Below are 55808 nucleotides of genomic sequence, written 5' to 3' on the forward strand. Positions count from 1 at the left end.
GAGGCCCGCATCAACCTCGCGCAGGCGGTCGTCGCCCTCGCGCTCGCGCCCAAGTCCAACGCGGTGATCACGGCCGTCGACGCCGCGATCGCGGACGTGAAGGCCGGCAAGGTCGGCCCGGTGCCGCCGCATCTGCGAGACGCGCACTACGCCGGCGCGAAGAAGCTCGGCCACGGCTCGTCGTACCAGTACTCGCACGACGACCCGCGCGGCATCGTCCCGCAGCAGTACGCGCCGGACGTGATCGACGGCACCGACTACTACAAGCCCACCCGCCGCGGCGGCGAGGCGTCGTACGCCGACCGGGTGGCGGCGATCCGGAAGATCCTGCGGGACCGTTAGCGAGTCAGCACACAACGTGAGCTTCGATTGAAGCGTATGAATTGGGTAGGCTGCCTCTCGGCCTGGGGGTGAAGGGTTTTCTCGTGAGGCAGTTCCGCCTAGGTCGACATGCACGGAAGTTCGGAGCGCGGCACAGCCGTCGGCGCCTACCGCTCCTGAAGCTCGGCGTCGTCGCGGCAGTCGTGGTCGCGGCCGCCGGCGCCTGGTTCTTCGTCCCGACCGGATCGCACAACACCGCCGACTCGCAGCCGCCGTCGTCAGTCGGCTCCTCGACCCCGCCGGACGGCCGTTCGGAAGGTACGTCGCGGTCGAGCGCCCGGCCGTCGCTCCCGGTCGGCAAGCCCCTGCAGGCCGGTACGCCGTGGAGCACGGCCTGGACCCCGGCCACCCCGTGGACAGCGGCCGCCCCGGACGGCTCGACCACCGGTACGACGACGTCCGCCACTCCGACCGGTACGACCGGCACCCCGAGCGACCCGACGACGGCAACCCCGACCACCGGTACGACGGGGACCCCGGCAGCGCCGACGACGACCGCCCCCACCACGGGCACCCCGTCGACAAGCACTCCGTCCACAAGCACTCCGAGCACCACGCCGAGCACCACCCCGACGACCCCGGCCCCCCCGAGCACGAGCCCGCCGACCTCCGGTACGACGACCGCCACCCCGTCGGCGACCCCGAGCAGCACCCCGTCCGTCGTGTACCGGAACTGCGCCGAGGTCCGCGCCGCCGGCAAGGCGCCGCTGTACCGCGGCGACCCCGGCTACACCGCGGCCCTGGACCGCAACGGCGACGGAATCGCCTGCGAGAACGGGAACTCCTAGGAACTCGCACGTCCCCGGTGCTGCGGTTTGGTGGGGGACTGTGATGTGAGGGATGGTGTCCTGGAGCGGAGTGTGACAGGGCCGCGCGATAAGGTCAGGCGGTCCACAGTGACGCGGAGAGTCGCGCAGAGTCGCGGAGAGTTCGCGTCAGGTCGCATGAGGTCGCTACGGAAGGTGGATCGTTTCCATGAGCGTCGGTGAAGTCGCGGGGCTGATAGCCGCCTGCGCGCTGCTCATCCTGGTGGGCCTGCTGGCCTATCCGATCCTGAAGCTCGGCAAGGTGTTCGACGAGACCCGGATCATGGTGAAGGGCGTCTCCGACTCCAGTATCCCGCTGCTCGGCGAGGTGACCACCACGGTGGCGACCACCAACGCCCAGCTGGCGAAGGTGGACACGATCACCGACAACGCGACCACCGTGACCACCAACGCGGCCGCGCTGATGTCGCTGTTCTCGGCCACCGCCGGCGGACCGCTGGTGAAGGCGGCCGCGTTCTCGTACGGCGTGCGCCGGGCACTTGGCGAGCAACAGCGCAAGGACGTCGCCAAGCGCGTCAAGGACGAGATGAAGGCCGAGCGGAAGGCGCGGAAGCGGTGAAGCGGATCTTCTGGCTGATCGTCGGGATCGCCGTCGGCATCTACGCCGTCACCCGGCTGAAGAAGCGCGCCCAGATCCTCGCGCCGGACAGCGTCCAGGAGTCCGCGGCCAAGCTGGCCGCCGCAGTCCGGCACTTCGGCGACCAGGTCCGCGAGGGCATGGCCGAGCGGGAGACCGAGCTGCGCGACGCGCTGGGCATCGAGAACACCAACGATCGTGAGGACTACCGGTAACACCCATGGAAACCAGTGAGATCAGGCGGCGGTTCCTGCAGTACTTCGAGGACCGCGGCCACACCGTGGTGCCGAGCGCGCCGCTGCCGTCGCCGGACCCGAACCTGCTGTTCAACGTCGCCGGCATGGCCCAGTTCGTGCCGTACTTCGTCGGCCAGCAGACCCCGCCGTACCCGCGGGCGACCAGCGTGCAGAAGTGCGTGCGGACCCTCGACATCGACGAGGTCGGCAAGACCACCCGGCACGGCACGTTCTTCCAGATGAACGGCAACTTCTCCTTCGGCGACTACTTCAAGGACAAGGCCATCGAGTACGCCTGGGAGCTGGTCACCAAGCCCCAGAACGAGGGCGGCTACGGGTTCGACGAGTCGGTCCTGTACGCCTCGGTGTACTACGAGGACGACGAGGCGATCGACATCTGGAAGCGGGTCGCCGGCCTGCCCGACGACCGGATCGTCCGGCTCGGCATGAAGGACAACTTCTGGTCGATGGGCATCCCCGGCCCGTGCGGCCCGTGCTCGGAGATCCTGATCGACCGCGGCCCGGAGTTCGGCGCCGACCGGGACTGGGAGGCGGGCGACCGCTACCTGGAGTTCTGGAACCTGGTCTTCATGCAGAACATCCGCGGTGAGGGCGGCGGCAAGGAGGGCTACCCGATCCTCGGCGAGCTGCCGAAGAAGAACATCGACACCGGTCTCGGCCTGGAGCGGGTCGCGTACCTGCTGCAGGGCGTCGACAACATGTACGAGATCGACGAGATCTACCCGGTGATCGAGAAGGCGACCGAGCTGACCGGCCGCAAGTACGGCGCCGGGCACGAGGACGACGTCCGGTTCCGGGTCGTCGCGGACCACGTGCGCAGCGCGCTGATGCTGATCGGCGACGGCGTCACGCCGGGCAACGAGCAGGGCGGGTACGTGCTGCGCCGCCTGCTGCGCCGGGCGATCCGCTCGATGCGCCTGCTCGGCTACGAGGACCCGAGCCTGGTCGAGCTGCTCCCGGTGAGCCTGGAGCAGATGAAGAAGTCGTACCCGGAGCTGGTCACCGACTTCGGCCGGATCAGCCAGGTCGCGTACGCCGAGGAGGAGGCGTTCCGCCGCACCCTCACGGCCGGTACGACGATCTTCGACGTCGCCGTCAAGGCGACCAAGGAGAGCGGCGCGCACCAGCTGGAGGGCGCGAAGGCGTTCCAGCTGCACGACACGTACGGCTTCCCGATCGACCTGACGATCGAGATGGCGGCCGAGCAGGGCCTGAACGTCGACACCGAGGGCTTCCGCTCGCTGATGAAGGAACAGCGCGAGCGGGCCAAGGCCGACGCGCGCGCGAAGAAGGCCGGCCACGCGGACACCTCGGGCTACCGGGAGCTGCGGGAGAAGGGCGTCACCGAGTTCACCGGGTACCAGGAGCTCTCGTCGGACTCGCAGGTCCGCGGCCTGCTCCGGGACGGCGCGGTCGCGCAGTTCGCCGAGCAGGGCGAGACCGTCGAGGTCGTGCTCGAGAAGACCCCGTTCTACGCCGAGTCCGGCGGCCAGATCGCCGACGAGGGCCTGATCACCGGTGACGGCCTGAAGCTGAAGGTGCTCGACGTGCAGCGGCCGGTCAAGGGCCTGATCGTGCACAAGGTCGAGATCCTCGAGGGCGTCCTGCGCCCGGGCGAGGACGTGCACGCGGCCGTCGACCACGAGTGGCGGGTCTCGGCCTGCCAGGCGCACTCCGGCACGCACGTCGTGCACGCCGCGCTGCGCCAGGTGCTCGGCCCGAACGCACTGCAGAGCGGTTCGTACAACAAGCCCGGCTACCTGCGGCTCGACTTCGCGTGGTCGTCGGCGCTGGACGCGGCGACCCGGTCGGAGATCGAGGAGGTCGCGAACCTCGCGGTCCGGCAGGACCTGCCGGTGTCGGCGCAGTACATGTCGCTGCCAGAGGCCCGGGACTGGGGTGCGCTGGCGCTGTTCGGTGAGACGTACGACGAGCAGGTCCGCGTGGTCGAGATCGGCGGGCCGTGGTCGCGTGAGCTCTGCGGTGGCACGCACGTGAAGCACTCGTCGCAGGTCGGCGCGCTGACCGTCACCGGCGAGTCCTCGGTCGGCGCCGGGGTCCGGCGGATCGAGGCGTTCGTCGGCATGGAGGCGCTGCACTACCTCGGCCGCGAGCGGGCGCTGGTCCGGCTGCTGAGCGAGAACCTGAAGGCCCGCCCGGAGGAGCTGCCCGCCAAGGTCGCCGACCTGGCCGAGCGGCTGCGGGTGGCCGAGAAGGAGCTCGAGCGGGTCCGCGCCGCGCGGGTGCTGGAGGCCGCAGCCGAGCTCGCGAAGGACCCGAAGGACGTCTTCGGCGTCCAGTACGTCGGCCATCGCGCACCCGACGGCGTCAACGGCGGCGACCTGCGCAAGCTGGCGCTGGACGTCCGCGGCCGGATGGGCAACGACAAACCGGCCGTCGTCGCCGTGCTGAGCGTGAACGACGGCAAGCCCGGCGTGGTGATCGCGCTCAACGACACCGCTCGCGAGTGGCGGCTGAAGGCCGGCGACCTGGTCCGGGTCGCGGCCGAGAAGCTCGGCGGCCGGGGCGGCGGCAAGGACGATGTCGCGCAGGGTGGCGGCACGGACGCGGCCGGTGCCGGCGACGCGCTGAGCGCCGTCGAGCACGCCATCGGTCACCAGGTGACCGGCTGAGGGACGTGGTCAGATGAGACGTGGCGTGCGGATCGCGCTGGACATCGGGGACGCCCGGATCGGCGTCGCCAGCAGCGATCCGCAGGGGATCCTGGCCACGCCTGTGGAGACCGTCCGGCGTGGGCCCGGCGATCTGGATAGGATCGCGGCACTCGCCGCCGAACTGGAGGCGTTCGAGATCGTGGTCGGGCTGCCGCGTTCCCTGTCCGGGGGCGAGGGGCCGGCCGCGGTGAAGATCCGGGAGACGGCGGAGCAGGTGCGGGACAAGGTGCACGAGAAGGACACCGGAACGACGGTGCGGCTGGTGGACGAGCGGTTCACCACCGTCACCGCCGAGCGGATGTTGCGGGAACGGGGAAAGAAGGGTTCGAAGCGACGGGCCGTGGTCGACCAGGCCGCGGCGGTCGTGATTCTCCAGCACGCGCTCGACCTCGAGCGCGAGACCGGCAACCCACCCGGGAGGCCCCTGTGAACGGACCGTCGGTAGACGAACACACCAGCGAGGGCGAGGACCTCGGCAGCGGGCTCGGGCTGCGCGCCGAGTCCCGCGTGGAGCGGCGCGCCAACCGGCGCCGCGCCCGCGGCCGGCGCGCGTTCGGCTGCTTCGCCGGCCTGGTCTCGCTGCTCGTCGTCGGTGCCCTGGTGGCCGGCGCGGTGGTCGGCTTCGGCAAGGGCAAGGACGCGCTCGAGGGCCTGTTCTCCGCACCCGACTACGAGGGCGCCGGCACCGGCACGGTGGTCGTCGAGATCACCAAGGGCCAGGCGACCGCGTCGATCGCGGACACCTTGGAGAAGAAGGAGGTCGTGAAGAGCGCCCGCGCCTTCGAGCGGGTGGCCCGCGACGACCCGCGCTCACTGCAGATCCAGGCGGCGACGTACACGCTGCGCAAGCACATGTCGGCCAAGGCGGCCCTCGCGCTGATGCTGAACACCGCCGAGTCGGTCAGGGTGGCCCGGATCAGCGTTCCGGCCGGCAAGACCAAGGCGGAGGTCGCGCTGATCCTGCAGGGCTCGAAGCTGAAGCTGCCGGCCGGCGCTGCCGCGACCGCGCTCGGCAAGCCCGCTCTGCTCGGCCTCCCGCCGTATGCGCACAACAACGCCGAGGGCTTCCTGTCCCCGGGGACGTACGACGTGCCGAAGAACGCGAACGCCTACACGATGCTCAAGCTGATGACCGCCGAGTACAACAAGAACGCGGCCTCGCTGAATCTGGTGAACACGGCGGGCCGGAAGAAGCTCGACCCGTACCAGGCGGTCATCGTGGCCAGCATCATCGGCGCGGAGACCAACCGGTCGCAGGACTACGCGAAGGTCGCGCGGGTGATCTACAACCGGCTCGCGGCCGGGATGCGGCTGCAGATGGACTCGACGATCCACTACGTGGTCGGCCGGGACGGCGGTGTCTTCACCACGCCCGAGCAGCGGAAGGACCCATCGCCGTACAACACCTATCTGCACAAGGGCCTGCCGCCGACGCCGATCAACTCGCCGACCCGTGACGAGCTGCGGGCCGCGATCAACCCGGCGCAGGGTTCCTGGCTGTACTTCACGCTGGTCAACCTGGACACCGGCGAGACCGCGTTCGCCAGCACCAACCAGGAGCACGAGGCGAACGTGGCGAAGCTCCAGGCCTGGTGCCAGGCGCACAAGGGCCGGTGCTGATGACGCGGTGCGCGGTGCTCGGTTCGCCGATCGCGCACTCGCTGTCGCCGGCGATGCACCGGGCCGCGTACGCCGCCCTCGGCCTGGACTGGCAGTACGACGCGTACGAGGTGGAGGAAGCCGAGCTCGCCGGGTTCGTGGCGGGCCTCGGTCAGGACGTCCGTGGGCTGTCGCTGACGATGCCTTTGAAACGCGTCGCGCTCGACCTCGTGGACACGGTGGACCCGGTCGCGGAGCTGATCGGCGCGGCGAACACGATGCTGCTCGAGCCGGACGGGTCTCGATCCGCGCACAACACCGACGTACCGGGGCTGGTGAACGCGTTCGCCGAGCGCGGCATCACCGCCGCCGAGTCCGCGGTCGTGCTGGGCGGTGGAGCGACGGCAGCCTCGACCCTCGCCGCGCTGCGCGGTCTGCAGGTCAGCGAGGTGACCCTCGTCGTCCGTGAGATCGCCAAGGCCGAGCGCCTGCGCGATCTGGCCGCGGAGCTCGGGCTCCGGACGGCGGTCGCGGACTTCTCGCAGGTCGAGCAGATCGGCGGCTTCGACCTGTGCGTGTCGACACTGCCCGGCGGCGCGGCCGACCCGTGGGCCGAGCACTTCGCCGGCGTCGCGCCGGTGGTGTTCGACGTGGCTTACCACCCGTGGCCGACGCGGCTCGCCATCGCGGCGCACCGGGTCGGTACGGAGTTGTTGAACGGACTTGATCTGCTCGTGCATCAGGCGACCCTCCAGGTGGAGATGATGACGGGTAGGTCGCCGGCTCCTCTGGCGGCCATGAGGGCTGCCGCGCGTGAGGAGCTCGGGGATCGTGAGCCTGCTTGACCGTCGTACCGTTCTGAAAGCCGGCGGCGCCGTTTGGGTTGGCGGAGCCGTGGTCACCGTGGCCGGCTGCGGCGACTCGACGAACGACACCGGCGGTACGGCGAGCCCGTCGCAGACCCCGAGCGCCACCAGCTCGACGACAGCCCCGCCGAGCACCACCTCTTCCGCGACACCGAGCACGACACCGAGCACAACCCCGAGCACGACACCGGGCGGCAGCCCCGGCACATCGGCGCCGACGCAGACGGGGGCCGGGCCGAACTGGAACACCTTCGCCAGGTCACTGAAGGGCCGCCTCTACCTGCCCTCCACCTCGGGGTACGCCGCCGCGCACCAGCTCTTCAACCCGCGCTGGGACAGCGTCCGCCCGACCGCCGTGGTGAAGGCGGCGAGCCCCGCCGACGTGCAGAAGGCGATCGACTTCGCCCGCACCAACAAGCTCGTCCTCGTCGCGAAGAGCGGCGGCCACTCGTACGTCGGCGCGTCGACGATCGCCAACGGCTTGCAGTTCGACGTCGGCGGCCTGGATACCATGAGCTACGCGAACGGCGTCCTCACGGTCGGCGCCGGAGCCCGCCTGTACGACGTCCACGCGTTCCTCGACCGCTACGGCCGGTCGCTGCCGACCGGCACCTGCCCGACCGTCGGCGTGGCCGGGCTGACCCTCGGCGGCGGGATGGGGATCCACACGAGGACGTACGGCCTGACCTGTGACCGGGTCGTGTCGATGGGCGTGGTCACCGCGGACGGCAAGGCGCACACCGTCAGCGCCTCGTCCGAGCCCGAGCTGTTCGCCGCGCTGCGCGGCAGCGGCGGCGGCAATCTGGGGGTGGTGACGTCGTTCCAGTTCGCCACGATCCCGGCGACGAAGCTCGGGTTCTTCCGGCTGACCTGGCCGGAGTCGCAGGCCGCGGCCGTCGTCCGTGGCTGGCAGAAGTTCGCCCAGAGCGCACCCACCACGGTCTGGGGCAACCTGCACATCGATGCCAAGAGCAACGGAACGTTGTCGGTCCGGGTGCTCGGCGTGTCCACGACCGGCGACGCGACCGCGGCGGCCGCGCAGTTGGAGTCGTTCGTCGGCGCGAAGGCGTCCGCGCGGACGCTGTCGGTCAAGTCGCACCTGGAAGCGGTCAAGTACCTCGGCGGCGGTACGACGAGTCCGCGCCAGGGTTTCCTCGCCGGTTCCGACGTGCTCAAGGGCCCGATGGACGCCGCGACGATCACCGGCCTGCTCGGCGCGGTGAAGTCCGCCGCGCGGGCCGGGACTCCGGCGTCGGCCATCCTCGACCCGCTCGGCGGACAGGCCGCGAAGACGCCGGCCGGCGGATCGTCGTGGCCGTGGCGGAGCGCCCTGGCCGTCATCCAGTGGTACTCCTCGGCGCAGAACACGGGCGCGCAGACCTTCATCGCGAACGGTCACCGGGCTGTGCGTGCGTTCTCCGCCGGCGCCTACGTGAACTACGTCGAGACCGGCCGGGCGGTCAGTTCGTACTACGGCGCGAGCGCGGCGAAACTGGACGCCGCGAAGAAGAAGTACGACCCGTCGAACTTCTTCCACACGGCGTACACCTTCGGCTAGCTAGTGTTCGGCCCGTGAAGCTTTGGCGGGTGGTCGCGGGTGTGCTGGCTGTCGGGTTCGTCGCGGCCGGGGTGACTCCGGCCTGGGCGTGCGCCTGCGGCGGGTACCTGCCGGACGCGCAGTCGGCGGCCCGGGCGTACGGCGAGAACGCGCTCGTGCAGCACTCGGGCGGCACCGAGCAGATCACGCTCTCGATGGCGGTGCGCGGCGCGTCGAAGAAGGCGGCATGGATCATGCCGGTCCCGGCGGCCGCGACGGTGGAACTCGGCGAGGACGACGACCTGTTCTACCGGCTCGACCAGGCGACCAGGCCGAAGCGCGTGGTGAAGAAGACGTACTGGCCGTTCCGGGATCTCGGGATCATGGGCAGCGGCCGCGGAGACTCGGCCGGCGCCCCCGCGCCCGGAGCCGGGGTGAGCGTCAAGGAGCAGATGCTGCTCGGGCCGTTCGCGGTCACCCGGCTCACCGGGTCGAGCGGGACGGCCGTCACGGACTGGCTGCGCACGAACGGCTACGTCGTACCGGCGACGCTGGCCGCGAACCTCACGCCGTACCTGACCGAGAAGTGGGAGATCGTCGCGGTGAAGCTCGCGCCGAAGCAGGACGGCGAGAGCCTGTCCGGGCGGACGCCGCCGCTGCGGCTGACGTTCGCGTCGGACCGGATCGTGTACCCGATGCGGCTGAGCAAGGGCGCGACCACGACGCAGACGGTCACGGTGTACGTCGCGGCGGAGCACCGCGTGGACGCGACGAAGGTGCCGGACGCCGCGGTCACTCCTGAGCTGTTGTTCGCCGGCCGGGTCGAGATGGAGGCGCTGCCGAAGCCGGCCGACTTCCTGACCGCGTACACCGCGACGTACCGCGAGCCGGGCAAGATCACCGACGACTTCACGTTCGCGCAGGCGGCGAACGACGACGAGTACCAGCGGATCACGTACGTCACCGAGAACGAAGGCTTCTGGAGCACGGTCGCGGTCCTCGTCGGACTCCTCCTGCTGTTCGTTGCCGCTGCTCTGGTGCTCGCGCGGGTGCTGGCCCGGCGGGCGGCCGCGCGCGCCGGCCGGTAGATCGTCTAGGGTCGTCGATCGTGCCGGCTGACAACGCGTTGCTCGCTGCCGGGATCGGCGTGGTCGTCTGTGGTCCCGTGGCGGCCGTGCTCGGTCCCTGGCTGCTGCGCCGCATTCCCGAGCCGGAGCTGGACGAGGGCGAGACGAAGGTCCCGTACGCGGCGCTGGCCGGCCGGCGCGCGGCGTACTGGTGCGGCGGACTGGCTGCGGTCGCCGGCGGCCTGCTCGGCCTGTTCCTCGGCCTGGATGCGGTGCTGCCGACGTGGCTCGTGCTGGCGGTGGCGGGCGCGATCCTCGGCTACATCGACGCGCGGACGCGGTTCCTGCCGTCGGTGATCATCTGGCCGACGTACGCGGTCGTGGGCGCCGGACTCGTGGCCGCGGCGGCGGCGACCGGGGAGTGGGGATCGTTGCGCCGGGCAGCGATTGCCGGGGCGATCGGGTTCGCGGTGTTCTACGTGCTGTGGTTCGCGTTCCCGCGCGGCGTCGGGTTCGGTGACGTGCGGTTGTCGGGGCTGCTCGGGCTCGCGCTCGGCTGGCTCGGCTGGGGCGAGTTCGCGTCCGGTCTGTACGGCGGGTTCTTCCTCGGCTCGGTCGTCGGGATCGTGCTGATCGCGACCCGCGTGATGACCCGCAAACAGATGGTCCCGTTCGGGCCGTTCATGCTCGCCGGGGCGCTGGCCGGTGTCCTGCTGGGCGCGCCGTTGGAGCGGCTGTACGCCGGATAGGGGAGTACCGGACTCAACCAGATGGTTGATGTGCGGACACTGCCTGCCTTCCTAGGGTCGAAGCATTCGAACTCTCGGGAGGGAAACTCAATGCCAGTCAGTCGTCGTGGTCTCCTGGCCGGAACCGCTGTCGCGGGTGCCGCGCTCGCCATCCCTGGTAGGGCGTCGGCGGCCGTCGCCACCGCGGCCGGCGACACGATCCGTCCGGACGACGCGCGGTACCAGGACCTGGTGCTGCGCGGCCAGAACCGGCGGTTCGTCGCGAAACCCGACTACGCGCGGGTGATCAGGTCGACCGAGGACGCGGTCGCGGCCGTGCAGGAGGCGGTCCGGAGCGGGAAGCGGATCGCGGTGCGCGGCGGCGGGCACTGCTTCGAGGACTTCGTCGACAGCAGCGACGTCGAGGTGCTGCTCGACATGTCGACGTACGACGCCGTGACGTGGGACCCGCAGTACCGCGCCTTCTCGATCGGCGCGGGCGCGATGCTCGAGACCGTCTACAAGGACCTGTTCTACGGCTGGGGTGTCACGGTGCCGGGCGGCGGGTGCCTGAGCGTCGGCGTCGGCGGTCATTTCGCCGGGGGCGGATACGGGCCCCTGTCCAGGAAGTACGGCTCGGTCGTCGACCATCTCTACGGGGTGGAGATCGTCGTCGTCGACGCTCGTGGACGGGCCCGGTCCGTCGTCGCCACGCGGGACAACGCGCACCGCGACCTGTGGTGGGCGCACACCGGTGGCGGCGGCGGGAACTTCGGCGTCGTCACCCGGTACCTGATGCGGACCGCCGGCGCGTCCGGCCGGTCGCCGGCCGACTCGTTGCCCAAGGCACCGGCTGCGTTGCGGTCCAGCCTGCTGCTCTACGACTGGAAGACGATGACGCCAGCCGGGTTCCTGCGCACGGTGCGGAACTGGTTCACGTTCTTCGAGCAGCACAACACCGCCGACTCGCCGTACGCGACGCTCTACGCGCCGTTCATCCTCACGCACTCGTCGGCGGGCCAGTTCCTGCTGTCCACGCAGATCGACGCGGCCGCGCCGGACGCGGCCGGACTGATGAACGCGTTCAACGCCGCGATGGTCGCCGGCGTGGACCCGAAGCCGCAGGTGATCGACGTCGGCGAGGGAGCGTTCCTGCACACCACGATGGAGCGGTCGATCGCGGAGACGCCGTCGCCCGGCCGCGGGAAGTACAAGGCCGGCTACCTGAAGAAGGGGTACACCGACGAGCAGATCCTCGCCATGTACCGCGGGCTCACGGACACGACCTACAGCGGGCCGGAGTCCTCGGTGCTGCTGATCCCGTACGGCGGCAAGGTGAACACGGTGCCGTCCGGCGCGACCGCCGCCGCGCAGCGGGACGTGGTCGCCAAGATGGTGCTGAGCGCGTCGTGGTCCGCGGCGGCCGACGACGACAAGCACATCGGGTGGGCGCGGAAGGTGTACGCCGACATCTACCGCGGCACGGGCGGCGTCCCGGTGCCGGACGCGATCAACGCCGGGTCGTACATCAACTATCCGGACGTAGACCTGGCGGATCCGGCGTACAACACGTCCGGGGTGCCGTGGCACGACCTGTACTACCTGGGGAACTACCCACGGCTGCAGCAGATCAAGTCGAAGTGGGATCCGCGCAACGTGTTCCACCACAAACTCTCGATTCAGCCGCCCGGGTAGCGGTTGGTCCACGCGGTGAACGGCCCGTAGTCGCCGTGCAGCCGCCTGCCTTGGGTGAACTCCAGCGCGAAGTCGTCGGCGAGCTGGAGGATGACCGGACGTCCCTCGACGGTGAAGACGAGCTCGGCGGGCAGCGCCGTCTCGCCGTGGAGGGCGCCGAGGAGGTTCCCGCAGATCGCGCCGGTCGAGTCGCTGTCGCCTGAATGCGTGACGGCCAGCGCGAGCGCGTCGAGGAACTGGTCGGGCTCCGGACAGGCCAGAGCGGCGTACACGGCGATGGCGAGCGCCTCTTCCGCGACCCAGCCGCCGCCGAGGCGCTCGACCGTGACGGGTCCGGGTTCCGCCGTCGCGGCCAGCTGCCGGGCGAGCGCGAGCGCCGTACTGGTCTCCTCGTGGCCCTCGTGCTGGACGAGCAGGCTGGTGGCGCGGGTGATCGCCTCGTCGAGGCTCGCTCCGGCGCACAGCTCGCGGATGATCGCCGCCAGTGCGCCGGACGCGAGCTTGCCGGTCGGGTGGCCGTGCGTGTACCCGGCGGCGGTCGCGGCCGAGTCGAAGACCCAGTCGGCCGGGAAGTAGTCGGGCAGCAGCCCGAACGGCGCGACCCGCATGACGCCGCCGCAGCCCTTCGAGTCATTGACGGCCTGATCGCCGTACTGCCGGATCCGGGGCTCGCCCTTGCGCGCCTGCGTCAGCGCGGTCAGGCAGGTGTTGCCCGGAGCGCGGCGGGCGTACAGCCACTGCTCGCCCAGCAGCCAGCCGTCAGGTGCACCGGTCGGGCCCGGCAGGTTCTGCGTGTCCAGCCACCGGTCGTACGCGTGGTGGACGACGCCGACGGTGAAGCCCAGCCCGCGGTCGGTCCGGACGCTCGCCCGGATCAGGCCTTCGACCGTGAACAGGGTCATCTGGGTGTCGTCCGTGACCGTCCCCGCGGGCCAACCGCCGGCGACGAACGCCCGTACGCCGTCCGGGTGCTTCGCGAGGATCGTCCGGGCGTCCTCGAACTCGACCGGTCCGCCGAGCGCGTCCCCGATCGCACCGCCCAGCAGGCACCCACGCACCCGCGCCCGCCACGTCTCCTCAGCCCCTCGAGTCATGCCCTGCGTCATGCCAGGACCCTATAGAGGGGTGGTGCCAGCGCTACCCCAGGACGGGTTCCAGGGCCAGTTCGTGCGGCGCTTCCGGCTTCTACGGTCGTTGTATCAGCAGATCGTTCGAAGGAGCGCATGATGACCACCGCATTCCGTCGTACCGCCGGGCGCCTGGCCGTGGCGGCCCTCGCCACAGCGGCCCTCACGGGCGCCGCGATCGCCGGCGGTCAGGCAGCCACGGCCAGCACCAGCTGTCAGGACTCCCCGATCGCCAAGACCTTCAACGCGGTCCTCGCGGTCCGCACCGGCCCGACCCAGGAGAACCAGGCCTGCGGCTGAGTCTGAGACCCGTGTCTGCGGGTCGGGACGGACGTGAAAGAATCGGGCCCATGCTGCGCTGGCTCACCGCCGGCGAGTCGCACGGACAAGCGCTCGTCGCCGTACTCGAAGGTCTTCCCGCAGGCGTTGAGGTCACCACGGACGACGTGGCCGACGCCCTGGCTCGTCGTCGGCTGGGCTACGGCCGCGGCGCCCGGATGAAGTTCGAGCGGGACGAGGTGACGTTCGTCGGCGGGTTCCGGCACGGGCTGACCCTCGGCAGCCCGGTCGCGATCCAGGTCGGGAACACCGAGTGGCCCAAGTGGCAGCAGGTGATGAGCGCCGACCCGGTGGACGCCGAGACCCTCGAGGGCCTGGCCCGGAACGCGCCGCTGACCCGGCCGCGACCCGGTCACGCCGACCTGGCCGGCATGCAGAAGTACGGGTTCGACGAGGCCCGCCCGGTGCTCGAGCGGGCCAGTGCCCGCGAGACCGCGGCCCGGGTCGCGCTCGGCGAGGTCGCGGCCCGCTTCCTCCGCCAGGCGTACGGCGTGACGATCGTCAGCCACGTCGTCGAGCTCGGCACCGTGAAGGCGCCGTACGGCGTGATCCCGGCGTACTCCGACGTCGCGAAGCTGGACGCGGACCCGGTGCGCTGCCTGGACCCGGACGCGAGCAAGCAGATGGTCGCCGAGATCGACGCCGCGCAGAAGGCCGGTGACACGCTCGGCGGCGTCGTCGAGGTCGTCGTCGACGGGCTACCGCCTGGCCTCGGCAGCTACGTGCACTGGGACCGCCGCCTCGACTCCAAGCTGGCCGGTGCGCTGATGGGCATCCAGGCGATCAAGGGCGTCGAGCTCGGCGACGGCTTCGAGCTGGCCCGGACCCCGGGTTCTCAGGCGCACGACGAGATCGTCGCCGAGGACGGCGCGGTCCGGCGGACCAGCGGCCGTTCGGGCGGCACCGAGGGCGGCATGAGCACCGGTGAGACGCTCCGGGTGCGCGCCGCGATGAAGCCGATCGCGACCGTTCCGCGGGCGCTGCGCACGATCGACACCGCGACCGGCGAGGCCGCCGCGGCGCACCACCAGCGCTCGGACGTCTGCGCCGTACCGGCGGCCGGCATCGTCGCCGAGGCGATGGTCGCGCTGGTGCTGGCCGAGGTGTCGCTGGAGAAGTTCGGCGGCGACTCGGTCGCGGAGACCGCGCGCAACCACCAGTCGTACCTCGCGAACCTGCCGGCCACGATCACCCCGCGGGAGTGGGAGTGAGCCCCGTCGTCGTCCTGGTCGGCCCGCCCGGATCGGGCAAGTCCACGATCGCGGCCCTGCTGGCCGAGCGGCTGGAAGCCAGGCATCGCGACACCGACTCCGACGTCGAAGCCGGCGCGGGCAAGCCGATCTCGGAGATCTTCGTCGACGAGGGCGAGCCGCATTTCCGCGCGCTGGAGCGGGCCGCGATCGTCGCCGCGCTGCAGAGCGACGGCGAGGTGCTGTCGCTCGGCGGCGGCGCGATCCTGGACCCCGCGACCCGGGCGGACCTGGCCGGCCACACAGTGGTGTTCCTCGACGTCAGCCTCGGCGAGGCGTCCAAGCGCGTCGGGCTGAGCGTCGCCCGGCCGCTCCTGCTCGGCAACGTCCGCACCCAGTTGCGCAACCTGATGGAAGCCCGGCGGCCGTTGTACGCCGAGGTCGCCAAGCTGACCGTGATGACGGACGGCAAGACCCCGGACCAGATCGCCGACGAGATCCTGGGGCAGCTCCCGTGAGCGCGCGGATCCGCGTCCAGGCCGCCGCGCCGTACGACGTTGTGATCGGCGACAACCTGCTCGGCGAACTGCCCGGCCTGCTGGGCGAGGGCGTGCAGCGGGTGGCGGTGGTCCACCCGCGCGCACTGCGCGAGACCGGCGACGCGATCCGCGACGACCTGACTGGGTCGGGCTTCACCGCGCACGCGATCGAGATCCCGGACGCCGAGGAGGCCAAGACCGCCGAGGTGCTGGCCTACTGCTGGTCGGTCCTCGGCCAGGCCGGCTTCACCCGCTCGGACGCGATCGTCAGCGTCGGCGGCGGGACGACGACCGACCTCGCCGGTTTCGTCGCGGCCACCTGGCTGCGCGGCGTCAAGGTCGTGCACATCCCGACCACCCTGCTCGGCATGGTCGACGCGGCCGTCGGCGGCAAGACCGGGATCAACACCGCGGAGGGCAAGAACCTGGTCGGCGCGTTCTGGGAGCCGGCCGGTGTGCTGTGCGACCTGGCCGCGCTGGAGACGCTGCCGGTCAACGACTACGTCAGCGGCCTCGCCGAGGTCGTGAAGTGCGGCTTCATCGCCGACCCGGTCATCCTCGATCTGGTCGAGAAGGACCCGTCCGGCGCGACGAGTCCGTCGTACGCCGCGACCGAGGAGCTGATCGCCCGGTCGATCCAGGTCAAGGCCGACACCGTGGGCGCGGATCTCCGCGAGCGGACGACGACGGCCGGCGGCCGGATCGGGCGCGAGGCGCTGAACTACGGGCACACGCTCGGCCACGCGATCGAGCGCGTCGAGCGGTACAAGTGGCGCCACGGTGCCGCGATCAGCATCGGCATGGTGTTCGTCGCCGAGCTGGCCCGCGCGGCCGGCCGCCTCGACGACGCGACCGCCGACCGGCACCGCGCCGTCCTGGAGTCGCTCGGCCTCCCGGTCAGCTACCGCGCCGACGCCTGGCCGCATCTGCAGGACGCGATGAAGCTCGACAAGAAGACCCGCGCCGACCGGCTCCGCTTCGTCGTCCTCGACGCGCTGGCGAAGCCGACCATCCTCGAGGCTCCCGACCCGAGCCTCCTGGTCGCGGCGTACGGCGAGATCAGTTGATCCACCAACCGAGCGCGCTTGCCGTCGAGCGCATCTCCTGACACATCCGCGAGTAGTCACCGGACCTGGGCCACTCACCAACCCTGGTTGCCGGGTGGTCCGGGCGCGGAGTTGAGCGTGCAGCGGCTCGTGGTGCTTCGGTTGGTGAGTGACCCAGGTCCGCAGTACCCACGGAGCGGTCGGGAGAGCCGGGGCGACCGGGTGACCGGATGCGGTCAGATGGTGGGCTGCGGGTTGTGGAACGGCGCCGGGGTGGCGGACGATACTGCCTACGCCTCGGAAAGGGCTTTCCATGACTGACCGCAAGCACCGGATCGCGATCGTCGGGACCGGTGGGATCGCCGGCTCGCACGCTCGGGCCGTCGCCGCGCTGCCGGACCGGGCCGAGCTGGTCGCGGCCGTCGACGTCGATCTGGACCGGGCGAAGGAGTTCGCCGCCCAGTGGAACATCCCGGCGACCTACCCGAGCCTGACCGACCTGCTCGCGGCCGAGCAGGTCGACCTCGTCCATCTGTGCACCCCGCCGAACTCGCACGTCCCGCTGGCTGCCGAGTGCCTCGCGGCGGATGTCGACGTGTACCTGGAGAAGCCGCCGACGCTGTCGCTGGACGAGTTCGACGCGCTGGTGGCGGCGGAGGAGAAGTCCGCGGCGCAAGTCGCGTGCGTGTTCCAGCACCGGTTCGGATCCGGCGCGGTCCGGCTGCGCGAACTGCTCGCCGACGGACTCCTCGGCCGCCCGTTGGTTGCCCTGTGCAACACCGTTTGGTACCGCGACGACGCGTACTTCGCGGTGCCGTGGCGCGGCACGTTCGACGTCGAGGGCGGCGGCCCGACGATGGGGCACGGCATCCACCAGTACGACCTGCTGCTGTCGGTCCTCGGCCCGTGGGAGAAGGTGACCGCGCTGGCCGCCCGGCAGGCCCGTCCGACGCAGACCGAGGACGTGTCGATGGCGCTCGTGACGTTCGAGAACGGCGCGGTCGCGTCGATCGTGAACTCGCTGGTTTCGGCCCGGCAGACGTCGCAGCTGCGGTTCGACTGCGAGAACGCGACCGTCGAGCTGGAGCACCTGTACGGGTACAAGAACCCGGACTGGACGATCACGCCGGCGCCGGGTCACGAGGCCGTCGCGGATGCCTGGTCGGCCGAGCTGCCCGACGTCGCGAGCGGTCACACCGCGCAGCTCGCCGCGATCCTCGACGCCAAGGCCGCGGGGGAGCCGGCGCCGGTGACGCTGGCGGAGGCGCGCAACACGCTCGAACTCGCAGCGGCCATCTACGCATCCGCGTTCACCGACAAGCCGATCCGTCGCGGTGAGCTCGGCCACGGTACGCCGTACGCGCAGCGCATGGGCGGCCCCGGCGCACCCTGGAGCTAGAGCTCAGGAGGCAGATCCCGGCTGTGCAGGATGTCCAGCCGGGACACCGCCCGGGTGAGGACGACGTACAGCCGGTTGAGGCCGCGCGTCTCCGCCGCGACGATGTCGGCCGGCTCAACGGCGATCACATGGTCGTACTCGAGCCCCTTGGCGAGGCTTGCCGGGACGACGGTCACGCGGCCGTCCATGTCGGCCGAGGAGGTCTCGATCCCGGCCGCCTTCAACGCATCGGTCAACACCGGCAGTTGGTCATCGGCCGCGATCACGCCGATCGACCCCTCGGCGTCGAGCGCGCGCCGGACGCTGTCGACGCAGGCGGCCGCCAGGTCATCGACCCTGGCAACGGTGAGCTCGCCGTCGGAGCGGTACGACATGGTCGGCGGTACGTCGGCGTCGAGCGCGGTCAGGAGACGATTTGCCAGCTCGACCACGGTCGCCGGAACCCGGTAGCCGGTGCTCAGCGCAACGATTTCGGCGGACGGCTTCCCGAGATGGGCGAGCTGCGTCTGCCAGTCGGTTGCGGCCCACGCCGCCGTACCCTGCGCGAGGTCGCCGAGCACCGTGATCGAGCTGTGCTCGCTGCGCCGCGCGATCGCTCGGCATTGCATGGGGGAGAGGTCCTGCGCCTCGTCCACGATCACATGCCCGTACGTCGGCGGGCGCTCCAGCAACGCACTCACCTCGTCGAGCAGCACCGCGTCCGCCGCCGTCCAGCGGGCGCTCTTCGCCTTCCGCGGCCGCGGCCACGCGATCGCCCGCTGCTCGTCGGACGTCAGGATGCCTACCTGACCGGGGTCACTCAGGTACTCGGCCAGCACGTCGTCGGCCTTCAGATGCGGCCACACCGCGTCGACGTACGGCGTCACGCCACGAGCCATCCGTCGCAGCCAGGCGCCATTGCAGTTCTGTCCGCGCGCCTCGGCCTGCCGTTGCAGCGCCGCGACCAGGCGGGCGACGACCCGCTCCCGGCCGGTCAGGTACGTCGTCGCCTCGGCCTCGGCCACCATCTCCGCGAACTCGTGCTGGGCGACCCGCCACCTGTACGACTCGTCGTTCACGACGAGCGCCTGCTCCGGTGGTCGGATCCGGTCGTACACCGCCTTCCGCAGCACATCGGCCATCCGGGCGTCGTGCTTGACCGCGGCCGCCGCCGGAGCGTCGGTCGCGCGCACCTCGCGATCCAGCAGTTGCTCGATCGTGGTCTGCTCGACGTTCACCTCGCCGAGTGTCGGGAGCACGGCGGAGATGTAGTGCAGGAACGCGCGGTTCGGCCCGAGAACGAGGACACCCGTGCGTTCGAGCCGCGACCGGTGCGCGTACAGGAGGTAGGCGGCGCGATGCAGGCCGACCGCGGTCTTGCCGGTGCCCGGCGCGCCCTGGACGCAGACCGAGACGTCGAGGCCGGTCCGGACCAGCGTGTCCTGGTCGGGCTGGATCGTGGCGACGATGTCCCGCATCGGACCGACCCGGGCGCGCTCGATCTCGCGCCGTACGAGCTCGCCAGGTGTCGACGGTCCGCCGGACCGGAGGTGTTCGTCCTCGAAGCCGGTGAGGACGCCGGCCGACCAGCCGAAGCGGCGCCGGGTGTCGATACCGCGCGGCTCGACGGCGGATGCCTGGTAGAACGCGGCGGACACCGGCGCGCGCCAGTCGATCACCATCGGCGGCCGGCCGATCGCGTCCGCGATGTGCCGGCGCCCGAGGTAGTAGGTCTGGCGGCTGTGCTCGCCCGCGTCGGCGTCGTGCGCGATGACGCCGAAGAAGGGCGGGTTCTCGCCCTCTTCGGCGATGTCCCTGGCCAGCGTCTTGAGGTAGTAGCCCAGCCGCTCGGCCGTGTAGCGGTCGCCCCAGGTGTGCTCGCCGACGGCCACGTTCTCCCGCGCGCCGGCGACCATCCGGTGCAGCGCCTCCCGGCACCGCTCGGCGTACGCACGCTCCTCGCTGATGTCCCGCATCGCGCCTCCACAAAAGATTAACCCGGTCAATCTTTTGCCTAGGTTAACATGGGCTCGTGACCGGACTTCGCGAGCGGAAGAAGCAGCAGACGTACGACGCCCTGTCCGAGGCGGCGATCGCGCTGTTCCTGGAGCGCGGCTTCGACGAGGTGTCGGTGACCGACATCGCCGCGGCCGCCGACGTCTCCAAGCCGACGCTGTTCAAGTACTTCCCGACCAAGCAGGACCTCGTGCTGCACCGGATCGCCGACCACCGGCACGAGTCCGCCCGCGTCGTCACGGCAGCCGCGGTTCCGCCCGTCCGGGCCTTGCGCGAGCACTTCCTCGCCGGGCTCGTCGCGCGCGACCCCATCACCGGCCTGAACGACCACCCGCAGGTCCTCGCGTACTACCGGCTCGTCTTCACCACGCCTGCGCTGACGACCCGGCTCTACCAGTTCATGGACGACGACGAGAGCGCGCTCGCGGACGCCCTCGGAGGCGATCTCGCAGGCGAACTCCTGGCCGCCCAGGTGGTGTCGGTCCAGCGGGTCCTGTCCCGTCGCAACTGGGCCGCCATCGACGCCGGTCAGCGCGCCGACGACCGGTACCCGGATGCCGTGACCGAAGCCGAAACGGCCTTCGACGGGCTGCCGCTAGGGTGAGTGCTGTGACGGATGTGAGCAGGCGGGTGCTGGTACTGAACGGGCCGAACCTCGGGCGGCTGGGGTCGCGGGAGCCGGAGAAGTACGGTACGACGACCTTCGCCGAGCTGGTCGGGGTGTGCGAGAAGACCGGCGCCGAACTCGGGCTCGAGGTCGAGGTGCGGCAGACCGACGACGAGGCCGAACTGGTCGGCTGGCTGCACGAGGCGGCCGACGGCCGGACACCGGTCGTCCTCAATCCGGCCGCGTTCACCCACTACTCGTACTCGCTGCGGGACGCGATCGCGCAGCGGACCGCTCCGCTGATCGAGATCCACCTGACCAACCCCGCCACCCGCGAGGACTTCCGGCACACCAGCGTCGTCGCCGGCGTGGCCACCGGCACGATCGCCGGCTTCGGTCTCGACTCCTACCGTCTCGCCCTCCGCGCGCTCACGACGCTCGATTCGTAACCGATCTGCCCTTTCGGGCATCAGGTTAGGTGTGGGCAGCACGATCGGGCGGACAATGACGACTTGGGGGTTCGTATGACGCAACACCACGGGCAACATCTCGGGCACCACCGTGGGGAGAACCGGATTCCGGTCTGGGTGAAGGCGCTCGACCCGCTCTCGCAGTTCGGGCTGGTGCACACGCTGCGGCAGCGGCCGGAGGTCAACCTGATCGGCGACGCCGAGCTGCAGCCTCTCTTGCCGGCGCCGTCGGCCGGACAGCGCACCGCCCCGCCAGTGGTCGCGTTGGTCGCCGTCGACGCGCTGGACGCCGGCGCCGTGCACGTACTGCGGTCGGCGACACAGCGGGGCTGCCGCCGGACCGTGCTGATCGGCAGCTCGATCGACGACGAGGCGCTGATGACCGCGGTCGAGCTGGGGGTCTCCGGCGTACTGCGACGTACCGAGGCGACCGCCGACCGCATCGTGCACCTGGTGCAGGCCGCCGCTGCGGGTGACGGGAGCCTGCCACCTGACCTGCTCGGACGGTTGCTCGGTCAGGTGTCGCGCATGCAGCGGCATGTGCTGGCGCCGCGCGGGCTGACCCACACCGGTCTGTCCGACCGGGAGACGCAGGTACTGCGACTCGTTGCGGACGGCAAGGACACGCAAGAGATCGCGCGCGAGCTGTCGTACTCGGAGCGCACGGTCAAGAACGTCCTGCACGACGTCACCAGCCGCCTGCAACTCAGAAACCGCTCACACGCCGTCGCGTACGCACTCCGCGAAGGCTTGATCTAGTAGCCAACGGTGAAGCGCTGTCCGATGTGCTGAGCCTGCTCCGCCTCGTCGACCAGTGCGACGGCGAAGTCCTCGACCGAGATGGAGGACTCGCCGGCTGCACTGGTCACGAGGTGGTCGTAGCCCTTGCGGTACCGCCCGGTGCGCGTACCAGGCTCCAGCAGGGCCGGCGGACTCACATACGTCCAGTCCAACGCATCAGCTGACCGCACCAGCGCGTACTGCGCGGCGCATGCTCGGGCGATCGGCAACAGCGCTGCCGGGAACTCCGGGGACTCCATGAGCGTCAGCTCGCTCCCTGGCACGATCAGGCTCGCTGCACCGCCTACCAGAACCAGACGCGCGCCACTGCCGCGCAGCCCGATCAGCAGAGCCTTGGCCGTGTCCACGAGCTCACCTTCACTCCCGTCCCGCGGCCGGGTCGCGCTGATGACGACGTCGTGCCCAGCACTCAAGCGCGCCACGTCCTCCGGGTCGGAGGCATCACCGCGCAGGTGATCCGAGCCGGACCGGCTGACGCTGGTGACGCTCTGACCGCGAGCGGTTGCCTCGGCGACAACCCGGCTTCCGACAGAGCCCGTCGCTCCCCACACGAGGATCCGCATTCTCAGCACCCCTCCCCGGCCGGGACGAGTACCCGTGTCTCGACGACCGGCTTCTTCGGCGTACGGCGGACCTGTGCGGTGACGAGCGCTGCCAGTACGACGAAGCCGCCGACGGCCTGCAGCGTTGTGAGGTGCTGGGCCAGGAGCAGCCAGCCGAGGGTGGTGGCTACTACCGGACTCAGCAGGCCGAGGAACGTGACCTCGGTCGGGACGAGCTCGCGGAGTCCGCGGAACCACAAGGCATAGGCGATCGCGGAGCCGAACAGAGCCAGGTACGAGTAGCCGGCGAGGTTCCGCAGTGTGAAGGCGGGGAATGCACCCTCGACCAAGAACGTCACCGGCAGGAGCACGAGCCCACCGGCCACCAGCTGCCATCCGGTCGTGGCCAGCAGGGGAGCGGGGGACGTCCAGCGCTTGCTGAGCACGACCCCGAACGCCATGACGACCGCACCGCCGGCCGCTGCGAGCACGCCCCAGGTGTCGAGTCGTGCAGTCGCACGGAGTACCAGCAGGCCGACCCCGAACACTCCGGCGATGGCAGTGAGGACGGTGCGAAGAGACAGGCGCTGCCGCAACAGACCCGCGGACAGCAGCGCGACCAGCAGTGGCTGGATCGCACCGACCGTCGCGGCCACGCCGCCCGGCAGCCGGTACGCGCCGACGAACAGCAGGGCGTTGAAGGCGCCGATGTTGAGCGTGCCCAGGACGAGCGAACGCCACCACCAGCTGCCGCGCGGCAGGACCCGCGTGATCGCGACGAGCAGGAGACCGGCCGGCAACGCGCGCAGCAGCGCGGCCAGCAGCGGGCGATGCGGCGGCAGGAACTCGGTGGTGACCACATAGGTGGTGCCCCACAGCATCGGTGCGATCGCCGTGGTCAGGAGCAGGAAGAGTCGTCGATTGCTTAGCACTAAGATAAAGTATCTCAGTGCTAAGTAACTTTCAAGTCGCTCATCGCTAAGCAATCTGGCGCTACGCTGGACCCATGGCAGATCACGTCGACCTGGTCCTCGAGCAATGGCGCACTCGCCGGCCCGACCTGGACCCGTCGCCGATGGGCATCATCGGGCGGATGGGCCGGCTCGGCGCGCTGTTCGACGCCGAGCTGCGGCGGAACTTCGCCAAACACGACCTGGACCGCGCGTCGTTCGACGTCCTGGCGACTCTGCGGCGCAGCAACGCCGAGCACAGCCTGACGCCGGCCGGTCTGATGCACTCGTCGATGGTCACGTCCGGGGCGATCAGTCAGCGGCTGGACCGGCTGGAGTCCCGCGGCCTGGTCACCCGGGCGCCGAGCGAGACCGACCGCCGCGGCGTCCTGGTCACCTTGACGCCCGAAGGACTCGAGCTGATCGACAAGGTGCTGCCGACCCACATCGACACCGAGTCGCAGTTGCTCGCAGGCCTCTCGCAGACCGAGCGCGAGCAGCTGGCAGACCTGCTGCGCGCACTGCTGGAGTCACTCGGCGACCGGCGCGACTGACCGGCGTCCTGCGTTACTGAGTCGTGGTGGGAGGAGCCGGGCGCGGCGGGTTGCTGACGGTCTGCCAGAGCTCGTCGATGTCGGAGCGGTCGTCGGGGTCGGGCTTGTCGACCCAGCCGCTGGCCCAGACGTTCTCGTCGCGGTCGTCGAGATTGAAGATCGACTCCGCGAAGGCGGCCGAACCGACGTACCGGCCCTCGCCTTCGTCGAGCACGTCCTCGTTCGGCCGCGGAGCCGTCGGCGGGGCGACCAGGTCGCGCGCGTACTTCTGTGCCTCCAGGATCCCCAGCTCGCGCTCGTCGCTCAGCAACCGGATCGCGCCGACCTCGTTGCCTGCGGTCATCAACTCGCGCACCCTGGCGTCGAGGTCCTGCCTCGGCGTCGGTAGGTTGTTCTGCTGGGGCCGGTGCGCCGGCGGCTGGTAAGGACCCGGCTGGTACGGCGCAGGGTTGTACTGCAGTGGGTACTGCGGCCGGGCGGGCGTGGCCCATTCACCAGGGCGAGGCGCCTGCCGACCGCCTTGCATGAGCTGCTGCAGAGCGGCCGCAGCCTGCTGGCTGCCCTGCGGGTTTCCGGCCTGCATCGGGAACGTCGGGCTCGGCGCCGGAGCCGGTCCGCCCGGGCCGGCGGCCTGGGTGAACTGGCCGTGGATCTGCACCGGCTGGCTGCCGGCCTGCTGCGCCTGGATCCGCTCGATCAGCGCCTGCATCCGCGCGTTCGGCTGACCGTTGCCGCGGGTGGCCTGCTGCCGCGCCTTGGAGATCAGACTGACCACGATCATCACCACGACGAAGATCACGAACCCCGTCATCGCCGGCCTCCTGCGCGTCTGTGCACGGTCTGGAGCCCTAGCCTAAGGCCGGCCCGGTCCAGCGAATCGGAGGAATGCAGTGCTGACCGCTACAATCACGTGTTACCGCTGATCGATCTCGAAGGGCATACCCGCGTGGCAACGACGAACGACCTCAAGAACGGCATGGTGCTTGACCTGGACGGGCAGCTGTGGTCCGTCGTGTGGTTTCAGCATCACAAGCCGGGCAAGGGCGGCGCCGTCGTCCGGACCAAGCTGAAGAACGTGCTGTCCGGCAAGGTGGTGGACAAGACCTTCAACGCCGACGTCAAGGTCGAGGTGGCCACGGTCGACAAGCGTGACATGACGTACCTCTACAACGACGGTTCGTCCTACGTCTTCATGGACAAGTCGACGTACGAGCAGACCAACATCCAGCCCGACGTGGTCGGCGACGCCTCGCACTTCCTGCTGGAGAACCAGGACGCGATCGTCGCGGTGCACGACGACCTCCCGCTGTACGTCGAGCTTCCGGCCTCGGTCGAGCTCCTGGTCGAGTACACCGAGCCCGGCCTGCAGGGCGACCGGTCGACCGGCGGCACCAAGCCGGCCAAGCTGGAGACCGGCTACACGATCCAGGTCCCGCTCTTCCTGACCACCGGCGAGAAGGTCAAGGTCGACACCCGGACCGGGGACTACCTCGGCCGCGTCACCTCCTGATCGCTGACTAACCAAGGGAAGCGACAACAGAAGATGTCTGCCCGGAGCAAGGCCCGCAAGCGCGCGCTCGACGTGCTGTTCGAGTCGGAGGTCAGGGGGTTGCCGGTCGGCGGCACCCTGGCCGACCGGGTGGCCGACAACGACCCGCCGGTGAACGAGTTCACCGTGGCGCTGGTCGAGGGGGTCGCGAAACACATCGAGCAGATCGACGAGCTGCTCGAGACCCATTCGGTGGGCTGGACGCTGGACCGGATGCCGGCCGTCGACCGGAACATCCTGCGGATCGGCGCCTACGAGCTCCTGTACGACGACCAGGTGCCGGACGTGGTCGCGGTGAGCGAGGCGGTCGCGCTGGCGCGGGACCTGTCGACCGACGAGTCCCCGACGTTCGTGAACGGACTGCTGGCCAGACTGCTGCAGTTGAAGCCCACACTGGGCGTCTGAGCAAGCGGAAGCGAGGGGGGCGAGCCCTCTGTAGTTGTCAGGCCCGGTGACCGTCTCGGTACGGTCCCGGGCCGCCGTTTGCGTCCCCGTTCTGCGGCCGGTGAGGTGATACCCGCCGCGTGGTTGTTGCGGTTGCTGCTCTGTTCGGTCAGCTGAAGGAAGGCGGGCGGCCGCGGGCCAGCTGCTACAAGCCCCGACCGTCTGGTGCCTTCGTTCAGGCGTCAGGCTCCGGCGGCCTCCGGCGACTCCTCGACCTCGCCCTTCGCCTCCGGGTTCAGCACACCCCAGGAGATGAAGCGTTCGGTGAGCGTCGTCGGCGACTCGTCGTAGATGACCGCCAGCGTCCGCATGTCGTCCTGACGGATCGACAGCACCTTGCCGTTGTAGTCCCCGCGCTGAGCCTGGATCGTGGCCGCGTACCGCGTCAGCGGACCGGCCTCGCTCGCGTCGAGGTGTTGCAGGGCCTCCAGGTCGAGGATCAACCGGGGAGGAGCGGCAGCCGCGGCGGCCGCGCTGGCGGACCCAGGAAGCAGTTCACGGATCGGCACGCCGTAGAAATCGGCGAGCTCCGCGAGCTTCTGGACCGTGACGGCTCGATCGCCGCGCTCGTACGAGCCGACGACGACCGCCTTCCAGCGACCCTTGGACTTCTCTTCCACGCCATGCAGCGACAGTCCTTGCTGCTGGCGGATGGCGCGCAACTTGCCACCCAGTGTCTTCGCGTATTCGCTAGGCACGCTGGTTCTTCCCTCCGACTAGTTCGTCATGTCCGGCCCGCCGGAACGGGCCGGTAAGGTGAACCCCCCTCGGTTACACAGAGTAACAATATTCTGGGGTGCAGACCAGCGTCAAGACGGCGTGTCACATCCGATACCATGTCAAGCGGTCCGAACGTCCTTTAAAGACCCGTCCAGAGAGGCGGGAAAGGAGGAACGGTAGCGATGAGCCCTGCCCAGAGTGCAGAGCAGCACCAGGCCGAGCAGCCGCCGAAACGCAGCGGTCGCGAGGTCCTGGACGCTTCCGACATTTCCCGGGCACTGACCCGGATCGCCCATGAAATCCTCGAGCGGAACCGCGGCGCCGACCCGGTCGTCCTGCTCGGCATCCCGCGCCGCGGCGTCCCGCTGGCGCAGCGCGTCTCGGCCAGGATCCAGGCCGTCGAGGGGCAGAGCGTACCGACAGGGTCACTCGATGTGACGATGTACCGCGACGACATCGGCCTCAAACCGCCGCGCGGCCTGGAGCACACCGACATCCCGGCGGACGGGATCGACGGCAAGGTCGTGGTGCTCGTCGACGACGTGCTGTTCTCCGGCCGCACCATCCGCGCGGCCCTCGACGCGCTCGGCGACCTCGGCCGCCCGCGCGCCGTCCAGCTCGCTGTCCTGGTCGACCGCGGCCACCGCGAGCTGCCGATCCGCGCCGACTACGTCGGCAAGAACCTGCCGACCTCGCTGGTCGAGCGGGTCACCGTTCATCTCGACGAGTTCGACGGCGAGGACGCGGTCCTGATCGCGGACAAGGGGGCACAGGCATGAAGCATCTGCTGAGCGCGGGCGATCTGAGCCGCGACGAGGCGCAGCTGATCCTCGACACGGCCGAGGAGATGCGCTCGCTCGCCGACCGGCCGATCAAGAAGCTGCCCGCCCTGCGCGGGCGGACCGTGGTGAACCTGTTCTTCGAGGACTCCACCCGGACCCGGATCTCGTTCGAGGCGGCCGCCAAGCGGCTGTCCGCGGACGTCATCAACTTCTCCGCGAAGGGTTCGAGCCTGAGCAAGGGCGAGAGCCTCAAGGACACCGCGCTGACGCTGCAGGCGATGGGCGCGGACGGGGTTGTCTGCCGGCACGGCTCGTCCGGGGCGCCGCACCTGCTGGCGACGTCGGGCTGGATGACCGGATCGGTGGTGAACGCCGGCGACGGCACCCACGAGCACCCGACCCAGGCGCTGCTCGACGCGTTCACGATGCGCCGCCACCTCGGCGCGCTGGACGGCCGCCGGATCACGATCGTCGGCGACGTCCTGCACTCCCGGGTCGCCCGGTCGAACGTGCTGCTGCTCTCGACGCTCGGCGCCGACGTCACCGTGGTCGCCCCGCCGACGCTGCTGCCGGTCGACATGAGCACCTGGCCGTGCGTCACGTCGTACGACTTCGACTCGGTGCTGCCGAAGAGCGACGCGGTGATGATGCTGCGGGTGCAGCGGGAGCGGATGAACGACGCGTTCTTCCCGAGCGCCCGGGAGTACACCCGGCGCTACGGCCTGGACAGGAACCGGATGGCGCAGCTGCCCGACGAGGCGATCGTGCTGCACCCCGGCCCGATGAACCGCGGCATGGAGATCAGCGCCGAGGTCGCCGACTCGACCCGCTCGGTGATCGTCGAGCAGGTCACCAACGGCGTCGCGATCCGGATGGCCGTCCTGTACCTGCTGCTGTCCGGAACCAACGAGACCACCGAGGAGCCCACGGCATGACCGCTTACCTGATCACCGGCGCGAGCATCGTTGGCGGTGAGGTGGCGGACCTGCTGATCGACAACGGCGAGATCGTTGCCACCGGCACCGGCCTGGACGCGCCGGCGGACGTCACCACGATCGACGCCGCGGGCCTGGTCGCGCTGCCCGGGCTGGTCGACCTGCACACGCACCTGCGCGAACCCGGCCGGGAGGACGCCGAGACGGTGTTCACCGGTACCCGGGCGGCCGCGCAGGGCGGCTTCACCGCGGTGTTCGCGATGGCCAACACCGACCCGGTCGCCGACACCGCCGGCGTCGTCGAGCAGGTCTGGCGCCTCGGCCGCGACGCCGGGTACGCCGACGTGTACCCGATCGGCGCGGTCACCGTCGGCCGCAAGGGCACGCAGCTCGCGGAGCTCGGCGCGATGGCGGACTCCGCGGCCCGGGTCCGGGTGTTCTCCGACGACGGCGACTGCGTCTGGGACGCCGCGCTGATGCGCCGCGCACTGGAGTACGTGAAGGCGTTCGACGGCGTGATCGCTCAGCACGCGCAGGAGCCGCGGCTCACCCAGGGCGCGCAGATGAACGAGGGCGCGCTGTCCGGTGTCCTCGGCCTGACCGGCTGGCCGAGTGTCGCCGAGGAGGCGATCATCGCCCGCGACATCCTGCTGAACGCGCACGTCGGGTCGAAGCTGCACATCTGCCACCTGTCCACCAAGGGTTCGGTGGAGATCGTCCGGGCCGCCAAGCGCCGCGGCCTCGAGGTGACCGCCGAGGTCACGCCGCACCACCTGCTGCTGACCGAGGACCTGGCCGCCTCCTACAACCCGGTGTACAAGGTGAACCCGCCGCTGCGCACCAAGGAGGACGTCGAGGCCGTCCGCGAGGGCCTGGCCGACGGCACGATCGACATCGTCGCCACCGACCACGCGCCGCACCCGGTCGAGGACAAGGACTGCGAGTGGAGCGCGGCCGCGTTCGGGATGACCGGCCTGGAGACCGCGCTGTCCGTGGTCCAGCACGCGATGATCGACACCAAGCTGCTGACCTGGGCCGACGTCGCCGACCGGATGAGCTACGCGCCGGCCGCGATCGGTCAGGCGGCTGACCACGGGCAGCCGCTCGTCGCCGGTGCGCCCGCGAACATCGTGCTGTACGACCCGCGGATCGAGCGGACCGTCGTACCGGAGGAGTCGGTCTCGCTGTCGCGGAACACGCCGTTCGAGGGCATGACGCTGCCGGGCAAGGTCGTCGCGACCTTCCTGCGCGGTACGCCGACCGTCCTGGACGGTGAGCTAACCAAGTGAAGGCCTTCTTAGGCATTCTCGGCACGCTGGTGGTGCTGGCTGCGGGCTACTTCGGGATGTACCGGGGCTGGCGCAACCGGCAGGACCGGCAGGCCGACCTGGCGCCGCTGCCCGCGGCGCCGGAGGACAACCTGCGCGGCGTCGAAGGCGTGTATGTCGCCACGACGACCGCCGGCGACTGGATGGACCGGATCGCCGTGCACGAACTGGGCGTCCGCGCGACCGCGGACCTGGCCGTCAGTGAGGCCGGCCTGATCTTCCACCGGCAGGGCGCGGCGGATGTCTTCATCCCCGCGGACCGGCTGACCGGGGTCCGGACCGACCGTGGCATCGCCGGCAAGGTGACCGCGGAGAAGTCCGGCCTGGTCGTGGTCACCTGGACCCACGACGGACGTGAGCTCGACACCGGGTTCCGTCCGCGCCGTAAGGCCGACACCGCCGCCCTGACCGCATCCATCTCGACCTTGATCGGAGCATCATGAGCCAGCCAGCACTGCTGGTCCTGGAAGACGGCCGGTCGTTCGCCGGCACGTCGTACGGAGCGACCGGATCCACCTTCGGCGAGGCGGTGTTCACCACCGGGATGACCGGGTACCAGGAGACACTGACCGACCCGTCGTACCACCGGCAGATCGTCACCCAGACGGCGCCGCACATCGGCAACACCGGGATCAACGACGAGGACGACGAGTCGCAGAAGATCTGGGTCGCCGGGTACGTCGTGCGCGACCCGGCCCGGGTCCCGTCGAACTGGCGCGCCACGCGCTCGCTCGACGACCAGCTGAAGGGCCAGGGGATCGTCGGGATCTCCGGCATCGACACCCGCGCGCTGACCCGCCACCTGCGGGAGCGCGGCGCGATGCGCGCCGGGATCTCCACCGAGGTCCTGGACCCGGCCGAGCTGCTGGCCAAGGTGCTCGAGCAGCCGCCGATGGTCGGCGCGGACCTCGCGTCGGAGGTGACGACCTTCGAGCCGTACGTCGTACCCGCCGAGGGCGAGAAGCGCTTCACGGTGGTCGCGCTCGACCTGGGGATCAAGTCGATGACGCCGAAGCGGATGTCCGAGCGCGGCATCGAGGTGCACGTGCTGCCGGCCACCGCGACCCTCGACGAGGTCCTCGCGGTGAACCCGGACGGCATCTTCATGAGCAACGGCCCGGGTGACCCGGAGACCACCGAGCACCCGACCACGCTGCTCAAGCAGCTGCTCGAGCAGAACAAGCCGTACTTCGGGATCTGCTTCGGCAACCAGGTGTTCGGGCGCGCGCTCGGGCTCGGCACGTTCAAGCTGAAGTACGGGCACCGCGGCATCAACCAGCCGGTGCTCGACCGGGCCACCGGCAAGGTCGAGATCACCGCGCAGAACCACGGGTTCGCGGTCGACGCGCCGATCGACTCCGTGGTGCAGACGCCGTACGGGACGGCCGAGGTCAGCCACGTCTCGCTCAACGACAACGTCGTCGAAGGGCTGAAGCTCACCGGCAAGGACGGCCGCGTGCTCGCCTTCTCGGTCCAGTACCACCCCGAGGCGGCGGCCGGCCCGCACGACTCGGCGTACCTGTTCGACCGCTTCGTCGAACTGATGACTGCTCGTTCGGAGCATTTGGAAGGGCGGAACTGATGCCGCGCCGTACAGACATCGATTCGGTCCTGGTGATCGGATCCGGGCCGATCGTGATCGGCCAGGCCTGCGAGTTCGACTACTCCGGGACCCAGGCCTGCCGGGTGCTCAAGGAGGAGGGGTTCCGGGTCGTCCTGGTGAACTCCAACCCGGCCACGATCATGACCGACCCGGAGTTCGCCGACGCCACCTACGTCGAGCCGATCACCCCGGAGTACGTCGAGAAGGTGATCGAGAAGGAGCGCCCGAACGCGCTGCTCGCCACCCTCGGCGGCCAGACCGCGCTGAACGCGGCGATCGCCCTGCACGACAACGGCGTCCTGGACAAGTACGGCGTCGAGCTGATCGGCGCGTCCGTCGACGCGATCCAGCGCGGTGAGAACCGGGAGTCGTTCAAGCAGATCGTCGAGAAGCTCGGCGCCGAGGTCGCGCGGTCGCGGATCTGCCACACCCTCGACGACGTGATGGGTGCGGCCGGCGAGCTCGGGTACCCGCTGGTCGTCCGGCCGTCGTTCACGATGGGCGGCGTCGGCTCCGGGATGGCCTACGACGAGGCGGACCTGCGGCGGATCGCCGGCGCCGGGCTGCACGCGTCGCCGACGACCGAGGTCCTGATCGAGGAGTCGATCCTCGGCTGGAAGGAGTACGAGCTGGAGGTGATGCGCGACAAGGCCGACAATGTCGTGATCATCTGCTCGATCGAGAACGTCGACCCGATGGGCGTGCACACCGGCGACTCGGTCACGGTCGCGCCGGCGATGACGCTGACCGACCGCGAGTACCAGGTGATGCGGGACCTGGCCATCGGCATCATCCGCGAGGTCGGGGTCGACACCGGCGGCTGCAACATCCAGTTCGCGGTGAACCCGGCCGACGGCCGGCTGATCGTGATCGAGATGAACCCGCGGGTGTCCCGCTCGTCCGCGCTGGCCTCGAAGGCGACCGGGTTCCCGATCGCGAAGATCGCCGCGAAGGTCGCGATCGGCTACACGCTGGACGAGATCCCGAACGACATCACCCGGCAGACGCCGGCCAGCTTCGAGCCGACGCTGGACTACGTGGTGGTGAAGGTGCCGCGGTTCGCGTTCGAGAAGTTCCCGGCCGCGGACGCGACGCTGACCACGCACATGAAGAGCGTCGGCGAGGCGATGGCGATCGGCCGGAACTACACCGAGGCGCTGCAGAAGGCGCTGCGCTCGCTGGAGAAGCCGGAGGCCCGGTTCTCCTGGGCCGGGCAGCCCGCGTCCGAGCTGGAGCCGTTGCTCGAGGCCATCAAGACGCCGCAGGACGGCCGGCTCCGGATCGTCATGGACGCGATCCGGGCGGGGGCGACGCCGGAGCAGATCTTCGAGTCGACGCGCATCGATCCCTGGTTCGTGGACCAGCTGTACCTGATCCACGAGACCGCGCTGCAGGTCGCGGCCGCGCCGCGGCTGACGCCCGACGTGATCAAGCTGGCCAAGCGGCACGGGTTCTCCGACCTGCAGCTGGCCGAGATCCGCGGGCTGACCGAGGACGTCGTCCGCGGTGTCCGGCAGGCGCTCGGGATCCGGCCGGTCTACAAGACGGTCGACACCTGTGCGGCCGAGTTCAAGGCCGAGACGCCGTACCACTACTCGTCGTACGACGAGGAGACCGAGGTCGCGCCGCGCGACACGCCCGCCGTCCTGATCCTGGGCTCCGGGCCGAACCGGATCGGGCAGGGGATCGAGTTCGACTACTCCTGCGTGCACGCGTCGATGGCGCTGCGGGAGGCCGGGTACTGCACGGTGATGGTGAACTGCAACCCGGAGACGGTCTCGACCGACTACGACACCTCCGACCGGCTGTACTTCGAGCCGCTCACCTGCGAGGACGTGCTCGAGATCGTGTACGCCGAGCTGCAGGCCGGACCGGTCGCGGGCGTGATCGTGCAGCTCGGCGGCCAGACGCCGCTCGGGCTGGCGCAGCGGCTCGCGGACGCCGGCGTACCGATCGTCGGGACGTCGCCGGAGGCGATCCACCTGGCCGAGGAGCGGGGCGCGTTCGGCAAGGTGCTCGCGGACGCGAAGCTGCCGGCGCCGAAGCACGGCACGGCGCTGTCGGCCGAGGAGGCGCACCAGGTCGCCGCGGAGATCGGGTTCCCGGTCCTCGTCCGGCCGTCGTACGTGCTCGGCGGTCGCGGCATGGAGATCGTCTACAGCTCGGCCGAGCTGACCGCCGCGCTGGAGCGGCTCGGCGGCGACGGGGCCTTCGAGCACCCGGTGCTGATCGACCGGTTCCTGGACGACGCGGTGGAGATCGACGTCGACGGGCTGTTCGACGGCGACGAGCTGTTCCTCGGCGGCGTGATGGAGCACATCGAGGAGGCCGGGGTGCACTCCGGCGACTCGTCGTGCGCGCTGCCGCCGATCACGCTCGGGAACGCCGACATCGAGAACATCCGGAAGTCCACCGAGGCGATCGCCCGCGGTGTCGGCGTCCGCGGCCTGCTGAACGTGCAGTACGCGCTCGCCGGCGACGTCCTGTACGTGCTGGAGGCGAACCCGCGGGCGTCCCGGACGGTGCCGTTCGTGTCGAAGGCGACCGCGACGCCGATGGCGAAGGCGGCCGCCCGGGTGATGCTCGGCGCCACGATCGCCGAGCTGCGCGCCGAGGGCCTGCTGCCCGCGACCGGTGACGGCGGCACGCTGCCGCCGACCACGCCGATCGCGGTCAAGGAGGCCGTGATGCCGTTCAACCGGTTCCGGACCATCGACGGTTCGTCGGTCGACACGGTGCTCGGACCGGAGATGAAGTCGACCGGCGAGGTGATGGGCGTCGACGACACCTTCGGTACGGCGTTCGCGAAGTCGCAGGCGGCGGCCTCGCAGCCGCTGCCCGGTGCCGGCAAGGTGTTCGTCTCGGTCGCGAACCGGGACAAGCGGCACATGATCTTCCCGGTCAAGCGGCTGGCCGATCTCGGCTTCCAGATCTACGCGACCGAGGGGACGGCCGACGTCCTGCGCCGCAACGGGGTCGAGGCGGTGACGGTCCGCAAGAGCAGCCAGGGCCCGGGCCCGAACGGTGAGCCGACGATCGTCCAGATGGTCCAGGACGGCGAGCTGAACCTGATCGTCAACACGCCGATCGGGATCACCCAGGGCGGCTCGCCGCGCCTGGACGGCTACGAGATCCGCAGCGCGGCCGTCGCCCGCAACATCCCGTGCATCACGACGGTCCAGGGCCTCGCGGCCGCGGTCCAGGGCATCGAGGCGCAGCGCGCCGGCGACATCGGCGTCCGGTCCCTGCAGGACTGGGTCCCGAGGATCCGCGGTGTCTGACCGGTCGATGTACGAGCGCCTTGTCCGGCCGGTCCTGTACCGGCTGGGCAAGGGCGACGCGGAGGTCGCGCACGAGCAGACGCTCGCCGCCCTCCGCCTGCTCGGCCGCATCCCCGGCGCTCCCCGCGCCGGGGCCCGGCTGTACGGCGCGCCCGCGCCGCGCACGGTCTTCGGCGTCCGCTTCCCCTCACCGGTGGGGCTCGCTGCGGGGATGGACAAGAACGGGATCGCACTGCGCGCGTGGCCGGCCATCGGCTTCGGCTTCGTGGAGGTCGGCACGGTCACGGCGCACCCGCAGCCCGGCAACGAGAAACCGCGGCTGTTCCGCCTCGTCGAGCACGAAGCCGTCATCAATCGCATGGGCTTCAACAACCTCGGCAGCGAGGCACTGGCCGCGCGGCTGGCGGCGTACGGCGACCTGGGCTACCCGCTGGGCATCTCGATCGGGAAGTCGAAGGTGACGCCGCTGGAAGAGGCGGTCGAGGACTACGTGACCTCCCTGCGCCGCCTCTATCGGTACGGCGACTACTTCGCGGTCAACGTGTCGTCGCCGAACACCCCCGGCCTGCGCTCGCTGCAGGACGCCGGCCACCTCCGCGAACTGCTGACGGCGCTGCACACCGAGGCCGCGGAGCTGACCGTCGCTGGCCTCGAGCCGAAGCCGATCCTGGTGAAGATCGCGCCGGACCTGACCACCTCGGCGATCGACGAGCTGCTCCAGGTCTGCACCGACACGGGCGTCGCCGGCATCATCGCCACCAACACCACCATCGGCCGCCCCGGCGTCGAGACCCACCCGCTCGCCGGTGAGGCAGGCGGTCTGTCGGGCCGTCCGCTCGCGGAGACGTCGGCCAAGGTGGTGGCCCACATCCACAGCCAGACCGGGGGAGCGCTGCCCGTCATCGGTGTCGGCGGGATCGTCGAACCGTCGGACGCGATCCGCCTCTTCGACGCCGGCGCGAGCCTCGTCCAGGTCTACTCCGGACTCATCTACAAAGGCCCCGGCCTGATCCGCCGGATCAACAGGAGCTTGCCATGAGCAACCAACCCTTGGGGAGCGACATGCCTAACAAGCCGTTCGGCGCCCGGCTGCGCGCCGCCATGGACGCCCGCGGCCCGCTGTGCGTCGGCATCGACCCGCACCAGCACCTCCTGGACGCCTGGGGCCTGCCCGACACCGCGGAAGGGCTCGCGTCCTTCACGTACGGCGTCGTCGACGCGCTCGCCGACCGGGTCGCGGTGTTCAAGCCGCAGTCGGCGTTCTTCGAGCGTTTCGGGTCGGCCGGGGTCGCCGTCCTCGAGCAGGCGACGATTCGGCTCCGCGAGGCCGGGGCACTGGTGATCATCGACGCCAAGCGCGGTGACATCGGTACGACGATGGCGGGCTACGCGGCGGCGTACCTGGCCGAGAAGGGCCCGCTGGCCTGTGACGCGCTGACGGTCAGCCCGTACCTCGGGTTCGGCTCGCTGCAGCCGGCGATCGACGAGGCGCGGGAGGCGGGGGCGGGATTGTTCGTGCTCGCCCTGACCTCGAACCCGGAGGGCCCGCAGTTCCAGTCCGCCCGGACCGCGGACGGGCCGACGGTCGCCGGTGCGGTGCTCGACGGGCTGCGCCAGCTGAACGCCGGCGTCGAGGGCCTGGGCTCCTTCGGCGCGGTTGTTGGGGCGACCATCAGCTCGACCGAGGAGAACCTGGACATCAACGGCCCGCTGCTCGCCCCCGGCCTCGGCGCCCAGGGCGGCACGGCCGAGGGCCTGGCGAAGGTGTTCGGTCCGGCGGTGCGCAACGTCGTACCGTCCAGCTCCCGCGAGATCCTCGGCGCCGGCCCCGGCGCCACCGCCCTCCAGGACGCCGCCGCCCGCACGAACGACGCCTACCGAACCGTCCTCGGCTACTGACGATCTGCAGCTCGACAGGAGGTACCCGGACCAGCAGCCAACGGCCACGCTCGTCCAGGCACACGACCGGCCCGAAAGCGCCGACACCTCCTGTCGAGCTGCAGAACGAACGTGAACGACCGCCGTCAGCTTCTCGGGCTGCTCGACTCGCGGTAGAGCGCGGTCAGCAGGTCGACGGCGGCCTGGGTCGCCGGGTGTGGGTCCTCGCGATGCCAGATCAGGTGGACGTCGACCGGCGGCGCGTCCCGCACCGGCCGGTAGACGACGCCGTCGCGGCGGTACTGCGTCGTGGTCGCCTGCGGCGTGAGCCCGGCGCGGCGCCCCGACGAGATCGCGGCGAGCCAGTCGTCCACGTCCTGGGTGAGCTCGATCTTCGGCCGCGCGTCGTCCGGCCACAGGTCGGCCGTGGTGCTTCCGGTCCGGCGGTCGATGACGATGGTGTGGTCCTGGAGCTGGTCGAGCGTCAGCGACCGCTTGCGCGCCAGCGGGTCGTCGGCGGGCAGGGCGCAGTACCGGGGTTCCCGGGTGAGCAGGACGTGCGCGAAGCGGCCGAGCTCGAGGTGGCTGCGGACCACCGCGAGATCGCACAGCCCCTCGGCGAGACCGCCGGTCGCGGTGTTGGTGCGGATCAGCTGCAGTTCGACGCCGGGGTGCTCGGCTGCCCAGCGGCGCTGGAACTCGCGGGTCCGGCTGCCGAACGCCGACCACGCATGACCGACCCGCAGCCGCGTATGGCCGCTCGTCGCCTCACTCACCAGCTCGTCGAGCTCGGCGAGGATGTGCCGCGCCCGGGCCAGCACCCGGACACCGGCCGCGGTCGGGGTCAGCGAACGGCTGGTCCGGTGCAGCAGGCGGACGCCGAGCTCACGCTCCAGGGCCAGCAGATTGCGCGACACCGCCGCCTGCGAGATCCCCAGCTCGATGGCGGCGTCGGTGAACGTGCCCGAGTCGACGATCTCGACCAGGCACCGCAGCTGCCGGATATCCATGACTCCAGCGTATAGATCGGCGGTCGCAGGCATTTTGCGATTGGCGGCGTTCACCGCAAGCTCGGTGATCGTGAGGCGCGAACGGTTGACCGGTGTGGTGATGATGCTCGGCAGCGGGCTGTCGACGCAGGTGGGTGCGTCGGTGGCGGCGCTGGCGTTCCCGGTGATCGGCCCTGCGGGCGTGGTGGCGATCCGGCAGTGGGTCGCGGCGATCGCGCTGCTCGCGGTCGGCCGCCCGCGGCTCCGGTCGATCACCCGCCGCCAATGGCGCCCGGTGGTCGGTCTGGCGATGGTCTTCGCGGTGATGAACCTGTCGCTGTACACCGCCATCGACCGGGTTGGACTGGGCCTCGCAGTCACGCTCGAGTTCCTCGGACCGCTCGCCGTTGCGTTGCTGGGCTCTCGGCGCATGGTGGATCTGGTGTGCGCGCTGGTCGCCGCCCCCGCAGTCGTCCTGCTGACCCGCCCGCAAGCGACGACGGACTACCTCGGCGTCGGCCTGGGCTTGCTCGCGGCAACGTGTTGGGCGTTCTACATCCTGCTCAACCGCAAAGTCGGCCGGGAGTTGCCGGGCGCAACAGGTTCGGCCGCGGCGGCCGCGCTGTCGGGTCTCGCGTACGTCCCGGTCGGCGTGGTCGTCCTGCTGCATCACCCGCCGACGCCGGCCGCGGTGTCGTACGCGCTGGTGGCCGGTCTGCTCTCTTCGGCCGTGCCGTTCCTCGTCGACCTGCTGACGCTCCGACGCGTGCCGGCCCAGTTCTTCGGCGTCTTCATGAGCGTGAACCCGGTGCTCGCGGCCCTGGTGGGGCTGGTGGTTCTGGGGCAGCGGCTCGCGATCCTCGACTGGGCGGCGATCCTGGTGATCGTGTCGGCGAACGCGGTCGCGATCACCGTCGCCAGACCTGAAGTCCACTCGAAGGACGGCGACGCGCCACATCACAACCCGGTTCCAGTCGCCGGGTGCGACGTTCTTCACGGCGTGCCGGAGCTCGCGTTGACCCCGGCGTTCGGAAAGGTGTCGGCGGACGGGGAGCCACGGACTTCCCGCGCGACACAGTGAAGGAACACGATGCGGAAGCTGGCAGCCCTCGCGGCCGTTGTGACGATGAGTGTTGGCGCCCTGACGGCCTGCTCGGGTGGCGACTACTGCGCGGACCTGAAGGGGTACGTCGACTCGTCGAAGGACCTGGACATCAAGGACTCCGACGCCGTCGGCAAGATGCTGGACCAGGCGAAGAAGGTGTCGAAGTCGGCGCCGAAGGACCTGCAGGACGACTGGAAGACCGTCATCGACTACGCCGAGAAGGCGCAGGACGCCAAGGGCGACACGAACAAGCTCGTGGAGCTGGCGAAGGCCGACGGCGACAAGATCAAGCCCGCCATGGACGCGATCACCAAGCAGGCGAAGGACACCTGCAAGATCGACCTGCCGGGCGCCGGCAACTGACGCGGTCCTGACCCGAGGCCGACGTGACCTGGTGGGACGGCTCTGCCCGTTCCGTCCCACCAGCCCGGAACGTATTCGTTTCGGATGATTTGGTCACTCCCGGTAGCGTAAGCCTGATGAAGCGTTCTCTCGCCATCCTCGCGACCGTGGCCGCCGGTGCCGGTGTGCTGACCGCCTGCACCGACGAGCAGGCGTACTGCGTCGATCTCGCCAAGTACGCCGCCAAGGCGGTCGACGTCGATCCGCAGAAGCCGGTCGACTACGTGAAGATCCTGGACGATGCGAAGAAGCTCCAGGAGTCCGCGCCGCAGGACGTGAAGGACGACTGGGGCGTCGTCGTCACGTTCGCCGAGAAGGCGCAGAAGGCCGGCACGGACGCGGCCAAGCTGGCCGAGCTCAGCAAGCAGACCGGCGGCGTCATGACGGCGTACAAGAACATCTCCAGCCAGGCGAAGGACAGCTGCAAGGTCGACCTCCCGGCACTGAACTGATCAACTGATCGTTCTAATTCGCGCGTTGTCCGGCGACTCTGTTCCACCACGGCCAGACCGCGGGCTGAACCCGTGTTAGGTTCCCTTGCGAAGCCATACAACGGGACAGGTGAAACGGTGCCACTTCCTTCTTTGACCCCGGAGCAGCGTGCGGCGGCTCTGGACAAGGCCGCGGCGGCGCGGCGTGAACGAGCCGAGATCAAGAACCGGATCCGGCACTCGGGAGCGTCTCCGACGGAGGTGCTCCACGAGGGGCAGACGAACGACGTGATCGGCAAGATGCGGGTCAGCCAGCTGCTGCAGTGCATCCCCGGCGTCGGCAAGGTCCGCGCCCAGCAGATCATGGAGCGCGCCGGGATCTCGGAGACGCGGCGGGTGCGCGGCCTCGGATCGAACCAGATCGCCGCGCTCGAGCGCGAATTCGCCGAGTGATTGCCGAGTGATTTCAGGGTGAGCCAGACCAAAACCTCGACCGGCTCGTTGGACACTGGTGTGACGATGACCACGCACGCGGGACACAGTTCGAACGAGCCGGCGGCGGCTCCCGACCCGGCACGGCTGACCGTGCTGGCCGGACCGACCGCGGTCGGGAAGGGCACCGTCGCGGCCGACATCCGCGAACGGTTCCCGGACATCTGGATCTCGGTCTCCGCGACCACCCGCAAGCCCCGGCCGGGCGAGGTGCACGGCGTGCACTACCTGTTCGTGTCGGACGCCGAGTTCGACCGGATGATCGCCGACGGCGAGCTGCTGGAGTGGGCCGTGGTGCACAAGGCCGCCCGCTACGGCACCCCGAAGCAGCCGGTGCTCGACAAGCTCGCGGCCGGCCGCCCGGCCCTGCTGGAGATCGACCTGCAGGGTGCGCGCCAGGTCCGCGAGACGATGCCGGAGGCGCAGTTCGTGTTCCTCGCGCCGCCGACCTGGGACGAGCTGGTCCGCCGGCTGCTGTTCCGCGGCACCGAGACGCCGGAGGAGCGGGAGCGCCGGCTGGAGACCGCGACCGTCGAGCTGGCCGCCGAGAAGGAGTTCGACGTGACGATCGTCAACGCCTCGGTTCGGGAGGCCGCCGATCAGTTGGTAAAGTTGATTCGATCACCCTCCATCTCTGGAAAGAGCTGAACTTGTCTGGCAACCAGCCCGTCGCCATCGGCATCACCTCCCCGCCGATCGACGACCTGCTCACCCACACCGACTCCAAGTACAAGCTCGTGCTGTACTCGGCCAAGCGGGCGCGGCAGATCAACGCCTACTACTCGCAGCTCGGCGAGGGCCTGCTGGAGTACGTCGGGCCGCTGGTCGAGACGCACGTCCAGGAGAAGCCGCTGTCGATCGCGATGCGCGAGATCAACGACGGTGTGCTGACCTGCACCGACATCGACCCCGAGGCCGAGGCGGAAGCCGCCGCCGCGGAGAAGTCCGAGTAACTCACCCCGTATGAAGCCCAACGTGGTGCTCGGAGTCGGCGGCGGCATCGCGGCGTACAAGGTCTGCGACCTGCTCCGGAGGCTGACCGAGTCCGGGCACAGCGTGCGCGTGGTGCCGACCGCGGCCGCGCTGGAGTTCGTCGGCGAGGCGACCTGGGCGGCGCTGTCCGGGCAGCCGGTGACCGCCGATCCGTTCGACGACGTGCAGGAGGTTCCGCACGTCCGGATCGGCAAGGCCGCCGAGCTCGTGGTGGTGGCGCCCGCGACCGCGAACCTGATCGCCAAGGCCGCCCACGGGCTGGCCGACGACCTGCTCACGAACACGCTGCTCACCGCGCGCTGCCCGATCCTGTTCGCGGCCGCGATGCACACCGAGATGTGGGAGCACCCGGCCACCCAGGCGAACGTCGCGACCCTGCGTTCGCGCGGGATCACGGTCCTCGACCCGGCGGTCGGGCGGCTGACCGGCGCCGACACCGGCCGCGGCCGGCTGCCGGAGCCGTCGGAGATCTTCGCGATCAGCCAGTTGATGCTCGCCGACGAGGCCGCCCGCGCGGCGGGCCAGTCGGTGGCCGACCTGACCGGCAAGCAGGTGCTGATCAGCGCCGGCGGGACCCGTGAACACCTCGACCCGGTCCGGTATCTCGGCAATTCCTCGTCCGGCAAGCAGGGCTACGCGCTGGCCCGGATCGCCGCCGCCCGCGGCGCCAAGGTCACCCTGGTCGCGGCGAACTCCGAGCTGCCCGACCCGGCCGGCGTCCAGGTCGTCCCGGTCACCAGCACCCGCGACCTGTACGACGAGATCACCGGGCGCGCCGGGGACGCGGACGCGATCGTGATGGCCGCCGCCCCGGCCGACTTCCGCCCGGCCGACGTCGCCGAGCACAAGATCAAGAAGACCGCCGACGGCTCGGTGCCCGCGGTCAGCCTGGTGCAGAACCCGGACATCCTGCAGACGATCTCGCACGACCGGGCCCGCACCGGTCAGGTGATCGTCGGGTTCGCCGCGGAGACCGGCGACGCGGACCACTCGGTCCTCGAGCTCGGCCGCGCCAAGCTCGAACGCAAGGGCTGCGACCTCCTGGTCGTCAACGACGTCTCCGGCGGCAAAGTCTTCGGCAGCGACGTCAACGAGGCCGTCATCCTCGACCGCGCCGGCAACGCCCTCCCAGTCCCCTCCGGCAGCAAGGACGCCCTCGCCGGCGTCATCTGGAACCTCGTCGCCACCCACTGGCAGTAATTCCGTGCCGCAGGTGAGACCGGCGGTCGAGGCCGACAGGCCGGCAATCCTCGGACTGGCCGGCGAGGTCGAGCACTGGTTCGGCCCGATGGTCGCCGAACCAGGCTTCCTCCGCGCACTCGATAGTCACATCGCCGACGAGCGTGCGCTCGTGGCGACTGACGAGGGTCAGCCGGCAGGAGCGGTGTTGTTCGGCGGCTCGTCGCCGCGGTACGCCGTGCACTGGCTGGTGATCTCCGAGCGGGCCCGGGGCCTCGGCGTCGGCCGGCGGCTGATGGCCGCAGCGATCGAGCGGCTCACGGCGGGCCAAGGGCTCGCCGAGGGCGAGCTCGTCGACGTGGTGACCTTCGGCGCTGACCATCCGGGAGCGGTGGCCGGCGGAGCGCGCGTGTTCTACGAACGCCTCGGCTTCGTGCCTGCCGAGCCTGCGCCGGACGGGCCGGAGGGCGGCTCGCGGCAGGTCTTCCGCTATAAGAGGACAGAAGCTGTCCGCTTCCCGTTCTAGCGTGGTGGCCATGGTGATCTCCTGGGAAGCCGTCGTCGCGCGGCGGATGCGGCGGCATGGGTTGACGGTGTCGGTCGGTACGGCGGTGGAGGCTGTGCGGGCGATGTGTGGGGCGCATGCGCAGATCGCGGCGGCGGGGGAGACTTCCGTGGCTTTGCGGGTGGACGGGGCGGACCGGGTGTCGGTGCAGCGGGACGAAGGGCTGGTGAAGACGTTCGGGCCGCGGGGGACGGTGCATCTGTTGCCGCTGGAGGACCTGGCGATGTGGACCGGGGCGCTGGGTGCGCTGCCGGCGAACGGTTCGCAGCCGGAGCCGATCCGGATGACGCCGGACGAGATCGATCAGGTGGTCGTCGCCATCGGCGCGGCCCTGGCGCACGACGACCTGACCGTCGACGAGCTGACCGAGGAGGTCGTCCGGCGGACCGGTGAGTGGGCCCGCGAGCCGACGATCCCGGCGTTCCAGGGCGCCTGGGCCCGCTGGCGGCAGGCGGTGTACGTGGCAGCGCACGCCGGCGTCCTCTGCCACGGGCCGATGCGCGGCCGCCTGGTGACGTACGCGAACCCGCATCGCCTCCGGCCGTTCGAGCCGATGCCCGCCGAGCAGGCCCTGACCGAGCTCCTGCGGCGGTACCTCTACTCCTACGGCCCCGCGACCCCGCAGCAGTTCGCCCGTTGGCTCAGCGTCGCTCCGACGCGAGTCAAGCCGTACTTCGAGGGCCTTCCGCAGGTCGAGCTCGACGGTCAGGCCGCCTGGGTGGCTCCCGGTGACGACGAGTTCCCCGACGACCGCGCCGAGGGCGTCCGGCTGCTGCCGTACTTCGACGCGTACGGCGTCGGCAGCTTCCCGCGCGAACTGCTCTTCCCGGGCAAGGCGTTCGCCCGCGCGACCGCCCGCGGCCAGGCCGGCAACTACCCGCTGCTGCTCGTCGACGGCATCGTGGCCGGCGTCTGGCACCAGAAGAAGTCCGGCCGCAGGGTGCAGGTCACCGTCGAGGCGCTCGCCCCGCTGAACCGGCGCCGCCGCGCCCTGCTGGACGCGGAGGTGGACCGCGTGGCTGCGATCCTTGGTGGTACGGCGTCGCTCACACTGGGCGACGTGACGGTCGGCGCGCACGCCTGAAACGGCGTCGATCGTCCAGAATATGATCACGGATCTCGTATCCTGGATGAATTCGGAGCGTCACCGGGACGCGGGTGGAAACTGCTGGCATACTTCCCAAGATGCATCGCCAACCGCCGGTGCATGGGGGGATCGCGCGGTCGTGCCAACGCGCAACCGGGCGGCACAAGAGGAATCCGAGGGAGAACTGTGGCGAGGCGCCTTTTCACGTCCGAGTCCGTGACCGAAGGTCACCCGGACAAGATCGCTGACCAGATCAGCGACTCCATTCTCGACGCGTTGCTGGCCGAGGACCCGAAGAGCCGGGTCGCGGTCGAGACCCTGATCACCACGGGTCTGGTCGTCGTCGCGGGAGAGGTCACCACGACGGCGTACGTCGACATCCCGGGGATCGTGCGTTCGCGCATCCTGGAGATCGGCTACGACTCGTCCCTGAAGGGTTTCGACGGCGCGTCCTGTGGGGTGCAGGTCGCCATCGGGAGCCAGTCCCCGGACATCGCGCAGGGTGTCGACACGGCGTACGAGACGCGCTCGGACGCGTCCCAGGACGCCCTGGACCTGCAGGGCGCGGGTGATCAGGGTCTGATGTTCGGCTACGCGTCGAACGAGACGCCGGAGCTGATGCCGCTGCCGATCACCATCGCGCACCGCTTGTCCGAGCGGCTCGCCGAGGTCCGCAAGAACGGCACCCTGGCGTACCTGCGGCCGGACGGCAAGACCCAGGTCACGGTCGAGTACGACGGTGACAAGGCGGTCCGGATCGACACCGTGGTGGTGTCCAGCCAGCACGCGGCGGACATCAACCTGGAGTCGATGCTGACGCCGGACATCAAGAAGCACGTCGTCGACCCGGTGCTCGAGCAGTTCGACATCGACGCGAGCGACTACAAGCTGCTGGTGAACCCGACCGGCCGGTTCGAGATCGGCGGCCCGATGGGCGACGCCGGGCTGACCGGGCGGAAGATCATCATCGACACCTACGGCGGGATGGCGCGGCACGGCGGCGGCGCGTTCTCCGGCAAGGACCCGTCCAAGGTGGACCGCTCGGCAGCGTACGCGATGCGCTGGGTGGCGAAGAACATCGTCGCGGCCGGTCTCGCGGACCGGGTCGAGTGCCAGGTCGCGTACGCGATCGGCAAGGCCGCGCCGGTCGGCTTCTACGTCGACACGTTCGGCACCGAGAAGGTCCCGGTCGAGAAGATCGCCGACGCGGTCCGCGAGGTCTTCGACCTGCGGCCGGCCGCGATCATCCGCGACCTCGAGCTGCTCCGGCCGGTGTACGCCCAGACCGCGCGGAACGGCCACTTCGGCCGCACCGGCGAGGGCTTCACCTGGGAGCGCACCGACCGCGTCGAGGCCCTGAAGGCCGCGGTCGGCAAGTAGTTGTCCACAGCGGGTCGGCAGTGCACAACCGCACTGTCGGCCCGCTGCTCTAGCATTCCTCAGTGACATCGAACGTGGCCTCGGACGGAGATTCGCCGGAGCAGCTGACGCTGCTGCGCGACACCGTCCGCAAGTCACGCACCAAGGAACCGGCCGAGATCACCACGTCGTTGCCGGTGGCCCGGATCGCGGTCGACGTCTCGCTCCCGCACCTGGACCGGCCGTTCGACTATTTGGTGCCCGACGACATGGCCGCGGCGGCGCAGCCCGGCGCCCGGGTCAAGGTGCGGTTCGCGGGCAAGGACCTCGACGGGTTCGTCCTGGAGCGGCTCGACGAGTCCGACCACGACGGCAAGCTGGTCCGGCTGCGGAAGGTCGTGTCACCCGAGCAGGTGCTGACACCGGAGATCGCGGACCTGTGCCGGGCGGTCGCCGACCGGTACGCCGGGGTGCTCGCGGACGTCACCCGGCTGGCGGTCCCGCCGCGGCACGCGAAGGTCGAGGGGGAGCCGCTGCGCTGCGATCAGCCGGCGCGCCCGCCGGTGTCGACGTCCCGCTCCGAGTGGTCGCTGTACCCGCCGGGGTTCCTCGATGCGATCGAGCGTTCGGAGTCGCCGCGGGCGGTGTGGACCGCCGTACCGGGGGCCGACTGGGCGCTGGCGTTCGCGCAGGCCGCCGCGGTGTGTGCGGCGTCGGGGCGGGGTGCGCTGCTGCTCGCGCCGGACGCGCGGGACCTCGAGCGGCTCGCTGCCGCGTGCGCCGAGGTGCTGGGGGAGTCCGGCTTCGTCACGCTGTCCGCGGACCTGGGGCCGACGGCTCGCTATCGCGCGTTCCTGTCCGCGCTGCACGGCTGTGCGCGGGTGGTGATCGGGACCCGGGCGGCGGCGTTCGCGCCGGTCGCGGATCTCGGGCTGGTGGCGATGTGGGACGACGGCGACGAGTCGTACGCCGAGCCGCGCGCGCCGTACCCGCACGCCCGGGAGGTGCTGCTGCTGCGGGCGTTCCGGCAGCAGTGTGCGGCGTTGCTCGGCGGGTTCGCGCGCTCCGCCGAGGCGGCGGCGCTGATCGAGTCCGGGTTCGCGCACGAGCTGATCGCGGACCGGAAGACGATTCGGGCCGCCGCGCCGTCGGTGCACATCGCGGGGGAGTCGGACATCGACCTGGCGCGCGACCCCGCGGCGCGTGCTGCCCGGTTGCCGCACCGCGCGTTCGAGATCGCCCGTGAAGGGCTGCGGACCGGGCCGGTGCTGGTGCAGGTGCCGCGTGCGGGGTATCTGCCGAGTCTGGTGTGCCAGACGTGCCGGGCGCCGTCGCGGTGCTCCACGTGCGGCGGCACGTTGCGTCGTACCGGCGGATCCGGACCGGCCAGCTGCAGTGTGTGCGGCCGGCCGGCCGTCGATCACCGGTGCCCGGAGTGCGGCGACACCCGGATGCGTGCGGCGGTGATCGGCGCCCGCCGTACGGCGGAGGAGCTGGGCCGCGCGTTCCCCGGTGTCGTCGTGCGGACGTCGGGCGGGGACAACATGCTCGACGTCGTACCGGACGCGCCGGCCCTGGTCGTCACCACGCCGGGAGCCGAACCGGTCGCCGAGGGCGGATACAGCGCGGCGCTGCTCCTCGACACCTGGCTGATGCTCGCCCGCCCCGACCTGCGCGCCCCTGAAGAGGCTGTCCGTCGCTGGTTCAACGCGGCCGCCCTGGTGCGCGCGGGCAGCCCCGTCATCCTGGTCGGCGACCCGTCGGCCTTGCCGCTGCAGGCGATCGTCCGCTGGAGCCCCGAGGGGTACGCCGCCCGCGAGATCGAGGAACGCCGTACGGCGCGCCTGGCCCCCGCCGCCAAACTCGCCGAGCTCACCGGCCCGTCGGAGTCGGTGAACGACCTCGTCACCCGCCTCCGCGACCTGATCCCGCCGTCCTCCGGCCTCGAGGTCCTCGGCCCCGTGGACGTCGACGACGAGACGGTCCGTGCCGTGGTCCGCACCCCGCGAGCCCACGGCACGGCTCTCGTCCGCGCGTTGAAGGAAGCCCAGTCGACCCGAGCCACGAAGAAGAGCCCGGGCGCGGTCAGAGTCCAGGTCGACCCGCCCGGCTTCGGCTGACGCCCTACCTGCGGAACGCGGCTCTGGTCGCGGCCGCGGTGGAGGCGATGTACTCCGGTGGCTCGATGAACCACCACTCGTCGAACGGCACGCCGTTGGTGAGGTCGCGGTGGTAGCCGAAGCACACCAGGTAGAGCGGCCTGATGTACATCACGCCCTCGAGCCGGTCGAGTTCCTCGTCGGTCAGCTCGACATGCTTGCGGTAGGCGCTGACGACCGCTTCGACGTGCCCTTCGTTGGTGCGTCGGGGAGCCCAGTCCCCGGTGCCCCACAACAGGAACGCGAGGTCGGCGATCCGCGCCCCGCGGCCGGACGCCTTCCAGTTGATGGCCACCGGCCCGTCCGGGCCGATCACGGCGTGGTCGGGAGCATGCAGGAGGTTGCCGTGCAGCAGGCCCTCGGGCAGGCCGTCGCCGTCGTCCGCCGTGCGCACCTGCTCGAGGAGCTGCTCGAAGCGCTCCCGATCGGCCGCCCCGACCTTCGTGTCCACCGCATCGAGAAAGGCCAAGCCCGCCAGGAGATCCTGCCGCGGCGTGCCCGTCCGGCGCGGGTCCTCACCGCTCGCCCCGCCGGGCCGGCTGACCGATTCGTCGAACGGCAGCGCGTGCAGCCGTCCGAGCAGGTCGCCCATGATCGCGAATCCCTCGCCCGGCGGAAGCGGGGTGTGGTCGATGAACTCGGTGACGAGCACCGAGCTGCCGTCGAAGTCGGACACCGCATCGTCGACGGCGAGACGTTCCGCGGGATAGTCGTGCTGCTCGAGAAAGCGCAGGACCGCGGCATCGCCCTCGACGTGGGCCCGCGGCCGCGCCGGCGGGAACGCCCGCGCGATCCACGGGGCGCCGTCGTTGCGGTCGATGCGGAAGACGTACGTCTTGTGCACGCTGAGCTTGGTCGCCGAGACCGCGTCGATCCCGTACCGCTTCCGCAGGTGGGCGAGCAGCCGGTCCGCGTCCGGCTCGTGGTAGATGCGGTCGTCGAGACCCTCGAGATCGGTCAGTGCCTCGGTGTAGCGCTGCCCGGTCTCCTGGGCGTGTCGCCGTACAACCTTCTTGAAATTGCCGTCCTTCGTCATGACAAGCCTCTCCGTCGACACCTTCGTCCCCCAGTGACGTGGTGTTGAGAGATGGCCTGCTGGCATCGACGACCGAGAGGGCTGACTCCCCTTCGCGAATGGAACCCCGACTGGGGCGGATGTCCCACAGCTCGGCGACCGGTCGGCGCCGTCAGCCAATCTCGCGGATCGCCGCGGCGCTTGTCAAGGATCAGGCGGTCGTGGCGAGGGTCGTGGAGGCGGCGAGGAGTTGATGGCCGAGCGCGGTGCGGTGGTAGAGCACGGCCCGGCCGTCGCGGCGGGACGTCACGACGCCGGCGTTGCGAAGGATGCTCAGATGAACGCTGAGCGTGGGGGCGGAGACGCCCAGCTGGTTGGCCAGATGGGTGGTCGACATCGGCAGGTCGAGGTGGCTGACGATCGCGGCCCGGGTGCGGCCGACCAGGTCGGCGAGCGGCGAGTCGGTGGTCTCCTGGCGGTCCTCCCACAGCCGGCCGAGGCCGCGCGGCGGGTACGTGATGGTCGGGACGTGCGGCGCGCCGGTGACCGCCAGCCCGGCCGGCCAGGTGAACACGCACGGCACCAGCAGGACGCCCTGACCGGCCATCGGCTCGCCGTCGCAGCAGTACGGCCGGTCGATGTCGATCCGGTCGCCGCTGAACTTGATCGACGGGTGCAGGTTGCGGAACAGCCGCTCGATGCCGCCGGCGGCCAGCTCGTCCAGCCGGAACGCGAGGTCCTCCTGCAGCAGCGAGCGCATCCGCCGCCAGTCGGGCTCGATCGCGCGCCGCCAGTACGTCTCCAGCGCCGAGGTGATCAGGTCGAGCGCCGCGGCCGGACGGGCGATCAGGTCCGGCAGCATCGGATGCGGAGTGGCCCGGTACAACCGGGTCAGCTCGGCCGTCGCCAGCGCGTGCGGTGTCGCGGCGATCGTGGCGAGACCGGACTCCAGGCTCGTCGACCGGCGCGGCGGAGCCGGCGTGAGGAAGTCCGGGATGTAGCCGGCCGACGGGATGAGGGCCCTGAGCAACGTCAGGTCGTCGCCCTCGATGGTCGGCCGAACCTTCTGCAGCCACGGGCCGTGCACGCTCCGCGCCGTGTTGTTGCTCAACGCCCGCACGCTCGTGACGGCCTCCCAGACCGGCGACAGTGCGAACCGGATCCGCCCGATGTCGCCGGCGTTCAGCCTGATCGTGATCACCGGCCAAGATTAGCCGTGAGCCTAATCGTCGACAAGATCCGGGCCGTTCGCGGACAGTTGCCCCATGAGTGCAACAGCCGTCGGCAACCCCACGTCCACCGCGCTGCCGCGGGCCTTCTGGGCGTTGTGGGTGTGCCAGCTGGTCAACCGGCTCGGCAGCTTCGTGCAACCCTTCCTCGTCCTCTACCTGACCCAGGACCGGCACCTCTCCGCGGGCACGGCGGGCGCTGTCGCCGCTGCCGTCGGCCTGGGATCGGTCGCCGCGCAGCTCGTCGGCGGTTTCCTCACCGATCGCATCGGTCGCCGGCTGACGATGCTGATCTGCTTCTTCGGGACCGGCGCCGCGCTGGTCCTGCTCGGCTCGGCCCGGTCGATGGCGCTGATCTGGGCGACCGCGTTCCTGGTCGGCCTGCTCGGTGACCTGTTCCGCCCGGCGGTCCAGGCGACCGTCGCGGACCTGCTGCAGCCGACCGAGCGCGTCCGCGCCTACGGTCTGCTGTTCTGGGCCATCAACCTCGGCTTCTCGGTCTCGACGGTCGCCGCGGGCGTCCTGGCCTCCTTCGGGTACGGCTTGCTGTTCTGGGTGAACGCCGCCACGTCGGTGATCGCAGGGCTGGTGATCTGGACGATGGTGCCGGAGAGCCGCCCGGCGCCCGTGGCCGGGGCGGCGAGCCGGGCGCTGCTGCCGGTGGTCGCGCGCGACACGGTGTTCCTGCTGATGATCCTGATCCAGATCGGCTACGCGACGATCTACATGCAGGGCTACTCGACTCTTCCGCTCGCGATGGCGGGCGACGGGCTGTCGTCGCGTGTCTACGGCCTGGTGATCGGGCTGAACGGCGTGGTGATCGTGCTCGTCCAGCCCTTCCTCGGCCGGTGGATGGTCAAGCTCGACCGCCCGAAGCTGCTGGCCGCCTCGATGCTCGTCGTCGGACTCGGGTTCGGCGTGGGTGCGGTCGTGCACAGCTGGTGGGGTTACGCGCTGTCGGTCGTGGTGTGGACGCTGGGGGAGATCGGGTTCGCCGCGGTCATCGGCGCGGTGTTCGCCGACCTCGCCCCGATCGACCTGCGCGGCCGCTACATGGGTCTGTCCGGTATGGCGTTCGGCGTCGGGACGGTGATCGGCCCGCTCGCCGGGACGAACGCGCTCGAGCACCTCGGCCCGACCGTCACCTGGCTCGGCTGCGCGGTCCTCGGTGTCACGATCTTCCTCGGCCAGTACGCACTGGCTCCCGCTCTGCACGCCCGCGCCGCGTCGAACGCCGAGGTGGCCTCGTAGGGTTGCGGTTATGAGCGACCGGACGATCGACGTGGTGGTGTTCGACATCGGTGGGGTGCTGCTGGACTGGAGTCCGACGTACCTGTACGCCGACCTCATCCCGGACGAGGAGCAGCGCACGCACTTCCTGACCAAGGTGGCCACGCCGGCCTGGAACCACCAGCAGGACGAGGGTCGTCCGTGGGCGGAGGCGGTCGCCGAGCTGACCAGCCTGCACCCGGAGCACGCCGAGTGGATCGAGGCGTACGACACGGGGTGGCTGAAGATGGTCAGGGGCGTGTTCGAGGACACCGCCGCGGTGCTCGCGGAGCTGCAGGCCGCCGGCATCCCGACGTACGCGCTGACGAACTTCTCCGGTGAGAAGTGGGAGGTCGCGAAGGAGGCGTTCCCGATCCTCACCCACTTCGACGGCGAGGTCGTGTCGGGTGTCGAGCAGACCGTGAAGCCGGACGAGAAGATCTACCGGATCCTCATCGAGCGCTTCGGGCTGGACCCGGCGCGCACGTTCTACACCGACGACATGGCGTACAACGTCGACGGCGCGCGGGCGGTCGGGCTCGACGCCGAGGTCTTCACCGGCGCCGCCGACCTGCGAACCCAGCTGCGTGAGCGGGGTCTGCCACTACAGTGAGCCGGTGACGTCGATGCCGGAAGACCGCTCGCCCGCGATCGGGGACGTGGACCGCAACGCGGCGGTGGAACGCGTCCAGGCGGCGTACACGGGTGGATATCTCACCCACGACGAGATGGAGCAGCAGCTCCACCAAGTGCTGTCCGCCAGGACCCGCAAGGATCTCGAGATCGCCGTCGCCGCGCTGCCGGCCGAGCAGCCGGGCCGCTCGGCGACCATCGGCGCCTCCGCCGGCCGGATCGTCCGGCGCGGTGTGTGGCGGGTGCCGCGGCACCTCAAGGTCGAGTCCCTGCACGGGCGGGTGCGGCTGGACCTGTCGCAGGCGCAGTTCGAGCACGGGGACGTCGACATCGAGCTGAACGTGCTGCACGGCGGCGTCAAGATCACGCTGCCGCGGGACGCGGTCGTCGACTTCGACGCGGTCCGCACCGAGTGGAAGGACACCCGGTACAAGCCGGCGCGCAACTCCACCGGCGAAGGCCCGCGGATCCGGATCACGGGCGTGATGGGCTTCGGCCGGCTGAAGATCCGGCACGCGCGCCGCTAGAGCGCTGCCGAGATGGTCTCGGTGTACGTCGGGGAGCTCGCCAGGTACGCGGCCTCGACGTACACGGTGTTGTCCTGGCACGTCATCGGCGTGAGCGCGACGCCGGGCTTCGCGGCGTACAGCCGTTGCGGGGTGGCGAGACCGGGACGCCAGCGGTTGATCTGGTAGGTCTCCTCGCCGGCCGGGCTCACGGTCCTCGTCTCCCACAGGATCCAGTTGCCGCAGGCAAGAATCGTGTCGGTGACGACGGTGCCGAGCGGGCGGGCGGGGGAGTCGCCGGACTCCCGGACGTACGCCTTGCTCTGGTACTGGTCCGGGTCCGAGGCGCCGACCTCGGACCACACGGTCGCGCCACGCAGGGTCGCGCCGCTCCACTGGATGCAGTTGGTTGCTGCGGGCACCGGCTGTGCGGCGCCCGCGGACAGCGGAGCGGCGAGGAGGCGCTTGCACCGGCGGGCAGTCTCCGGCGCCACGATCTCGCTGAACGTCACGGTGTCGGCCGACACCACCGGATCGGCCACGTAGCCGGGCGCCGCGACGCAGGTGACGGTGCGCGACTTCAGCGTCGCCAGGTCGGCGACGATCAGGCAGGAGCGGTTCTTCGCGTCGGTGGAGCTGTACGCGAAGGTGCCGTCGTACGCGCCGATTTCCGGCTCGGACACAGGCGGCAGACCGGCCGGAACGGTGGCCTTGCCGGTCGTGAGGTCGTAGCGGACGACCTTGATCTGCGGGTCAGGCCCGTCGGAGCGGATGTCCTCGACCAGCGCCCACCGATCGTCGATGACGACAGGCGACTGCGCGACGAACCCGCTCGCCGGGACGTGCCGTACGACGACCTTCTTGCTCGTCCGGTCCGCGATGGTCGTCGTACCGGCCTCGTCACTGCCGCGCGTGACGACGTACTTGCGCTGCCGCGTCACGAGATGCTGTCCGTCGACCGGCTGCCGCAGAACATTCGCCCAGGCCGGCAACGCGGTGCCGGTGTCGGTCGGCTGGGTCGGGCGGGGCGTCGTCGGCGCCGCCGACTTGGTCGGTGTGCGGCTGGGGGACGGGCTGCTCTGCGGCGGTTCGGCGGAGCAGCCCGCGACGAGCAGCACCAGGAGGGTGCCTGCGGCAACGGCACGCCGACGCATTTACAGCCCGATGTTCTGGAAGGAGTTGGCCAGGGTGGCGTTGAACAGGGCACTGGCGGGGATGTTCTTCGGGCCGTCGGTGACGTTGCCGCGGCTGTTGAAGCGGCGCTCGTTGAACACCTCGAAGATCGCGATCGTGCCCTTCGCCTTGTCGTAGCCGCGGCCGACCTGGTAGTGGCCGCTGTGGTTGAAGGCCAGGTACGGGAAGTACCGCTTGAGGAGCTGCACGTGCTCAATCACCGGGGCCTTGTACACGCCGAGGTGCTTCTGGTGCACGGTGAAGAAGGTCTGCGCGTTCCAGTGCGAGACGTTCTGCACGATGTACGTGCCGGCCGACTTGGGCCACGCGGTCTTCAGGTTGGTCTGCTTCACCATCGCCGAGATCGCCGTACCGGACGTGGTCGAGCCGAGGTCCTTCGCCCACGACGCCTGGGTGTCCTTCTGGTTGTCGTCGGCCCAATCGATTGACTGGAACGTCGCCGGACCGCACCAGTACCCCTTCTCCTGCGAGGTCTGGAACCCCTTCATCAGGTACGCCGAGGCAGGTGCGGCGACCGGCGCCACCGGAGTCGTCGGCACCGCGGTCGGCGTCCCGCCGGTGGGAGCGGTCCGCGTCGGCGCGACGGTGGGAGTGCCGGTCGGCGTGACAGTCGGCGTCGTAGTCGGCGTGCTGGTCGGTGCCGTGGTTGCTTCGTCCGGCGGTGTCGTGGGGGCGGTCGGCTGTGCTGTAGCGCTCTGCGGTGTCTGCTCGGTTTGCGGTGTCTGCGGGTTGGGCGGCGGCGTCTCGGCTTCGGCGAGTTCACGCAGCTCGCGGGCCTTCGCGCGGCCGTTCCAGGCGGCTTCCATCTCGTCGAGTTCGGCGGTCACCCGCTGGGTCTTCGGCAGCGCGGCCCGCTCGGCCACGAACGCGGCCGGCGTCAGATCACCGGTCGAAATGTCCTGCTCGGCACTCACCTCGTCCGCGGCGCGAAGGCTCGGCTCGGCCATCAGCGCGTGCCGCTGCGGCCCGGTCGGCATCTCCTGCACGAACCCGAGCCCGAGGCAGTAGTTCTCGGCGTCGAGCTTGAAGCATCGGAGCATCGACGCGGCCTGCGCGGAGGTGTCGGCCGAGCGGAGCTGCACATCGCCCGGCGACGTCTCGCTGACCTGCTTCACCACCTCACTCCACGACCGCGCAGCAGGCTCACCGGAGCTCGACGTCGATGCAGTCGGCTCCGACGTCGGTTCTGCGGTCGGTTCCGGGGGCGGCGTCGTCGGACCGGTCGGTCCGGTGCGGAACTCCGGTTCGCGTGGCTGGTAGGCCTGGGCGGTGAGGGGTGCCTGGGCGAGCAGTGCACCCAGGAGGACCAGTGTTGCTCCCCGTGCTGCTGTGCGCATTGGGTCTCCCGAGCGGCGTGTGACGGCAGTGACTGAGGGTACGCCTGGGACCACAGTACGTGCTTGTGGCAACAAACGGGAGGGGCCTCCCACCGGGAACGGCTCCGGCGGGCCAACTAGACTTGCCCGGTCCCGGTTCGTGGAGCCCTGTGGAGAGTCTGTGTCGGTCCAACCCATCCGTCTGTTCGGCGACCCCGTTCTGATCACCAAGGCCGAGCCGGTCGTCGACTTCGACGCCGAGCTGCGCCGCCTGGTCGCCGACCTCACCGACACCATGCAGGACGCGCCCGGATCGGGGCTGGCCGCGCCGCAGATCGGCGTCGGCCTGCGGGTGTTCACGTACCACGTCGAAGGCGAGCTCGGGCATCTGATCAACCCGGAGCTGACGCTGTCGCTGGAGGCGCAGCTCGGCCCCGAAGGCTGTCTGTCGATCCCCGGTCTGACCTTCGACTGCAGCCGAGCCCAGTCGGTGATCGCGAAGGGCTTCAACATGTACGGCGACCCGGTGGTGATCGAAGGCTCCGACCTGCTGGCCCGCTGCATCCAGCACGAGACCGACCACCTGGACGGCGTCCTGTTCGTGGACCGCCTCGACCGCGAGACCCGCAAACAGGCGATGAAGGCCATCCGCGAGGCCGAGTGGTCGGGCCTGGGCGGCCCACCGCAGATCAAGGACTCCCCGCACCCCACGAACGGATTCGGCCTGTGAGAGTCGTCTTCGCCGGTACGCCGGAACCCGCTGTCACCGCCCTCGAGGCGATCGTCGCCAGCCGGCACGAACTGGTCGGTGTCGTTACCCGCCCGGACGCGCCGGCCGGCCGCGGCCGGAAGCTGGTCGCGTCGCCGGTCGCGCAGTACGCCGAGGAGCTGGGCGGCGTCGAGATCCTGAAGCCGGTGAAGCCGAGTGACCCCGAGTTCCTGGCCCGGCTGCGCGAGATCGCCCCGGACTGCTGCCCGGTCGTCGCGTACGGCGGTCTGCTGCCGCAGGCGGCGCTCGACATCCCGCGGCACGGCTGGATCAACCTGCACTTCTCGGTGCTGCCCGCGTGGCGCGGCGCCGCACCCGTGCAGCACTCGATCATCGCGGGCGACGACGTGGCCGGTGCGAGCACGTTCCGGATCGTGAAGGCGCTGGACGCCGGACCGGTGTACGGCGTACTCACCGAACCGATCGGCCCCGAGGACACCTCGGGCGATCTGCTGCACCGGCTGGCGGTGTCGGGGTCGAAGCTTCTCGTCGACACGCTCGACGGCATCGAGGCCGGCGTGCTGGAGGCCCGCGAGCAGCCCGCGGACGGCGTCACGCTGGCGCCGAAGATCACCGTCGAGGACGCGGAGCTGGACCTGACCGCGCCGGCGCAGCGGGTCGATCGGCTCGTGCGCGGCTGCAACCCGGCGCCGGGTGCGTGGACGATGTTCCGCGGCGAGCGGCTGAAGGTGCTCGCCGTACGGCCGACCGACGACGACCTGAAGCCCGGTGAGCTGCGGGCGACGAAGTCGAGTGTGCGCGTCGGCACGGGGAGCAAGGCGGTGGAGCTGGTGACGGTTCAGCCGCAGGGCAAGAAGCCGATGGCCG

58 protein-coding genes (2 of these 58 cut by a window edge) are annotated in these 55808 nt (G+C 70.5%); 47 read left to right on the forward strand and 11 right to left on the reverse strand.

Annotated elements, in window-relative coordinates; genetic code table 11:
* The 12 genes from ACWEOO_RS28860 to ACWEOO_RS28915 all read left to right on the forward strand — a co-directional run.
* Nucleotides 1-342, forward strand: the final stretch of a protein-coding gene (locus ACWEOO_RS28860; protein ID WP_452145698.1) for a replication-associated recombination protein A. 1086 nt of this gene lie to the left of the window's left edge; only the last 342 of its 1428 coding nucleotides appear in the window; its start codon lies beyond the left edge, outside the window; its stop codon occupies nucleotides 340-342.
* 83 nt (nucleotides 343-425) lie between these two features.
* Nucleotides 426-1169, forward strand: a complete 744-nt coding sequence (locus tag ACWEOO_RS28865; RefSeq protein WP_452145699.1) for an excalibur calcium-binding domain-containing protein — start codon at nucleotides 426-428, stop codon at nucleotides 1167-1169.
* Nucleotides 1170-1356: 187 nt separating this feature from the next.
* Complete coding sequence (locus tag ACWEOO_RS28870) at nucleotides 1357-1767, forward strand: DUF948 domain-containing protein (RefSeq protein WP_359923521.1); 411 nt, start codon at nucleotides 1357-1359, stop codon at nucleotides 1765-1767.
* Nucleotides 1764-2000: a DUF6167 family protein gene (locus ACWEOO_RS28875; protein WP_452145700.1), complete on the forward strand. Its 237-nt coding sequence runs from the start codon at nucleotides 1764-1766 to the stop codon at nucleotides 1998-2000. The genes ACWEOO_RS28870 and ACWEOO_RS28875 overlap by 4 nt, the downstream gene beginning before the upstream one ends.
* A 5-nt stretch (nucleotides 2001-2005) precedes the next feature.
* A complete protein-coding gene (alaS, locus tag ACWEOO_RS28880) occupies nucleotides 2006-4675 on the forward strand; it encodes an alanine--tRNA ligase (protein ID WP_452145701.1) in 2670 nt (889 codons plus the stop codon).
* 13 nt (nucleotides 4676-4688) lie between these two features.
* Nucleotides 4689-5147, forward strand: a complete 459-nt coding sequence (ruvX, locus tag ACWEOO_RS28885; RefSeq protein WP_359923527.1) for a Holliday junction resolvase RuvX — start codon at nucleotides 4689-4691, stop codon at nucleotides 5145-5147.
* The gene (gene mltG / locus ACWEOO_RS28890) at nucleotides 5144-6337 is read left to right on the forward strand and encodes an endolytic transglycosylase MltG (RefSeq protein WP_452145702.1); all 1194 of its coding nucleotides are present in this window, start codon (nucleotides 5144-5146) and stop codon (nucleotides 6335-6337) included. The genes ruvX and mltG overlap by 4 nt, the downstream gene beginning before the upstream one ends.
* Complete coding sequence (locus ACWEOO_RS28895; protein ID WP_452145703.1) at nucleotides 6310-7161, forward strand: shikimate dehydrogenase; 852 nt, start codon at nucleotides 6310-6312, stop codon at nucleotides 7159-7161. The genes mltG and ACWEOO_RS28895 overlap by 28 nt, the downstream gene beginning before the upstream one ends.
* On the forward strand, nucleotides 7148-8740 hold the full coding sequence (locus tag ACWEOO_RS28900) for an FAD-binding oxidoreductase (RefSeq protein WP_452145704.1): 1593 nt from the start codon (nucleotides 7148-7150) through the stop codon (nucleotides 8738-8740). Before ACWEOO_RS28895 ends, ACWEOO_RS28900 begins: the two co-directional genes overlap by 14 nt.
* 14 nt (nucleotides 8741-8754) lie before the next feature.
* Nucleotides 8755-9807, forward strand: coding sequence for a DUF2330 domain-containing protein (locus tag ACWEOO_RS28905; protein ID WP_452145705.1), 1053 nt, complete (start codon nucleotides 8755-8757; stop codon nucleotides 9805-9807).
* Nucleotides 9808-9827: 20 nt separating this feature from the next.
* Complete coding sequence (locus tag ACWEOO_RS28910) at nucleotides 9828-10535, forward strand: prepilin peptidase (RefSeq protein WP_452145706.1); 708 nt, start codon at nucleotides 9828-9830, stop codon at nucleotides 10533-10535.
* A 90-nt stretch (nucleotides 10536-10625) separates the two neighbouring features.
* The gene (locus tag ACWEOO_RS28915; RefSeq protein ID WP_452145707.1) at nucleotides 10626-12209 is read left to right on the forward strand and encodes an FAD-binding protein; all 1584 of its coding nucleotides are present in this window, start codon (nucleotides 10626-10628) and stop codon (nucleotides 12207-12209) included.
* On the opposite strand, the gene ACWEOO_RS28920 is transcribed toward ACWEOO_RS28915, so the two are convergent.
* On the reverse strand, nucleotides 12194-13315 hold the full coding sequence (locus ACWEOO_RS28920) for an ADP-ribosylglycohydrolase family protein (RefSeq protein WP_452145708.1): 1122 nt from the start codon (nucleotides 13313-13315) through the stop codon (nucleotides 12194-12196). The two genes, ACWEOO_RS28915 and ACWEOO_RS28920, sit on opposite strands and share 16 nt — an antisense overlap.
* Before the next feature lie 120 nt (nucleotides 13316-13435).
* Here ACWEOO_RS28920 and ACWEOO_RS28925 point away from each other — a divergent pair, with 120 nt between their 5' ends.
* From ACWEOO_RS28925 to ACWEOO_RS28945, 5 genes are all read left to right on the forward strand, one after another.
* Nucleotides 13436-13636, forward strand: coding sequence for a hypothetical protein (locus tag ACWEOO_RS28925; RefSeq protein WP_355691658.1), 201 nt, complete (start codon nucleotides 13436-13438; stop codon nucleotides 13634-13636).
* Nucleotides 13637-13686: 50 nt separating this feature from the next.
* The gene (gene aroC / locus ACWEOO_RS28930) at nucleotides 13687-14886 is read left to right on the forward strand and encodes a chorismate synthase (RefSeq protein ID WP_452145709.1); all 1200 of its coding nucleotides are present in this window, start codon (nucleotides 13687-13689) and stop codon (nucleotides 14884-14886) included.
* Nucleotides 14883-15383 carry a shikimate kinase gene (locus tag ACWEOO_RS28935; RefSeq protein WP_452145710.1) on the forward strand — a complete coding sequence of 167 codons (501 nt, stop codon included), beginning with the start codon at nucleotides 14883-14885 and terminating at the stop codon, nucleotides 15381-15383. The genes aroC and ACWEOO_RS28935 overlap by 4 nt, the downstream gene beginning before the upstream one ends.
* Nucleotides 15380-16471 carry a 3-dehydroquinate synthase gene (aroB, locus tag ACWEOO_RS28940; protein WP_452145711.1) on the forward strand — a complete coding sequence of 364 codons (1092 nt, stop codon included), beginning with the start codon at nucleotides 15380-15382 and terminating at the stop codon, nucleotides 16469-16471. Before ACWEOO_RS28935 ends, aroB begins: the two co-directional genes overlap by 4 nt.
* A 292-nt stretch (nucleotides 16472-16763) precedes the next feature.
* Entirely contained in the window at nucleotides 16764-17849 is a 1086-nt protein-coding gene (locus ACWEOO_RS28945) for a Gfo/Idh/MocA family protein (RefSeq protein WP_452145712.1), read from the forward strand.
* Here ACWEOO_RS28945 and ACWEOO_RS28950 read toward each other — a convergent pair.
* Entirely contained in the window at nucleotides 17846-19804 is a 1959-nt protein-coding gene (locus ACWEOO_RS28950) for a HelD family protein (RefSeq protein ID WP_452145713.1), read from the reverse strand. The two genes, ACWEOO_RS28945 and ACWEOO_RS28950, sit on opposite strands and share 4 nt — an antisense overlap.
* Before the next feature lie 56 nt (nucleotides 19805-19860).
* Here ACWEOO_RS28950 and ACWEOO_RS28955 point away from each other — a divergent pair, with 56 nt between their 5' ends.
* The 3 genes from ACWEOO_RS28955 to ACWEOO_RS28965 all read left to right on the forward strand — a co-directional run bounded on the left by ACWEOO_RS28955 (nucleotide 19861) and on the right by ACWEOO_RS28965 (nucleotide 21680).
* The gene (locus ACWEOO_RS28955) at nucleotides 19861-20448 is read left to right on the forward strand and encodes a TetR/AcrR family transcriptional regulator (protein ID WP_452145714.1); all 588 of its coding nucleotides are present in this window, start codon (nucleotides 19861-19863) and stop codon (nucleotides 20446-20448) included.
* A 14-nt stretch (nucleotides 20449-20462) separates the two neighbouring features.
* Complete coding sequence (gene aroQ, locus ACWEOO_RS28960; protein WP_359925115.1) at nucleotides 20463-20900, forward strand: type II 3-dehydroquinate dehydratase; 438 nt, start codon at nucleotides 20463-20465, stop codon at nucleotides 20898-20900.
* Nucleotides 20901-20963: 63 nt separating this feature from the next.
* Nucleotides 20964-21680 carry a LuxR C-terminal-related transcriptional regulator gene (locus ACWEOO_RS28965; RefSeq protein ID WP_452145715.1) on the forward strand — a complete coding sequence of 239 codons (717 nt, stop codon included), beginning with the start codon at nucleotides 20964-20966 and terminating at the stop codon, nucleotides 21678-21680.
* Here the strand turns inward: ACWEOO_RS28965 and ACWEOO_RS28970 are convergent.
* Together ACWEOO_RS28970 and ACWEOO_RS28975 are read right to left on the reverse strand one after the other, a co-directional pair.
* A complete protein-coding gene (locus tag ACWEOO_RS28970) occupies nucleotides 21677-22285 on the reverse strand; it encodes an NAD(P)-dependent oxidoreductase (protein WP_452145716.1) in 609 nt (202 codons plus the stop codon). The two genes, ACWEOO_RS28965 and ACWEOO_RS28970, sit on opposite strands and share 4 nt — an antisense overlap.
* A gap of 2 nt (nucleotides 22286-22287) precedes the next feature.
* Nucleotides 22288-23196, reverse strand: a complete 909-nt coding sequence (locus ACWEOO_RS28975; protein ID WP_452145717.1) for an EamA family transporter — start codon at nucleotides 23194-23196, stop codon at nucleotides 22288-22290.
* Nucleotides 23197-23270: 74 nt separating this feature from the next.
* On the opposite strand from ACWEOO_RS28975, the gene ACWEOO_RS28980 reads away from it, so the two are divergent.
* Complete coding sequence (locus ACWEOO_RS28980) at nucleotides 23271-23768, forward strand: MarR family winged helix-turn-helix transcriptional regulator (RefSeq protein ID WP_452145718.1); 498 nt, start codon at nucleotides 23271-23273, stop codon at nucleotides 23766-23768.
* Nucleotides 23769-23781: 13 nt separating this feature from the next.
* Here ACWEOO_RS28980 and ACWEOO_RS28985 read toward each other — a convergent pair whose 3' ends face one another.
* Nucleotides 23782-24579: a hypothetical protein gene (locus ACWEOO_RS28985; RefSeq protein ID WP_452145719.1), complete on the reverse strand. Its 798-nt coding sequence runs from the start codon at nucleotides 24577-24579 to the stop codon at nucleotides 23782-23784.
* Nucleotides 24580-24744: 165 nt separating this feature from the next.
* Between ACWEOO_RS28985 and efp the strand changes: the two genes are divergently transcribed.
* The gene (gene efp / locus ACWEOO_RS28990; protein ID WP_359925118.1) at nucleotides 24745-25278 is read left to right on the forward strand and encodes an elongation factor P; all 534 of its coding nucleotides are present in this window, start codon (nucleotides 24745-24747) and stop codon (nucleotides 25276-25278) included.
* 33 nt (nucleotides 25279-25311) lie between these two features.
* Nucleotides 25312-25722: a transcription antitermination factor NusB gene (nusB, locus tag ACWEOO_RS28995; RefSeq protein WP_363708996.1), complete on the forward strand. Its 411-nt coding sequence runs from the start codon at nucleotides 25312-25314 to the stop codon at nucleotides 25720-25722.
* 221 nt (nucleotides 25723-25943) lie between these two features.
* On the opposite strand, the gene bldD is transcribed toward nusB, so the two are convergent.
* On the reverse strand, nucleotides 25944-26459 hold the full coding sequence (gene bldD, locus ACWEOO_RS29000) for a transcriptional regulator BldD (RefSeq protein ID WP_355478378.1): 516 nt from the start codon (nucleotides 26457-26459) through the stop codon (nucleotides 25944-25946).
* A 204-nt stretch (nucleotides 26460-26663) separates the two neighbouring features.
* On the opposite strand from bldD, the gene pyrR reads away from it, so the two are divergent.
* The 8 genes from pyrR to pyrF are packed head-to-tail and all read left to right on the forward strand — an operon-like array spanning nucleotide 26664 to nucleotide 36309.
* Nucleotides 26664-27260 carry a bifunctional pyr operon transcriptional regulator/uracil phosphoribosyltransferase PyrR gene (pyrR, locus tag ACWEOO_RS29005; RefSeq protein ID WP_359923575.1) on the forward strand — a complete coding sequence of 199 codons (597 nt, stop codon included), beginning with the start codon at nucleotides 26664-26666 and terminating at the stop codon, nucleotides 27258-27260.
* Nucleotides 27257-28198: an aspartate carbamoyltransferase catalytic subunit gene (locus ACWEOO_RS29010; RefSeq protein ID WP_363708992.1), complete on the forward strand. Its 942-nt coding sequence runs from the start codon at nucleotides 27257-27259 to the stop codon at nucleotides 28196-28198. The genes pyrR and ACWEOO_RS29010 overlap by 4 nt, the downstream gene beginning before the upstream one ends.
* Complete coding sequence (locus tag ACWEOO_RS29015) at nucleotides 28195-29487, forward strand: dihydroorotase (protein ID WP_452145720.1); 1293 nt, start codon at nucleotides 28195-28197, stop codon at nucleotides 29485-29487. Before ACWEOO_RS29010 ends, ACWEOO_RS29015 begins: the two co-directional genes overlap by 4 nt.
* Nucleotides 29484-29969, forward strand: a complete 486-nt coding sequence (locus tag ACWEOO_RS29020; protein WP_452145721.1) for a PH-like domain-containing protein — start codon at nucleotides 29484-29486, stop codon at nucleotides 29967-29969. Before ACWEOO_RS29015 ends, ACWEOO_RS29020 begins: the two co-directional genes overlap by 4 nt.
* Nucleotides 29966-31108, forward strand: coding sequence for a glutamine-hydrolyzing carbamoyl-phosphate synthase small subunit (gene carA / locus ACWEOO_RS29025; RefSeq protein ID WP_452145722.1), 1143 nt, complete (start codon nucleotides 29966-29968; stop codon nucleotides 31106-31108). Before ACWEOO_RS29020 ends, carA begins: the two co-directional genes overlap by 4 nt.
* The gene (gene carB / locus ACWEOO_RS29030; RefSeq protein ID WP_452145723.1) at nucleotides 31108-34410 is read left to right on the forward strand and encodes a carbamoyl-phosphate synthase large subunit; all 3303 of its coding nucleotides are present in this window, start codon (nucleotides 31108-31110) and stop codon (nucleotides 34408-34410) included. The genes carA and carB overlap by 1 nt, the downstream gene beginning before the upstream one ends.
* Nucleotides 34403-35449 carry a quinone-dependent dihydroorotate dehydrogenase gene (locus ACWEOO_RS29035; RefSeq protein WP_452145724.1) on the forward strand — a complete coding sequence of 349 codons (1047 nt, stop codon included), beginning with the start codon at nucleotides 34403-34405 and terminating at the stop codon, nucleotides 35447-35449. The genes carB and ACWEOO_RS29035 overlap by 8 nt, the downstream gene beginning before the upstream one ends.
* 23 nt (nucleotides 35450-35472) lie before the next feature.
* Nucleotides 35473-36309, forward strand: coding sequence for an orotidine-5'-phosphate decarboxylase (gene pyrF / locus ACWEOO_RS29040; RefSeq protein WP_452145725.1), 837 nt, complete (start codon nucleotides 35473-35475; stop codon nucleotides 36307-36309).
* 125 nt (nucleotides 36310-36434) lie between these two features.
* Here pyrF and ACWEOO_RS29045 read toward each other — a convergent pair whose 3' ends face one another.
* The gene (locus ACWEOO_RS29045) at nucleotides 36435-37298 is read right to left on the reverse strand and encodes a LysR family transcriptional regulator (RefSeq protein ID WP_452145726.1); all 864 of its coding nucleotides are present in this window, start codon (nucleotides 37296-37298) and stop codon (nucleotides 36435-36437) included.
* A gap of 70 nt (nucleotides 37299-37368) precedes the next feature.
* On the opposite strand from ACWEOO_RS29045, the gene ACWEOO_RS29050 reads away from it, so the two are divergent.
* The 11 genes from ACWEOO_RS29050 (at nucleotide 37369) to ACWEOO_RS29100 (ending at nucleotide 47010) form a co-directional block, all read left to right on the forward strand.
* Complete coding sequence (locus ACWEOO_RS29050; protein WP_363708976.1) at nucleotides 37369-38358, forward strand: EamA family transporter; 990 nt, start codon at nucleotides 37369-37371, stop codon at nucleotides 38356-38358.
* 9 nt (nucleotides 38359-38367) lie between these two features.
* Nucleotides 38368-38745 (forward strand): hypothetical protein, encoded by a 378-nt coding sequence (locus tag ACWEOO_RS29055; protein ID WP_359923602.1) that lies wholly within the window; start codon nucleotides 38368-38370, stop codon nucleotides 38743-38745.
* A gap of 116 nt (nucleotides 38746-38861) precedes the next feature.
* Nucleotides 38862-39236 carry a hypothetical protein gene (locus ACWEOO_RS29060; protein ID WP_363708974.1) on the forward strand — a complete coding sequence of 125 codons (375 nt, stop codon included), beginning with the start codon at nucleotides 38862-38864 and terminating at the stop codon, nucleotides 39234-39236.
* 117 nt (nucleotides 39237-39353) lie between these two features.
* Nucleotides 39354-39668, forward strand: coding sequence for an integration host factor, actinobacterial type (mihF, locus tag ACWEOO_RS29065; protein WP_132145957.1), 315 nt, complete (start codon nucleotides 39354-39356; stop codon nucleotides 39666-39668).
* A 66-nt stretch (nucleotides 39669-39734) separates the two neighbouring features.
* Nucleotides 39735-40355, forward strand: coding sequence for a guanylate kinase (gene gmk, locus ACWEOO_RS29070; protein ID WP_359923608.1), 621 nt, complete (start codon nucleotides 39735-39737; stop codon nucleotides 40353-40355).
* Between the two features lie 2 nt (nucleotides 40356-40357).
* Nucleotides 40358-40660, forward strand: coding sequence for a DNA-directed RNA polymerase subunit omega (gene rpoZ / locus ACWEOO_RS29075; RefSeq protein ID WP_355478349.1), 303 nt, complete (start codon nucleotides 40358-40360; stop codon nucleotides 40658-40660).
* 10 nt (nucleotides 40661-40670) lie between these two features.
* On the forward strand, nucleotides 40671-41900 hold the full coding sequence (gene coaBC, locus ACWEOO_RS29080; protein ID WP_359923611.1) for a bifunctional phosphopantothenoylcysteine decarboxylase/phosphopantothenate--cysteine ligase CoaBC: 1230 nt from the start codon (nucleotides 40671-40673) through the stop codon (nucleotides 41898-41900).
* Nucleotides 41901-41913: 13 nt separating this feature from the next.
* Nucleotides 41914-42405 carry a GNAT family N-acetyltransferase gene (locus ACWEOO_RS29085; RefSeq protein ID WP_452145727.1) on the forward strand — a complete coding sequence of 164 codons (492 nt, stop codon included), beginning with the start codon at nucleotides 41914-41916 and terminating at the stop codon, nucleotides 42403-42405.
* Nucleotides 42406-42415: 10 nt separating this feature from the next.
* The gene (locus ACWEOO_RS29090; protein ID WP_452145728.1) at nucleotides 42416-43528 is read left to right on the forward strand and encodes a winged helix DNA-binding domain-containing protein; all 1113 of its coding nucleotides are present in this window, start codon (nucleotides 42416-42418) and stop codon (nucleotides 43526-43528) included.
* A gap of 189 nt (nucleotides 43529-43717) precedes the next feature.
* Nucleotides 43718-44911 (forward strand): methionine adenosyltransferase, encoded by a 1194-nt coding sequence (metK, locus tag ACWEOO_RS29095; RefSeq protein ID WP_359923616.1) that lies wholly within the window; start codon nucleotides 43718-43720, stop codon nucleotides 44909-44911.
* A gap of 62 nt (nucleotides 44912-44973) precedes the next feature.
* On the forward strand, nucleotides 44974-47010 hold the full coding sequence (locus ACWEOO_RS29100; protein WP_452145729.1) for a primosomal protein N': 2037 nt from the start codon (nucleotides 44974-44976) through the stop codon (nucleotides 47008-47010).
* Between the two features lie 4 nt (nucleotides 47011-47014).
* Here ACWEOO_RS29100 and ACWEOO_RS29105 read toward each other — a convergent pair whose 3' ends face one another.
* Complete coding sequence (locus ACWEOO_RS29105; RefSeq protein ID WP_452145730.1) at nucleotides 47015-48085, reverse strand: phosphotransferase enzyme family protein; 1071 nt, start codon at nucleotides 48083-48085, stop codon at nucleotides 47015-47017.
* Between the two features lie 190 nt (nucleotides 48086-48275).
* Nucleotides 48276-49265, reverse strand: a complete 990-nt coding sequence (locus ACWEOO_RS29110; RefSeq protein ID WP_452145731.1) for an ArsR/SmtB family transcription factor — start codon at nucleotides 49263-49265, stop codon at nucleotides 48276-48278.
* 64 nt (nucleotides 49266-49329) lie between these two features.
* On the opposite strand from ACWEOO_RS29110, the gene ACWEOO_RS29115 reads away from it, so the two are divergent.
* From ACWEOO_RS29115 to ACWEOO_RS29125, 3 genes are read left to right on the forward strand one after another with little or no spacing between them, the layout of a single operon-like run.
* A complete protein-coding gene (locus ACWEOO_RS29115; RefSeq protein ID WP_452145732.1) occupies nucleotides 49330-50544 on the forward strand; it encodes an MDR family MFS transporter in 1215 nt (404 codons plus the stop codon).
* Nucleotides 50545-50554: 10 nt separating this feature from the next.
* On the forward strand, nucleotides 50555-51175 hold the full coding sequence (locus ACWEOO_RS29120; RefSeq protein WP_452145733.1) for an HAD family hydrolase: 621 nt from the start codon (nucleotides 50555-50557) through the stop codon (nucleotides 51173-51175).
* A gap of 13 nt (nucleotides 51176-51188) precedes the next feature.
* Nucleotides 51189-51722 (forward strand): DUF1707 SHOCT-like domain-containing protein, encoded by a 534-nt coding sequence (locus ACWEOO_RS29125; RefSeq protein ID WP_452145741.1) that lies wholly within the window; start codon nucleotides 51189-51191, stop codon nucleotides 51720-51722.
* On the opposite strand, the gene ACWEOO_RS29130 is transcribed toward ACWEOO_RS29125, so the two are convergent.
* Together ACWEOO_RS29130 and ACWEOO_RS29135 are read right to left on the reverse strand one after the other, a co-directional pair.
* Nucleotides 51719-52855 (reverse strand): hypothetical protein, encoded by a 1137-nt coding sequence (locus ACWEOO_RS29130; protein ID WP_452145734.1) that lies wholly within the window; start codon nucleotides 52853-52855, stop codon nucleotides 51719-51721. The genes ACWEOO_RS29125 and ACWEOO_RS29130 overlap by 4 nt on opposite strands.
* Nucleotides 52856-54232 (reverse strand): C39 family peptidase, encoded by a 1377-nt coding sequence (locus tag ACWEOO_RS29135; RefSeq protein ID WP_452145735.1) that lies wholly within the window; start codon nucleotides 54230-54232, stop codon nucleotides 52856-52858. It lies immediately after the preceding gene.
* Nucleotides 54233-54392: 160 nt separating this feature from the next.
* Here ACWEOO_RS29135 and def point away from each other — a divergent pair, with 160 nt between their 5' ends.
* A complete protein-coding gene (gene def / locus ACWEOO_RS29140; protein WP_452145736.1) occupies nucleotides 54393-54941 on the forward strand; it encodes a peptide deformylase in 549 nt (182 codons plus the stop codon).
* Nucleotides 54938-55808: the 5' portion of a methionyl-tRNA formyltransferase gene (fmt, locus tag ACWEOO_RS29145; RefSeq protein ID WP_355691728.1), read on the forward strand. The gene runs 62 nt beyond the window's last position; 871 of the gene's 933 nt are visible here — the first part of the coding sequence; it begins with the start codon at nucleotides 54938-54940; its stop codon lies beyond the right edge, outside the window. Before def ends, fmt begins: the two co-directional genes overlap by 4 nt.

This window comes from Kribbella sp. NPDC004138 (assembly GCF_053603655.1).

Coding starts and splice junctions, on each gene's coding strand:
- ACWEOO_RS29060 (WP_363708974.1), top strand. CDS start 38,862: ATGAAGCGTTCTCTCGCCATCCTCGCGACCGTGGCCGCCGGTGCCGGT.
- ACWEOO_RS28980 (WP_452145718.1), top strand. CDS start 23,271: ATGGCAGATCACGTCGACCTGGTCCTCGAGCAATGGCGCACTCGCCGG.
- ACWEOO_RS28870 (WP_359923521.1), top strand. CDS start 1,357: ATGAGCGTCGGTGAAGTCGCGGGGCTGATAGCCGCCTGCGCGCTGCTC.
- ACWEOO_RS28945 (WP_452145712.1), top strand. CDS start 16,764: ATGACTGACCGCAAGCACCGGATCGCGATCGTCGGGACCGGTGGGATC.
- ACWEOO_RS28915 (WP_452145707.1), top strand. CDS start 10,626: ATGCCAGTCAGTCGTCGTGGTCTCCTGGCCGGAACCGCTGTCGCGGGT.
- ACWEOO_RS28985 (WP_452145719.1), bottom strand. CDS start 24,579: ATGACGGGGTTCGTGATCTTCGTCGTGGTGATGATCGTGGTCAGTCTG.
- aroC (WP_452145709.1), top strand. CDS start 13,687: ATGCTGCGCTGGCTCACCGCCGGCGAGTCGCACGGACAAGCGCTCGTC.
- ACWEOO_RS28950 (WP_452145713.1), bottom strand. CDS start 19,804: ATGCGGGACATCAGCGAGGAGCGTGCGTACGCCGAGCGGTGCCGGGAG.
- ruvX (WP_359923527.1), top strand. CDS start 4,689: ATGAGACGTGGCGTGCGGATCGCGCTGGACATCGGGGACGCCCGGATC.
- ACWEOO_RS29130 (WP_452145734.1), bottom strand. CDS start 52,855: ATGCGTCGGCGTGCCGTTGCCGCAGGCACCCTCCTGGTGCTGCTCGTC.
- ACWEOO_RS29105 (WP_452145730.1), bottom strand. CDS start 48,085: ATGACGAAGGACGGCAATTTCAAGAAGGTTGTACGGCGACACGCCCAG.
- carB (WP_452145723.1), top strand. CDS start 31,108: ATGCCGCGCCGTACAGACATCGATTCGGTCCTGGTGATCGGATCCGGG.
- ACWEOO_RS29055 (WP_359923602.1), top strand. CDS start 38,368: ATGCGGAAGCTGGCAGCCCTCGCGGCCGTTGTGACGATGAGTGTTGGC.
- carA (WP_452145722.1), top strand. CDS start 29,966: ATGAGCCAGCCAGCACTGCTGGTCCTGGAAGACGGCCGGTCGTTCGCC.
- ACWEOO_RS29010 (WP_363708992.1), top strand. CDS start 27,257: ATGAAGCATCTGCTGAGCGCGGGCGATCTGAGCCGCGACGAGGCGCAG.
- ACWEOO_RS28925 (WP_355691658.1), top strand. CDS start 13,436: ATGACCACCGCATTCCGTCGTACCGCCGGGCGCCTGGCCGTGGCGGCC.
- ACWEOO_RS29135 (WP_452145735.1), bottom strand. CDS start 54,232: ATGCGCACAGCAGCACGGGGAGCAACACTGGTCCTCCTGGGTGCACTG.
- ACWEOO_RS29125 (WP_452145741.1), top strand. CDS start 51,189: ATGCCGGAAGACCGCTCGCCCGCGATCGGGGACGTGGACCGCAACGCG.
- ACWEOO_RS29045 (WP_452145726.1), bottom strand. CDS start 37,298: ATGGATATCCGGCAGCTGCGGTGCCTGGTCGAGATCGTCGACTCGGGC.
- gmk (WP_359923608.1), top strand. CDS start 39,735: ATGACCACGCACGCGGGACACAGTTCGAACGAGCCGGCGGCGGCTCCC.
- ACWEOO_RS28920 (WP_452145708.1), bottom strand. CDS start 13,315: ATGACGCAGGGCATGACTCGAGGGGCTGAGGAGACGTGGCGGGCGCGG.
- ACWEOO_RS29015 (WP_452145720.1), top strand. CDS start 28,195: ATGACCGCTTACCTGATCACCGGCGCGAGCATCGTTGGCGGTGAGGTG.
- pyrR (WP_359923575.1), top strand. CDS start 26,664: ATGAGCCCTGCCCAGAGTGCAGAGCAGCACCAGGCCGAGCAGCCGCCG.
- ACWEOO_RS29090 (WP_452145728.1), top strand. CDS start 42,416: ATGGTGATCTCCTGGGAAGCCGTCGTCGCGCGGCGGATGCGGCGGCAT.
- alaS (WP_452145701.1), top strand. CDS start 2,006: ATGGAAACCAGTGAGATCAGGCGGCGGTTCCTGCAGTACTTCGAGGAC.
- ACWEOO_RS29115 (WP_452145732.1), top strand. CDS start 49,330: ATGAGTGCAACAGCCGTCGGCAACCCCACGTCCACCGCGCTGCCGCGG.
- ACWEOO_RS28970 (WP_452145716.1), bottom strand. CDS start 22,285: ATGCGGATCCTCGTGTGGGGAGCGACGGGCTCTGTCGGAAGCCGGGTT.
- coaBC (WP_359923611.1), top strand. CDS start 40,671: ATGAAGCCCAACGTGGTGCTCGGAGTCGGCGGCGGCATCGCGGCGTAC.
- nusB (WP_363708996.1), top strand. CDS start 25,312: ATGTCTGCCCGGAGCAAGGCCCGCAAGCGCGCGCTCGACGTGCTGTTC.
- efp (WP_359925118.1), top strand. CDS start 24,745: ATGGTGCTTGACCTGGACGGGCAGCTGTGGTCCGTCGTGTGGTTTCAG.
- pyrF (WP_452145725.1), top strand. CDS start 35,473: ATGCCTAACAAGCCGTTCGGCGCCCGGCTGCGCGCCGCCATGGACGCC.
- ACWEOO_RS29120 (WP_452145733.1), top strand. CDS start 50,555: ATGAGCGACCGGACGATCGACGTGGTGGTGTTCGACATCGGTGGGGTG.